At 36.4% G+C, this 56,133-nt stretch carries 65 protein-coding genes, 1 pseudogene and 2 riboswitches (2 of these 68 running past the window's edge); of the genes and pseudogenes, 34 read left to right on the top strand and 32 right to left on the bottom strand.

Annotated elements, in window-relative coordinates; translation table 11 throughout:
• The 3 genes from ACE38V_RS13790 to ACE38V_RS13780 all read left to right on the top strand — a co-directional run.
• Window positions 1-270: the 3' portion of a hypothetical protein gene (locus ACE38V_RS13790; RefSeq protein WP_375841997.1), read on the top strand. It extends 6 nt beyond the left edge of the window; only the last 270 of its 276 coding nucleotides appear in the window; its start codon lies off the left edge, out of view; it ends in the stop codon at window positions 268-270.
• A gap of 15 nt (window positions 271-285) precedes the next feature.
• On the top strand, window positions 286-732 hold the full coding sequence (locus ACE38V_RS13785; protein ID WP_375841995.1) for an NUDIX hydrolase: 447 nt from the start codon (window positions 286-288) through the stop codon (window positions 730-732).
• Between the two features lie 425 nt (window positions 733-1,157).
• On the top strand, window positions 1,158-1,568 hold the full coding sequence (locus tag ACE38V_RS13780) for a YidH family protein (protein WP_375841993.1): 411 nt from the start codon (window positions 1,158-1,160) through the stop codon (window positions 1,566-1,568).
• Between the two features lie 319 nt (window positions 1,569-1,887).
• Here the strand turns inward: ACE38V_RS13780 and ACE38V_RS13775 are convergent, their stop codons facing one another.
• A complete protein-coding gene (locus ACE38V_RS13775; RefSeq protein ID WP_375841991.1) occupies window positions 1,888-2,502 on the bottom strand; it encodes a DUF3267 domain-containing protein in 615 nt (204 codons plus the stop codon).
• Window positions 2,503-2,722: 220 nt separating this feature from the next.
• On the opposite strand from ACE38V_RS13775, the gene ACE38V_RS13770 reads away from it, so the two are divergent.
• Complete coding sequence (locus ACE38V_RS13770) at window positions 2,723-3,157, top strand: MarR family winged helix-turn-helix transcriptional regulator (RefSeq protein ID WP_375841990.1); 435 nt, start codon at window positions 2,723-2,725, stop codon at window positions 3,155-3,157.
• A 161-nt stretch (window positions 3,158-3,318) separates the two neighbouring features.
• A complete protein-coding gene (gene gyrB / locus ACE38V_RS13765; protein ID WP_375841989.1) occupies window positions 3,319-5,241 on the top strand; it encodes a DNA topoisomerase (ATP-hydrolyzing) subunit B in 1,923 nt (640 codons plus the stop codon).
• Window positions 5,242-5,306: 65 nt separating this feature from the next.
• Here the strand turns inward: gyrB and ACE38V_RS13760 are convergent, their stop codons facing one another.
• Window positions 5,307-5,810 (bottom strand): CarD family transcriptional regulator, encoded by a 504-nt coding sequence (locus ACE38V_RS13760; RefSeq protein ID WP_375841988.1) that lies wholly within the window; start codon window positions 5,808-5,810, stop codon window positions 5,307-5,309.
• 380 nt (window positions 5,811-6,190) lie between these two features.
• On the opposite strand from ACE38V_RS13760, the gene ACE38V_RS13755 reads away from it, so the two are divergent.
• The 8 genes from ACE38V_RS13755 to ACE38V_RS13720 all read left to right on the top strand — a co-directional run bounded on the left by ACE38V_RS13755 (window position 6,191) and on the right by ACE38V_RS13720 (window position 12,573).
• Entirely contained in the window at window positions 6,191-6,412 is a 222-nt protein-coding gene (locus tag ACE38V_RS13755; RefSeq protein WP_375841986.1) for a hypothetical protein, read from the top strand.
• 471 nt (window positions 6,413-6,883) lie between these two features.
• Window positions 6,884-7,354 (top strand): DinB family protein, encoded by a 471-nt coding sequence (locus ACE38V_RS13750; RefSeq protein ID WP_375841985.1) that lies wholly within the window; start codon window positions 6,884-6,886, stop codon window positions 7,352-7,354.
• A gap of 119 nt (window positions 7,355-7,473) precedes the next feature.
• Window positions 7,474-7,902 carry a MarR family winged helix-turn-helix transcriptional regulator gene (locus ACE38V_RS13745; protein WP_375841984.1) on the top strand — a complete coding sequence of 143 codons (429 nt, stop codon included), beginning with the start codon at window positions 7,474-7,476 and terminating at the stop codon, window positions 7,900-7,902.
• A 106-nt stretch (window positions 7,903-8,008) separates the two neighbouring features.
• Window positions 8,009-8,629 carry a nitroreductase family protein gene (locus tag ACE38V_RS13740; protein WP_375841983.1) on the top strand — a complete coding sequence of 207 codons (621 nt, stop codon included), beginning with the start codon at window positions 8,009-8,011 and terminating at the stop codon, window positions 8,627-8,629.
• Between the two features lie 287 nt (window positions 8,630-8,916).
• Entirely contained in the window at window positions 8,917-9,528 is a 612-nt protein-coding gene (wrbA, locus tag ACE38V_RS13735) for an NAD(P)H:quinone oxidoreductase (protein ID WP_375841981.1), read from the top strand.
• Between the two features lie 770 nt (window positions 9,529-10,298).
• A complete protein-coding gene (locus ACE38V_RS13730) occupies window positions 10,299-10,568 on the top strand; it encodes a hypothetical protein (protein WP_375841979.1) in 270 nt (89 codons plus the stop codon).
• A gap of 132 nt (window positions 10,569-10,700) precedes the next feature.
• Window positions 10,701-11,480, top strand: a complete 780-nt coding sequence (locus tag ACE38V_RS13725; protein ID WP_375841977.1) for a Cof-type HAD-IIB family hydrolase — start codon at window positions 10,701-10,703, stop codon at window positions 11,478-11,480.
• Window positions 11,481-11,736: 256 nt separating this feature from the next.
• Window positions 11,737-12,573: a Cof-type HAD-IIB family hydrolase gene (locus ACE38V_RS13720; RefSeq protein ID WP_375841975.1), complete on the top strand. Its 837-nt coding sequence runs from the start codon at window positions 11,737-11,739 to the stop codon at window positions 12,571-12,573.
• 183 nt (window positions 12,574-12,756) lie between these two features.
• Here ACE38V_RS13720 and ACE38V_RS13715 read toward each other — a convergent pair whose 3' ends face one another.
• Window positions 12,757-13,683, bottom strand: coding sequence for a cation diffusion facilitator family transporter (locus ACE38V_RS13715; protein WP_375841973.1), 927 nt, complete (start codon window positions 13,681-13,683; stop codon window positions 12,757-12,759).
• Window positions 13,684-13,965: 282 nt separating this feature from the next.
• On the opposite strand from ACE38V_RS13715, the gene ACE38V_RS13710 reads away from it, so the two are divergent.
• The 5 genes from ACE38V_RS13710 to ACE38V_RS13690 all read left to right on the top strand — a co-directional run bounded on the left by ACE38V_RS13710 (window position 13,966) and on the right by ACE38V_RS13690 (window position 17,658).
• Entirely contained in the window at window positions 13,966-14,778 is an 813-nt protein-coding gene (locus tag ACE38V_RS13710) for a glycerophosphodiester phosphodiesterase family protein (RefSeq protein ID WP_375841972.1), read from the top strand.
• A gap of 75 nt (window positions 14,779-14,853) precedes the next feature.
• Entirely contained in the window at window positions 14,854-15,438 is a 585-nt protein-coding gene (locus tag ACE38V_RS13705) for a DUF1572 family protein (RefSeq protein WP_375841970.1), read from the top strand.
• Between the two features lie 107 nt (window positions 15,439-15,545).
• Window positions 15,546-15,938, top strand: a complete 393-nt coding sequence (locus tag ACE38V_RS13700; RefSeq protein ID WP_375841968.1) for a helix-hairpin-helix domain-containing protein — start codon at window positions 15,546-15,548, stop codon at window positions 15,936-15,938.
• A 225-nt stretch (window positions 15,939-16,163) separates the two neighbouring features.
• Window positions 16,164-16,523: a nuclear transport factor 2 family protein gene (locus ACE38V_RS13695; protein ID WP_375841966.1), complete on the top strand. Its 360-nt coding sequence runs from the start codon at window positions 16,164-16,166 to the stop codon at window positions 16,521-16,523.
• An 88-nt stretch (window positions 16,524-16,611) separates the two neighbouring features.
• Window positions 16,612-17,658, top strand: coding sequence for an LLM class flavin-dependent oxidoreductase (locus tag ACE38V_RS13690; RefSeq protein WP_375841964.1), 1,047 nt, complete (start codon window positions 16,612-16,614; stop codon window positions 17,656-17,658).
• A gap of 56 nt (window positions 17,659-17,714) precedes the next feature.
• Here ACE38V_RS13690 and ACE38V_RS13685 read toward each other — a convergent pair whose 3' ends face one another.
• Window positions 17,715-18,059 (bottom strand): spore coat protein, encoded by a 345-nt coding sequence (locus ACE38V_RS13685; protein WP_375841962.1) that lies wholly within the window; start codon window positions 18,057-18,059, stop codon window positions 17,715-17,717.
• A 16-nt stretch (window positions 18,060-18,075) separates the two neighbouring features.
• Window positions 18,076-18,351, bottom strand: coding sequence for a ferritin-like domain-containing protein (locus tag ACE38V_RS13680; protein WP_375841960.1), 276 nt, complete (start codon window positions 18,349-18,351; stop codon window positions 18,076-18,078).
• Between the two features lie 387 nt (window positions 18,352-18,738).
• Window positions 18,739-18,816, top strand: a riboswitch (glycine riboswitch).
• Window positions 18,817-18,936: 120 nt separating this feature from the next.
• On the opposite strand from ACE38V_RS13680, the gene ACE38V_RS13675 reads away from it, so the two are divergent.
• From ACE38V_RS13675 to ACE38V_RS13665, 3 genes are all read left to right on the top strand, one after another.
• Window positions 18,937-19,491 (top strand): GNAT family N-acetyltransferase, encoded by a 555-nt coding sequence (locus ACE38V_RS13675; protein WP_375841958.1) that lies wholly within the window; start codon window positions 18,937-18,939, stop codon window positions 19,489-19,491.
• A gap of 125 nt (window positions 19,492-19,616) precedes the next feature.
• Window positions 19,617-20,993, top strand: a complete 1,377-nt coding sequence (locus ACE38V_RS13670) for an amino acid permease (RefSeq protein ID WP_375841956.1) — start codon at window positions 19,617-19,619, stop codon at window positions 20,991-20,993.
• Between the two features lie 127 nt (window positions 20,994-21,120).
• Window positions 21,121-21,933, top strand: coding sequence for an amino acid permease (locus ACE38V_RS13665; RefSeq protein WP_375841954.1), 813 nt, complete (start codon window positions 21,121-21,123; stop codon window positions 21,931-21,933).
• A 194-nt stretch (window positions 21,934-22,127) separates the two neighbouring features.
• Here ACE38V_RS13665 and ACE38V_RS13660 read toward each other — a convergent pair whose 3' ends face one another.
• Together ACE38V_RS13660 and ACE38V_RS13655 are read right to left on the bottom strand one after the other, a co-directional pair.
• The gene (locus tag ACE38V_RS13660; RefSeq protein WP_375841952.1) at window positions 22,128-22,817 is read right to left on the bottom strand and encodes an LrgB family protein; all 690 of its coding nucleotides are present in this window, start codon (window positions 22,815-22,817) and stop codon (window positions 22,128-22,130) included.
• Window positions 22,810-23,178, bottom strand: a complete 369-nt coding sequence (locus ACE38V_RS13655) for a CidA/LrgA family protein (protein ID WP_375841950.1) — start codon at window positions 23,176-23,178, stop codon at window positions 22,810-22,812. The genes ACE38V_RS13660 and ACE38V_RS13655 overlap by 8 nt, the downstream gene beginning before the upstream one ends.
• 308 nt (window positions 23,179-23,486) lie before the next feature.
• On the opposite strand from ACE38V_RS13655, the gene ACE38V_RS13650 reads away from it, so the two are divergent.
• Together ACE38V_RS13650 and ACE38V_RS13645 are read left to right on the top strand one after the other, a co-directional pair.
• Window positions 23,487-24,362, top strand: coding sequence for a MerR family transcriptional regulator (locus tag ACE38V_RS13650; RefSeq protein ID WP_375841949.1), 876 nt, complete (start codon window positions 23,487-23,489; stop codon window positions 24,360-24,362).
• A 220-nt stretch (window positions 24,363-24,582) separates the two neighbouring features.
• A complete protein-coding gene (locus ACE38V_RS13645; RefSeq protein ID WP_375841947.1) occupies window positions 24,583-25,023 on the top strand; it encodes an NUDIX domain-containing protein in 441 nt (146 codons plus the stop codon).
• 28 nt (window positions 25,024-25,051) lie between these two features.
• Here the strand turns inward: ACE38V_RS13645 and ACE38V_RS13640 are convergent, their stop codons facing one another.
• The 4 genes from ACE38V_RS13640 to ACE38V_RS13625 all read right to left on the bottom strand — a co-directional run bounded on the left by ACE38V_RS13640 (window position 25,052) and on the right by ACE38V_RS13625 (window position 29,388).
• Window positions 25,052-25,981, bottom strand: a complete 930-nt coding sequence (locus tag ACE38V_RS13640) for a DMT family transporter (RefSeq protein WP_375841945.1) — start codon at window positions 25,979-25,981, stop codon at window positions 25,052-25,054.
• Between the two features lie 114 nt (window positions 25,982-26,095).
• The gene (locus ACE38V_RS13635) at window positions 26,096-26,473 is read right to left on the bottom strand and encodes a hypothetical protein (protein ID WP_375841944.1); all 378 of its coding nucleotides are present in this window, start codon (window positions 26,471-26,473) and stop codon (window positions 26,096-26,098) included.
• A gap of 195 nt (window positions 26,474-26,668) precedes the next feature.
• Window positions 26,669-27,436: a SagB/ThcOx family dehydrogenase gene (locus ACE38V_RS13630; protein ID WP_375841942.1), complete on the bottom strand. Its 768-nt coding sequence runs from the start codon at window positions 27,434-27,436 to the stop codon at window positions 26,669-26,671.
• 230 nt (window positions 27,437-27,666) lie between these two features.
• Window positions 27,667-29,388, bottom strand: coding sequence for a DUF2207 domain-containing protein (locus ACE38V_RS13625; protein ID WP_375841940.1), 1,722 nt, complete (start codon window positions 29,386-29,388; stop codon window positions 27,667-27,669).
• Window positions 29,389-29,530: 142 nt separating this feature from the next.
• On the opposite strand from ACE38V_RS13625, the gene ACE38V_RS13620 reads away from it, so the two are divergent.
• Window positions 29,531-29,986: a GNAT family N-acetyltransferase gene (locus tag ACE38V_RS13620; protein WP_375841938.1), complete on the top strand. Its 456-nt coding sequence runs from the start codon at window positions 29,531-29,533 to the stop codon at window positions 29,984-29,986.
• Window positions 29,987-30,207: 221 nt separating this feature from the next.
• Here ACE38V_RS13620 and ACE38V_RS13615 read toward each other — a convergent pair whose 3' ends face one another.
• The gene (locus tag ACE38V_RS13615) at window positions 30,208-30,426 is read right to left on the bottom strand and encodes a hypothetical protein (protein WP_375841936.1); all 219 of its coding nucleotides are present in this window, start codon (window positions 30,424-30,426) and stop codon (window positions 30,208-30,210) included.
• A gap of 146 nt (window positions 30,427-30,572) precedes the next feature.
• Here ACE38V_RS13615 and ACE38V_RS13610 point away from each other — a divergent pair, with 146 nt between their 5' ends.
• From ACE38V_RS13610 to ACE38V_RS13585, 6 genes are all read left to right on the top strand, one after another.
• Window positions 30,573-31,238 (top strand): HAD family hydrolase, encoded by a 666-nt coding sequence (locus ACE38V_RS13610; protein WP_375841934.1) that lies wholly within the window; start codon window positions 30,573-30,575, stop codon window positions 31,236-31,238.
• A 731-nt stretch (window positions 31,239-31,969) separates the two neighbouring features.
• Window positions 31,970-32,104: a YjcZ family sporulation protein gene (locus tag ACE38V_RS13605; RefSeq protein ID WP_375841932.1), complete on the top strand. Its 135-nt coding sequence runs from the start codon at window positions 31,970-31,972 to the stop codon at window positions 32,102-32,104.
• A gap of 59 nt (window positions 32,105-32,163) precedes the next feature.
• The gene (locus ACE38V_RS13600) at window positions 32,164-32,244 is read left to right on the top strand and encodes a YjcZ family sporulation protein (protein ID WP_375842073.1); all 81 of its coding nucleotides are present in this window, start codon (window positions 32,164-32,166) and stop codon (window positions 32,242-32,244) included.
• A 147-nt stretch (window positions 32,245-32,391) separates the two neighbouring features.
• Complete coding sequence (locus tag ACE38V_RS13595) at window positions 32,392-32,586, top strand: hypothetical protein (protein WP_375841930.1); 195 nt, start codon at window positions 32,392-32,394, stop codon at window positions 32,584-32,586.
• 322 nt (window positions 32,587-32,908) lie between these two features.
• Window positions 32,909-33,604, top strand: a complete 696-nt coding sequence (locus ACE38V_RS13590; RefSeq protein ID WP_375841928.1) for a VIT1/CCC1 transporter family protein — start codon at window positions 32,909-32,911, stop codon at window positions 33,602-33,604.
• A gap of 234 nt (window positions 33,605-33,838) precedes the next feature.
• Window positions 33,839-35,023: an LAGLIDADG family homing endonuclease gene (locus ACE38V_RS13585; RefSeq protein ID WP_375841926.1), complete on the top strand. Its 1,185-nt coding sequence runs from the start codon at window positions 33,839-33,841 to the stop codon at window positions 35,021-35,023.
• Between the two features lie 862 nt (window positions 35,024-35,885).
• Here the strand turns inward: ACE38V_RS13585 and ACE38V_RS13580 are convergent.
• The 4 genes and pseudogenes from ACE38V_RS13580 to ACE38V_RS13565 form a co-directional block, all read right to left on the bottom strand.
• Window positions 35,886-36,089 (bottom strand): annotated as a pseudogene (locus tag ACE38V_RS13580) (IS110 family transposase); the annotation flags it as partial.
• Window positions 36,043-36,198 carry a hypothetical protein gene (locus tag ACE38V_RS13575; RefSeq protein ID WP_375841925.1) on the bottom strand — a complete coding sequence of 52 codons (156 nt, stop codon included), beginning with the start codon at window positions 36,196-36,198 and terminating at the stop codon, window positions 36,043-36,045. The gene ACE38V_RS13575 and the pseudogene ACE38V_RS13580, both read right to left, overlap by 47 nt.
• A 41-nt stretch (window positions 36,199-36,239) precedes the next feature.
• Window positions 36,240-36,443 carry a Rossmann-fold NAD(P)-binding domain-containing protein gene (locus ACE38V_RS13570; protein ID WP_375841924.1) on the bottom strand — a complete coding sequence of 68 codons (204 nt, stop codon included), beginning with the start codon at window positions 36,441-36,443 and terminating at the stop codon, window positions 36,240-36,242.
• A gap of 212 nt (window positions 36,444-36,655) precedes the next feature.
• Window positions 36,656-37,132, bottom strand: a complete 477-nt coding sequence (locus tag ACE38V_RS13565) for a DinB family protein (RefSeq protein WP_375841922.1) — start codon at window positions 37,130-37,132, stop codon at window positions 36,656-36,658.
• A gap of 89 nt (window positions 37,133-37,221) precedes the next feature.
• Here ACE38V_RS13565 and ACE38V_RS13560 point away from each other — a divergent pair, with 89 nt between their 5' ends.
• Window positions 37,222-37,914 carry an ArsR/SmtB family transcription factor gene (locus tag ACE38V_RS13560; RefSeq protein WP_375841920.1) on the top strand — a complete coding sequence of 231 codons (693 nt, stop codon included), beginning with the start codon at window positions 37,222-37,224 and terminating at the stop codon, window positions 37,912-37,914.
• 27 nt (window positions 37,915-37,941) lie between these two features.
• Here the strand turns inward: ACE38V_RS13560 and ACE38V_RS13555 are convergent, their stop codons facing one another.
• From ACE38V_RS13555 to ACE38V_RS13520, 8 genes are all read right to left on the bottom strand, one after another.
• Window positions 37,942-38,232, bottom strand: coding sequence for a hypothetical protein (locus ACE38V_RS13555; RefSeq protein ID WP_375841918.1), 291 nt, complete (start codon window positions 38,230-38,232; stop codon window positions 37,942-37,944).
• Between the two features lie 640 nt (window positions 38,233-38,872).
• The gene (locus ACE38V_RS13550; protein WP_375842071.1) at window positions 38,873-38,962 is read right to left on the bottom strand and encodes a hypothetical protein; all 90 of its coding nucleotides are present in this window, start codon (window positions 38,960-38,962) and stop codon (window positions 38,873-38,875) included.
• 427 nt (window positions 38,963-39,389) lie between these two features.
• Window positions 39,390-40,568, bottom strand: coding sequence for an MFS transporter (locus ACE38V_RS13545; protein ID WP_375841917.1), 1,179 nt, complete (start codon window positions 40,566-40,568; stop codon window positions 39,390-39,392).
• A 190-nt stretch (window positions 40,569-40,758) separates the two neighbouring features.
• Entirely contained in the window at window positions 40,759-41,322 is a 564-nt protein-coding gene (locus tag ACE38V_RS13540) for a TetR/AcrR family transcriptional regulator (RefSeq protein ID WP_375841915.1), read from the bottom strand.
• A 290-nt stretch (window positions 41,323-41,612) separates the two neighbouring features.
• Window positions 41,613-42,713 carry a GerAB/ArcD/ProY family transporter gene (locus ACE38V_RS13535; RefSeq protein ID WP_375841914.1) on the bottom strand — a complete coding sequence of 367 codons (1,101 nt, stop codon included), beginning with the start codon at window positions 42,711-42,713 and terminating at the stop codon, window positions 41,613-41,615.
• Between the two features lie 13 nt (window positions 42,714-42,726).
• Window positions 42,727-42,957, bottom strand: a complete 231-nt coding sequence (locus ACE38V_RS13530; RefSeq protein ID WP_375841912.1) for a hypothetical protein — start codon at window positions 42,955-42,957, stop codon at window positions 42,727-42,729.
• 5 nt (window positions 42,958-42,962) lie between these two features.
• Window positions 42,963-44,168 (bottom strand): Ger(x)C family spore germination protein, encoded by a 1,206-nt coding sequence (locus tag ACE38V_RS13525; protein ID WP_375841910.1) that lies wholly within the window; start codon window positions 44,166-44,168, stop codon window positions 42,963-42,965.
• 45 nt (window positions 44,169-44,213) lie between these two features.
• The gene (locus ACE38V_RS13520; RefSeq protein WP_375841908.1) at window positions 44,214-45,833 is read right to left on the bottom strand and encodes a spore germination protein; all 1,620 of its coding nucleotides are present in this window, start codon (window positions 45,831-45,833) and stop codon (window positions 44,214-44,216) included.
• A 258-nt stretch (window positions 45,834-46,091) separates the two neighbouring features.
• On the opposite strand from ACE38V_RS13520, the gene ACE38V_RS13515 reads away from it, so the two are divergent.
• Together ACE38V_RS13515 and ACE38V_RS13510 are read left to right on the top strand one after the other, a co-directional pair.
• On the top strand, window positions 46,092-46,670 hold the full coding sequence (locus tag ACE38V_RS13515) for a TetR/AcrR family transcriptional regulator (RefSeq protein ID WP_375841907.1): 579 nt from the start codon (window positions 46,092-46,094) through the stop codon (window positions 46,668-46,670).
• A gap of 306 nt (window positions 46,671-46,976) precedes the next feature.
• Window positions 46,977-47,789, top strand: a complete 813-nt coding sequence (locus ACE38V_RS13510) for an SDR family NAD(P)-dependent oxidoreductase (RefSeq protein WP_375841905.1) — start codon at window positions 46,977-46,979, stop codon at window positions 47,787-47,789.
• Window positions 47,790-48,232: 443 nt separating this feature from the next.
• Here ACE38V_RS13510 and ACE38V_RS13505 read toward each other — a convergent pair whose 3' ends face one another.
• Entirely contained in the window at window positions 48,233-49,093 is an 861-nt protein-coding gene (locus tag ACE38V_RS13505) for an SDR family NAD(P)-dependent oxidoreductase (RefSeq protein WP_375841903.1), read from the bottom strand.
• A 178-nt stretch (window positions 49,094-49,271) separates the two neighbouring features.
• Between ACE38V_RS13505 and ACE38V_RS13500 the strand changes: the two genes are divergently transcribed.
• Window positions 49,272-50,204, top strand: a complete 933-nt coding sequence (locus ACE38V_RS13500; protein WP_375841902.1) for an AraC family transcriptional regulator — start codon at window positions 49,272-49,274, stop codon at window positions 50,202-50,204.
• 692 nt (window positions 50,205-50,896) lie between these two features.
• On the opposite strand, the gene ACE38V_RS13495 is transcribed toward ACE38V_RS13500, so the two are convergent.
• The 7 genes from ACE38V_RS13495 to ACE38V_RS13465 all read right to left on the bottom strand — a co-directional run.
• Window positions 50,897-51,106, bottom strand: a complete 210-nt coding sequence (locus ACE38V_RS13495) for a hypothetical protein (RefSeq protein WP_375841900.1) — start codon at window positions 51,104-51,106, stop codon at window positions 50,897-50,899.
• 84 nt (window positions 51,107-51,190) lie between these two features.
• Window positions 51,191-52,183 carry an adenosine deaminase gene (gene add / locus ACE38V_RS13490; protein ID WP_375841898.1) on the bottom strand — a complete coding sequence of 331 codons (993 nt, stop codon included), beginning with the start codon at window positions 52,181-52,183 and terminating at the stop codon, window positions 51,191-51,193.
• Window positions 52,184-52,263: 80 nt separating this feature from the next.
• Window positions 52,264-52,364, bottom strand: a riboswitch (purine riboswitch).
• 319 nt (window positions 52,365-52,683) lie between these two features.
• Window positions 52,684-52,932, bottom strand: a complete 249-nt coding sequence (locus ACE38V_RS13485) for a hypothetical protein (RefSeq protein WP_375841896.1) — start codon at window positions 52,930-52,932, stop codon at window positions 52,684-52,686.
• On the bottom strand, window positions 52,929-53,060 hold the full coding sequence (locus ACE38V_RS13480) for an aspartyl-phosphate phosphatase Spo0E family protein (RefSeq protein WP_375842070.1): 132 nt from the start codon (window positions 53,058-53,060) through the stop codon (window positions 52,929-52,931). Before ACE38V_RS13480 ends, ACE38V_RS13485 begins: the two co-directional genes overlap by 4 nt.
• A 103-nt stretch (window positions 53,061-53,163) precedes the next feature.
• Window positions 53,164-53,829, bottom strand: a complete 666-nt coding sequence (locus tag ACE38V_RS13475) for a chlorite dismutase family protein (RefSeq protein WP_375841894.1) — start codon at window positions 53,827-53,829, stop codon at window positions 53,164-53,166.
• A gap of 80 nt (window positions 53,830-53,909) precedes the next feature.
• A complete protein-coding gene (locus ACE38V_RS13470) occupies window positions 53,910-54,404 on the bottom strand; it encodes a DinB family protein (protein WP_375841892.1) in 495 nt (164 codons plus the stop codon).
• Window positions 54,405-54,440: 36 nt separating this feature from the next.
• On the bottom strand, window positions 54,441-56,133 hold the 3' portion of the coding sequence (locus tag ACE38V_RS13465; RefSeq protein WP_375841891.1) for a nitric-oxide reductase large subunit. Its footprint extends 677 nt past the window's final position; the window shows 1,693 of its 2,370 coding nt (coding positions 678-2,370); its start codon lies beyond the right edge, outside the window; the stop codon is at window positions 54,441-54,443.

Genomic DNA, 56,133 nt, shown 5'->3' with positions numbered 1-56,133 from the left:
CCAATCAAACTGAAACAATGTGATGATTGTAAGTCTCTTTGTAGTCACTCGGCAACCAAATGTCAGTTTTGTGGAAGTAGAAAATTAGTAAAGGGATTCTATTCAACTAAAGGAGAAGTACAACAAAACTGCAAACAAAAGCCTAACCAAAATGAAAATGATGTTATTCTATGTCCACTTTGTTGTGCGCCTGTTCCCATTTCTGAAGGAAGAGGATATTGTATTTTTTGTGATGATGAAATGAACACGAATTTTCTATTTGAAAAATAGGGATGAATTTATTTTATGAAAAATTATGTCAAAGAAATGAGAAGACTGGTTGGTACTCAACCACTTTTGGTAGTCGGAGCAATGGTTCTTGTTTTTAATGAAAAGAAGGAAATTCTTCTCCAACAACGGTCTGACATAAACAAATGGGGCTTCCCTGGAGGATCAATGGAATATGGAGAAAGTTTAGAAGAAACAGCAAAAAGAGAACTGTTTGAGGAAACAGGTTTCAATGCAAAAAGTTTAGAATTTCTTGACATTCTATCTGGAAAGAAAGAGTGCCACAAATATCCAAATGGGGATGAGATTTTCGGAGTTACAGCGGTTTTCACTACTTCAAAAATAAGTGGGGAATTATCCATTCATGATAATGAAAGCAGCAATCTCAGATTTTTCTCCTTAAACAACCTTCCTCCAAATTTAGTGAAAAAAGCGCGATATATCATTAATAAACACCTAAAATAAATAACTTATATTAAAATATATTGACAAGTTACAAACATTCCGTAACAATAAATGGAATGACTCTTAAGGAGGAATGCCAGTGAAGAATGATTTAGAGATTTGGGGTTATGTGATTTTAACAGCCATTTTCTTTTTCGGAGGAGCTTTTGGTGCTCATTTATTATTTAGCTGAAGATCCAACATTGCTGAACAACAAAGTCCTTTAATAAGGGCTTTTTTATTTTACGATAAAAATCATATCAATGAGATGTAATGTTAAATTTTTGTATATAAACCGTTTTTGCATTTTTATGATGTTATAATAAATTCCAATGACCATTTCCTATATTAGAATTTCGTCCAATTTATTCCGCCACATCCGCAATCGTAATATTCATTCAATTCAAAAATATTTGAATAACTATTTTAAATAAAGAGGGATAAGGATGAATGATCCTCAAAATATATCGATTTCTTCAAAAAATTCACAAATACAATCTGTCGACTCAAAATATATCCAGCAGCATTTAGCAAACGAACGAACCTATCTTGCTTGGATTAGAACCAGTGTCACCATTATGGGAGTAGGGTTTTTAATCACGAATTTACATTTTTCAACCCCTAATCTCAAAATACAAATGGCTGATTTATTAGCAAAAATCATCGGTTTGGCTTCTATTTCTGTTGGCATTCTTGCCCTAATGTTTTCAACGATTTCCTATTTTCAAAAAGGGAAGGAAATTAATCGCCAAACTTTTCATTTTTCAAGGTCAGTGGTAGTTTTTCTTTCATTTTCTTTAATTTTAGTTTTCCTTGTATTTGGCCTTTATTATTTATATGTCTGGCAATTGATTTAAGTTATATATTCTAGAATATAAAAAAACAGCAGATAGGCTCTATGAATCTTTCAAACAATATCGTCATTTTCCCTTTAAAAACTGAGTTCATCAAGGACATCCATTCAACAAATGATGAATTTGAGATATTTGGCAAGATGGTGCCTAGTTTACATAAAGGAAAATGGACTCATGAGGAGATTTTATTTGATGAAACGTTGAAGATGCTCTTTTCTAAAGGGGATCTTTTTTTGTGCAACGGACGTAAGGTGTTTTGTACCTAATTATTTCATTAAACAATAGATGCAGTTTTTATAACGGCCCCATTTCAGTTAAGAAACTAGCATTTTTTTATTTTCCAATAGGTTTTATTGCCGTTATTACGAAGCATGGTCAAATTGGGAACTTGAGAAATAATGATCACAAAGGTTAATAAATCAACAGATGAAGCTGCACCATTTAAGATAATCAACACTTTTACCGCTAATGGCAGTATCCCAATTGTACCAAGAATAATTGGCAAGAAAATAGATAGTATTGTAAAAGGGGCCAATGTCGTTAAAATGAAGCGATTCTTTGAAAGGACTTCTTCTGTTGCTACAAAGCCGCCAAACACTGTAATCCCTATGTAAGTACAATTTGATTTAAAATAATTTGGGATGAACATTAGGTGAATCAACTCGTGCAAGATTATTGATAGAAGAACGAGGAAAATATACAGGAAGTTCAGATTAATTACAAATGAACCATCTCCTGAAATACCAAATTCATTAATCGTAAAAGGAGTAACCAATTGTATGATTCCAATTGGGATGAATGCACCAATAATTATAAAAGGGATTGATAATAAGCCCATTAAAAAATTATTAGGTTCCTTTAATGGTTTCCAATTTTCTATTATCAATTCAGCATGTAATTTCTCATCAAATACAGGCAGTTTTGATGTAAATTTCAAAAAAAAGCCCTCCTTTGTTACCCCCGTTATACGGGTAACAAAAGATTAAGTTTCATAATTCTTCAAAATCCCCTGAATAATAGAACGATTTATAATAAGTTTCATTTTTGGCAGACATACATATGAGGATTATTTATTTTGATATTAGTCAACTGAATTGACATCCACAAATGGATTTTGTATAGTAATTGGCGGAAAGATTAAGAGGGGAGGAAATCATTTGATTTCAAACTCTGAATTGCAAAATTTAGATTTAATTGATTTATTAAGTCAACGCCATACTCAGCTTCGGAAAATTACAGAGAAAACATGGAATGATCAAAGTGAGATTTATATCTCCAATTCTGAATGGTACATCATGGCTCGAATTTACCAAAAACAGCCAACCATTTCACATGTAACCAAGAATGTTGAGATTTCACGGCAAGCGATCCATAAGTTTATCAAAAAACTCTCAGAAAAAGGATTAGTTGAAATCAAAAATGTCGAAAACAATAAGAAAGAAAAATGTATTCAATTAACGGCTTTAGGAGAAAAATGCTACGAAAAAAATGCAGCCCTTAAAGCTCAGCTTGAGCAAAAAATAACCGAAAATATTGGTTTTGAACAAGTCAATCTTTTAAAAAAAATATTAAAAAGCGAATGGAACATCTAAAGCCCTCGCTTCGTCAACTCGATTGACAAAGTGAGGGTTTTTCTTTACAATTAATATAGTCAACTAAGTTGACAATTCGTGTAGTAAACTTCCATCCAATTGAGAAGATTTCTACCTCCGATTCGAATTAGAAATGAACTTGTGAAGGAGACCACAACTGAATGACTGAAACTAAATTACAGGATCAAGCCTATGATGCGAATCAGATTCAAGTATTAGAAGGACTAGAGGCTGTTCGAAAACGGCCAGGGATGTATATTGGTTCAACATCTGGGCGAGGCCTTCACCATTTAGTATGGGAAATTGTCGATAATAGCGTGGATGAAGCATTAGCAGGATATTGTAATGAAATTAACGTAGTCATTGAAGTAGATAATAGTATAACCGTTACAGATAATGGCCGTGGAATTCCTGTTGATCTTCATGAAAAAGAAGGTAGACCTGCCGTAGAAGTCATTTTAACTGTTCTACATGCTGGAGGAAAGTTTGGCGGTGGAGGATATAAGGTGTCAGGAGGACTACACGGGGTAGGGGCCTCTGTCGTCAACGCCTTATCCTCTTTGATGGAGGTCTTTGTCCATCGAGGAGGAAAAATACATTATCAAAGCTATGTACGTGGAGTCCCTCAGGAAGAATTGAAGGTCATAGGTGAAACGGATCATACTGGAACAACCATCCACTTTGTTCCAGATAATGAGATATTTACAGAAACGCTTGTCTATGATTATGCTATTCTCGCAACAAGATTAAGAGAGCTTGCTTTCTTGAATAAAGGAATTCTGATTACGATCAGAGATAAACGAGAAGAGGATAAAAAGGATGAATTCTACTATGAAGGTGGGATCAAATCCTATGTAGAGCTATTAAATGAAAAACTAAACGTTCTAAATGAAGAACCAATCATGATTGAAGGGGAAGCAAAAGGGATTTCATTGGAAATTGCTATTCAATATAACGAAGGCTATCAAGAACAGCTTTTATCATTTGCAAATAATATCCATACCCATGAGGGAGGGACTCATGAAGCTGGATTTAAAACAGCCCTCACAAGAACGATTAATGATTTTGCGCGGAAAAGTGGGCAAATAAAAGAAAATGAGGCCAATTTTTCCGGTGAGGATATTCGGGAAGGACTAACAGCGGTCATTTCCGTTAAACATTCCAATCCACAATTCGAAGGGCAAACGAAAACAAAGCTTGGCAATTCAGAGGTAAAAACTGTAACCGATGCGATTGTTTCTGAAAAGCTTGAGCATTTCTTGCTTGAGAATCCAGCTATCGCTAAAAATATTATCAATAAAAGCATCCTAGCTTCAAAAGCAAGAATAGCTGCAAAAAAGGCAAGGGAATTAACACGTAGGAAAAGTGCTTTAGAAATTTCTACTCTTCCAGGAAAGCTTGCAGACTGTTCTTCAAAGGATGCATCAATCAATGAATTATTCATTGTCGAAGGGGACTCTGCCGGTGGTTCAGCCAAGCAGGGGAGAGATCGCCATTTTCAAGCGATTTTGCCATTGAGAGGAAAAATTCTGAATGTGGAAAAAGCAGGGATGGATCGGATCCTTCATAATGCCGAAATTGGGACGATGATAAAAGCGATTGGGGCTGGTATTGGCGATAGTTTTGAATTGGAAAAGTCGCGATATCACAAGGTCGTCATCATGACTGACGCAGATGTAGATGGTGCCCATATTTGCACTCTCATGCTTACTTTTTTCTTTCGATTTATGAGACCCCTAGTTGAAAATGGCTGTATTTACATTGCTCAACCACCGCTATATAAAATACAACTAGGAAAGTATATTCAATATGCTTATGATGATCGTCAGCTTGAGGCCGTCTTATCCACACTTTCAAATACACCTAAGCCCAATTTACAACGCTACAAAGGACTAGGAGAAATGAATCCAGAGCAATTATGGGAGACGACTATGAATCCATTTACAAGAACGCTCCTTCAGGTCAGCTTGGAGAATGCTAAGGAAGCTGATACAACGTTTGATTTGTTAATGGGAGATAGGGTAGAACCACGACGCCAATTTATTGAAGAAAATGCAGTATATGTGAAAAATCTTGATGTTTAAAACTATGTAAAATAAAAATGACCCAATTTACAAGGGCCATTTTTCATATTCTAATGGAAAAAAACTTATTTTTGCTCCTGAAGCAGTTGCATCACTTGATCCTGAATTTCGGAATAAGTCTTATTTAAGGCTATTGATATTTCTTTAAATAGTATACGTTGTGTAGTGTCCAATAGCTTTCGGTCTTGTTCATAAAGCTTTTTATCATGAATCTCAGCTTCAATTTTTTTTCGCATGAGTGTATTAACCACTTTCGATATTTCCATTCGATTTCCTTTGCGAATAATATCGGAATAAGTGTTATGACGAAAGTTAGCATTATCATTCCATTTGACTCCTGGATTTTTAAATGATTCAAGAATCTTTAAAGCATCCTCTTTATGAATCAATTCGAGCATTTTAACTTTATCATTATTGACAGGAGTACTGATGGTTAGATCATGAATATTTTCTAGAGGATGTAAAACATAATAAGTTCTGGTCACACCGGAAACGCTTTTTTCGCAAATATCATCAATTTGGCAAATGCCATGTGAAGAATAGATTATCAGATCCCCAATACTAAACATTTGTTCACTCCCAATTTTAACGTCACTGATTCAATCATATCGCAAGGAAATAATATTGTCAACCAAGTTGACTTGGTTGACAATATTATTGATATTACCTGGATTAGCGTATTTACTTCAAAATGAAAGATTAAACTACGAAAAATAAAGATAAACCAGGATAATTTTCATTCTTTTGTTATCTTCCTTTTGTATAATGCTAAAGGTTGGAAAATTAGTTCCTGAAAATCTGATATTTTTTCAATCTCCATTTTATGATTTAAGAATTTGGGAAATTCCAATGAAATGATCGATTTCGATTTTCTTTTTTTACACGAGAAGAATTTGGCGCTAATGTTCTATTAGCAAAATCATTGAGAGATAAAGAATTTGCATTCTCTGTGTCTGAATCCGCAGTAGAACTGGAAGTAGAACTGGAAGTAGAACTAGGAGAAAGCGAAATGGTATTGCCAAATATAACAGTTGCCGAACCAGATATCTGTGAAATGACTACAGACCCAATAAATATCACAAACAGGACTCCTTTTAAGAAGATCAAAATTAAATATAGTAATAGTACAGGTTATGCATATTCTGTTCGAAAGGAAATGGACAAGAATTGAATTATCATCAAATTTCATATGAATCACCCATTTATCGATAAAGAGTCCATAATCAACCTAAAGACTCAGATTATAAAATGTTGAATGGAAAAATGACATTTCAAGACGGATTAAAGCAAATCGATCAAGCTACACAAAAAATTTTAGAAGCAAATCAATTAATTGTCGAAGCTGTGTTAAAAGCTTTTCTCTTCACTTGTTGGATTGGGCCTATACCTATTCCTTCTTTATCTTAACCAAGTTTAATTTTTCGCCACTTGCATTTTAGATCGCATGCATTTGAGAAAATCCAACAAAAATAAATGAAAAAAATCTGTAATAGTCAATAATGGAAATAGTTTTATTCTTTTCCGCATTTGCATGGTTAGTAGGAATTTTAAAAATTTTGTTGAATAATGAAAGAATAGTAATTATCAATAAAAATCTCTAGGAAATAACTACCTTTTTCAAATTCCTAAAGGAGTCTATCTTATGAATGTATATTGTCATAGTGCCTTGCATCAAATAGAGATTGCCATTAAAACAATTATCAAAATGATGGACCGGTTAGATGAAATAGATTTAGAGTTCCGGCCAACCGAACAAAAGCATTCAATTGGTGAATTATTGCAGCATATTTCCTTCATCTGTGAGGCAGACTTCCATATCATAAATGGTGCCACGCAGGAGGAAATGGAAACCTTTTATTCTCAAATTTCCAATCAGCATATCGAAATCATAAAAACTACTTTACTGAAAAACTTTGATTCACTCAAAACCCACTATATTAAGCTTTCTGAAAGGGAACTGTTTCAGGAAAAGACTTCTTACTGGGGAATTACCTATACAAAATATGAATGGTTATTAGAAATACTGGCGCATATTTATCATCACAGGGGTCAATTGCATGCTATGCTGGTTCATTGCTATAGAAGAGATCCACAGGTTCCTTTATTTGAATAACTGAAGGATGTATTCTGCTGGCATTGTTGAAATACCGTTTGACAAAATGAATTTGATTCATTATAATTATCTCATATTCAAGATATTTTAATTCAATATATATTAAAGGGGTGAACTGAATGAAGAATTTTTGCAACAATTTGCCCTTTTTCTTCTTAATGGAATCATCGAAAGCCATCCAGGAAAGAATGAAGATGGAATTAACGGAATTCAGTCTTAACCTGACGGAATTTTCCGTATTAGAGGTGCTTTATCATAAAGATAAACAAACAATTCAACAAATTGTGAATCACGTTTTAATCTCTAGTGGTTCCATGACTTATGTAATCGATAAGTTAGAACAAAGGGGGCTATTAAACCGAATGTCCTGCCCCGATGATCGTAGAGCCATTCATATTGCACTAACAAACGGCGGCCAACAATTAATGGAAAAAATCATGCCCAAACATTGGAAATTTGTGAATGATCTATTTGAGCCATTCAATGAAGAGAAGAAAACCATTTTTATTGATATGTTGAAAAAAATAAAAATGAGAACTAAAAAATAGCTAATTTATCATGATATTGGATAGATAGCAGCAATTATCCATTAATAAATTTTTTTGCTTAATTATCTTGAATTCAAGATTCTTTAATTAGAGGAGATGCATAAAAATGTCAGATTTTATTCAATTAGTAAAAGAAAGAAGATCCGCTATGAACTTTCTTCCGAACCAACCAATTCATCCGGAAGAACTGAATGAAATGTTTGAGCTTGTGAAACTAGCTCCTTCTGCTTTTAATCTGCAACATACCAATTATATTGCTGTTACAGACCCTACCACTAAAGACCAATTAAAAGAGGCAGCTTATGGACAATATAAGGTATCCAGTGCTTCTGCTGTCATTCTTGTATTAGGAGATAAAAAGGCCTATGAGCAAGCTGCAGAAATTTACTCAGGTTTGCAGCTTTTAGGCATACTCAATAAACAGGAATATGATTTCATGGTCAATGATACCGTTACTTTCTATGAATCTAGAGGATCAGAATTTCAAAGAGAAGAGGCCATCCGAAATGCCTCCCTTTCCGCCATGCTGTTCATGCTAATTGCAAAAGAAAAAGGCTGGGATACTTGCCCGATGATTGGATTTGATCCAGAAAAGGTCAAGCAAATCCTGAACATTGATGACCAACACGAGGTAGTGATGATGATGACCATTGGAAAAGAAAAAATATCCAGTCGGCAACCAAGAGGGTATCGTAAACCGGTAAGTGAATTCGTGCAATTTATTTAATATCATGTTTAAAAAAGAAGCTTTCAGTCTGTTTCCATAAATAAAATAGGAATAGGTTTTGTCGAATGAGCCAATTAAATAACTTCAGAATAATACAACGAACTTTATAAATACATCTAATAAACAAATTTAAAGTTCAAGTATGAAAGCGAGTATAAATGAGGCAAAGGTCTAAAAAATCCATTAACAGTGAATATCCTAAACAAAAGTTAGAAACAATAGGTGGTGTAAAAATGAGGTTTTTATCCAATTTATTCAAAGATACAACTAAAAAGGAGAAATGTGAAATGAGCAATGTAAAATTAGCAGTAATTTTTTACAGCATGGGTGGAACAAATCTACAACTAGCCAAATGGGCGGAGGAAGGAGCTAAGGAAGCAGGAGCTGAAGTAAAGGTGTTAAAGGTGCAAGAATTAGCTCCTCAATCTGTCATTGAAGGAAACGAAGTTTGGAAGGCAACAGTGGAAGCTACAAAGGAGATTCCGATTGCAACTTCAGATGATATTGATTGGGCAGATGCTATTATCTTTAGTGTGCCAACTCGATTTGGAAATATGCCTTCTCAATTAAAGCAATTTCTCGATATCCAAGGGGGCCTTTGGGCATCAGGAAAAACCGTAAATAAAGTAGTAAGTGCCATGACCTCAGCACAAAACCCACATGGTGGTCAGGAGGCAACACTTTTATCTTTATATACATCTATGATGCACTGGGGAGCCATCATTGCAACCCCTGGTTATACCGACCCTGTTTTATTTGGAGCTGGCGGAAACCCATATGGAACAAGTGTCACAGTTGGCCAAGACGGAAAAATGATTGAAAATGTAGAGGCAGCCGTAAAACATCAAGCCAAGAGAACAGTTACAGTCGCTGGATGGGTGAAGAACGGAAAACAATAAGCTATTTGAATTGGTGGTAATTGCATTTATTTATCATTGGTTGTTGAAGTAAAGTGATGAGGTCGAAAAAAAGCGGAGTCATCAAATCTATTTCAACAACTAGTCATCATTTGCGAAACCCACCATTGAAAATAAAAAATCAACCGCATAAACCGAGCCTGCGAACAATAATAATAATATAAAAGAAATGATCAAAGATTGATATTGTCCCTACTAAGGCATTAGAAGGGGGCTGTTTGTTGAGAAGAAAGAAACACATGAATTTGATTCTTTTTTTGCTGTTCTGTTTTTTTATCATTATTGTCGTTAATATCATTCTTCATGTAAAAATTTATATTGTATACAGTTCCGGTGTTGGTCCCATTTTCTTCATAGGGCTCCTTATATTATTCTTGGTGGTCTTTTTTATAAAGTGAAACTTCCATCAGTGGGGGTTTTCTTCATCCCCCACTGATGGTTAGTTGAACCAATCACGCTTATAGCGCCACGTCCTGTGGCTTCGACTGACTAGGACGTCCTGTCCGTCGTCGGACCTTTACGGGCAGTTGAACCCCCACCTATCTTCTTTGTATACGCAGAATCCCCGAGGTGGGGGTCTTACTGCCCGTTAAGGCGGGATAAAAGGATAGGTTCATAAGTGATTGAACTTTTGACCTGTCCTTTTTCATTTCGTCAACGAAGACAAGCTTCACCTAAATTTTCCTTTCTTACGTATTTTTGAACCGATTGGAAAAAGTAAAGATGAAATTTATTCGAATAATGTATGGTGCATGGTTGATTTACTTATAGCCCCTCCTTATTTGGGACAATCATGGCTCCATATCATCTTCGCAACCATTGGAGTAGGACTTCCAGCAATAAGAAATGAAGCCAAGTGGTTATATGATCGCATGATGGACGACTTTTTTCTTCTGCTTGTTTCCATTGGATTTTTCTTCATTATCGGGATTGGATTATATGCACACTTGCCATTTGAAAAAGGGGTTAAGAGGCATATAATATCCAAGAAAATCACCATTTTAGATTCTACACATGTGTGAAAAAAGGAAATTTGTCAAATCAAGAAATATCCGTTACATTAATAAAATGAAGAGTGTTGGAATGTGTAAGTAATAGAAGGAAAAACACAGGATCAACCATCAAATAATCATACACCGAAGGTAGGACTGAACATGACGGAACAAAGCATTATCTTTTTTGATATTGACGGAACCTTACTCAATTTTGATAAAAAATTACCTCAATCTACAAAAGAGGCGGTTTTTAAATTAAAAGAGCTTGGACATATTGTAGCGATTGCAACAGGGCGTGCCCCCTTTATGTTTGAGGGATTGCGGAAAGAACTAGAAATTGATACATATGTGAGTTATAACGGGCAATATGTCGTATTAAATGGGGAAGTCTTATATACAAATCCATTAAATATTGCCTCACTCGAGCAATTAACTGAATTTGCACTTAGCAACAATCATCCCGTTGTTTTTATGGACCATGAGGATATGAAAGCCAATGTACCAAAACATCCATTTATTAAGGAAAGTATTGCTACCTTAAAAATTGATCATTTTCCAACACATGATCCAAATTATTACAAAAGCCATGATCTTTATCAAACTCTCCTCTTTTGTCCTGAAGGGGAAGAACACCAATATATAGAAAAGTTCACTGCTTTTGATTATATTCGATGGCATCCGGTCTGTGTCGATATCCTGCCAAAAGGTGGCTCTAAGGCGAAAGGGATTGAAAAGATCGTAAATGCTTTAGGAATTCCAGCTAATAAACAATATGCCTTCGGGGACGGACCTAATGATTTTGAAATGCTCACAACAATAGAAAATAGTGTTGCCATGGGAAATGGAGAAGAAAAACTTAAAAAGTTAGCCAAATATGTGACAAAATCCGTTGAAGAAGATGGTATTCTTTATGGTCTCCAAATGATTGGATTACTATAATATTTCTCAAAAAACACCGCGATATCATAATTGTGGTGCTTTTTTTAGAGAAATTTAGTTTCAAATACATCTAACGTCGTTCATTGGAAGGAAAACATATTTCCATACCAGGGACACTATTTTTCATTGAATTATGGTTGCTATCAGCCATATAAATCGATAAAGTTATAGATAGGTTCAACAATCAGCACATTTAAATAGTGAAATAGCTTTTTTATCCAACAAGTTTAACTAACTAGAAAAGGAGAATAGACCGATGGGATACAAACTGATCGCCTGCGACATGGATGAAACTCTATTAAATGACCAGCATGAGATTTCTCAAAGAAATATCGAAGTGATACAAAAAGCGAAGGAAGAATATGGAGTTAAATTTGTACCTGCAACAGGGAGAAGCTTTATGTCAATCCAAAGATACTTAAAGAATCTACATTTATACGATGAAGTTGGAGAATACATCCTTTCCTTTAACGGTGGCGCCCTAACTGAAAATAAAGGAAACCGTTTAATGCAATTCAAAGGTTTAAATTTTGATAAAATGAAAGAAATTTTTGAGTATGGATTAACAAAGGATGTCTGTATTCGTCTTTATACGATGGACAAGCTCTATGTTTATAATATTTCTGAAAGCGAAGCGGAAAAAATTGAAGCGAAAAAAGAAGCAGTCACTATTATGGAAGAAAATACCGTTGATTTCTTAAAAGATGAACCCATTGCTAAGATTCTTTTTCAAAATGTAGATGTCCCATATTTAATGTCCTTAGAGCCGGATATGGAGCCGATCACTGACGGAGAAGTAACCATCAGCTATTCATCTAACCGCTATATGGAATTTAATTCTTTGGGAGTCGATAAGGGGCAAGGGCTAATTGATTTAGCTAAAATTCTCAATATCGATATTAAGGATACGATTGCAATAGGGGATAATTATAATGATGTTGCTATGCTAAAAGTAGCTGGATTATCGGTAGCCGCAGGGAATGCCCTTGATGATGTAAAAAAAATCTGTGATTATACAACAAAAGCTGATAATAATGAAGGCGTTGTGGCAGAGATTATTGAACGATTTATTTTTAATAAAACACAAGTTTAAAAGGAAAGAGCAGTGTTAACCCTTAACCCTGCTCTTTCCTTTTTTCAATTCTAGCATTTCGATAGCTAGTAAATATTTAATCAAGGTAATGCAAATCATATGGTATCCAATCCACAGTATGATTCATCCTTTTGGTATAAAAAAGGATGAATTTTTATAAACTCAAAATGAGTCATAATGGAATTATCCAATAAAATGCTGACCATAAAGACCGTGATTATTGATTGCCGGATTTTCAATTTGAACCGTACAATGCCGAAGACTGTATTTATCCTTTAACATTTGATTGATATTCGCTATGAGATTAAAAGATTGGTATTCTTCATGAACAAAAACATGGGCTACAAGTGAATAATGTTCAGTCGTAATCGTCCAAAGATGGAGTTCATGAACATCCACAACTCCGTCAATTTCCAATATATCCTTTCGAATCTTTTCTAAATCATAACCGTTCGGAACCGCCTCCATTAAAATCAAATAGGATTCTCGGATAATCTTTGTACCGCCGACTAGAATTACCCCACCAATGACCATACTGATTATTGGGTCTAAAATTGTACGACCTGTAAAATAAATCAAGATTGCGGAAACAATGACCCCAATAGAATTAAGGAGGTCACCAAAAAAGTGCCAAAGTGCACTTTGGATATTCAAATTATTCTCTTTTCTAGTACTTCGGACTAACACTACGGTAAGAATAATATTTACCAGTAGGCCAAGCACCGCAACAAAAAGCATATAGGTTAAATCCACTTCTCTAGGAGTAACAATCCTCTTGATTCCCTCTACAAATATTCCCATCGCAATGATTATTAACGCAAGACCATTAACAAAGGAAGCTATTATCTCAAAGCGAAGAAATCCAAATGTATATTTACTGTTCGAGTTTCTTGTTGCCAAATAAATCGCTGTAATACTTAAACCAAGAGCAACGACATCTGACATCATATGTGCTGAATCTGATAAAAGCGCCAAGGAATTTGCTAATAAGCCACCCACAATTTCTACTAATGTGAAAAAGAGCGTAAGAAATAAGGAAATCCATAAGGTTTTCTTCGATTTTTGCTGCTCTTTTACATGCCTGAGATGGTGATAATCTTCCATTTTCATTTTTTTCATCCCCTTATAGGCTCATCATACTGCTCAGATATACCGAAGTCAATCTAATTGAGAAAATTAATATTTAATTGAGAATAATAATCAAGTATACCTTTAGATAAAGAGGAAATTGTAATTAATATTACTCTCATTATTGATAATAATTATTATTTATAATGAAATATTTACGTATAATTTGAAAAGAGAGGGTAGAGACAAAATATAACTACTGAACACAAATCAATTAGATAAATATTCCTGTATACTATGATGATTTTATGATAAATTAAAAGAATGAAAAAAATATTTCTTACTCTTATTATGGTAATTACACTATCTAATTTCTTTTGGCATCAAAAGACGTTTGCGAAACTGCAATCTACCGTTATTGCCCATAGAGGTGCCTTCGATAGAGCACCTGAAGAAACAATGTCTGCTTTTCGCATCGCTGTTGCTGATAAGGTTGATTATATCGAAATGGACTTACGTGAAACGAAAGATCGTCAATTAATCTTAATGCATGATTCTACTTTGAATCGGACGACTAATGGTGTTGGAGATGTTCATCGCTATACTTTAGCACAACTAAAAAGACTAGATGCAGGAAGCAAATTTAGTCCTAATTACACAAATGAACGCATTATCACTTTAAATGAATTAATCAACCAGTTCGGGGCTAAAACCAAATATTGCATTGAAACCCGAAAAGTAAATCAGCAATTAGTCATGGAAAAACCCTTGCTTGATTTATTAAATAAGAAAGGACTCATCAAAAATAATCGAATCATGATTGAATCATTTTCTGCCTCAAGCCTAGTGAAAATACATAAAATGAACCCAAAGATTCCCTTAATTCAATTAGTCGAATTAAAACAGCCAAGTCAAATTACAGAACAACATATTCATAACTGGAAAAAATACGCGATTGGAGTAGGGTTGGACTCCCGTATAGTGAATAAAACGAGCATCGATAAATTAAAACGAAATCATTTAAAAATCTATGTTTATTTTTTACCTTCCGAGAAAAGTGAACAACAACGAGTTCTAAAACTAGGAGTTGATGGCGTGTTCACCAATTACGTGCATTATACAAGATCCCTATTTTGAGCCTAACTTCAATTTAAGATTCTTCCCATTTCATCTTTGAAATGGGATTTTATGTTATTATAGGGGGGAATCGTAATGCAGAGGAGTGGGTTTTTAGTGAGCTTTGAACTGGAGTATTTAAGAGTCATCAAAGATCGATTTCATACTTTAAAGGACCTCGGTGAAAAAACGATTGAACAATTAACAGAACAGGACATTCATTGGAACTTAAATCAGCAATCCAATAGTGTTGCTATTATCGTCAAACATATAAGTGGAAATATGATTTCAAGATGGACAGATTTTTTACATTCAGATGGAGAAAAGCCCACAAGACAACGTGATCAAGAATTTATTGATACTTTGTCATCTAAAAAGGAATTGATGAAAGATTGGGAAGCAGGGTGGAATACCCTCTTTCATGCCATCAACGATTTAAATGAAAATAATTTATTACAAACAATTTACATTCGTGGGGAAGGGCATTCTGTAGTAGAGGCGATTGAAAGACAATTTGCCCATTACGCTTACCATATTGGGCAAATCGTCTATATAGGGAAGCAGTTAAAAGGGCGCGATTGGAAAAATTTAAGTGTCCCATTCGGGGAATCTGAACAATATTTGCAACAAAGACTTGAGAAACATCTTTCAGATAAACCAGGGAAACTTCCGAAACAATAAAATGAAAGGTGTGAATATATGACTACTAAAACTCCTAAACTGCCATTATCAACCGAAGAAAAGACTCATTTAAAAAAGCGAAAATCAAATTAAATCAAATAGCAGATATGGATTCCGCTTCAATATGCATTAGTCTTCAGTGTACAGAAGAGCGGGCCAAGTATCTTCGTGCCTTGGCTGAATTCCAAACCATTCCTTCTATTGGACCTAAGTCAGCACAAGAAGTCATTGATTTGGAATTTTTCTCTCTTGAAGAAATAAAAAATGAAGAGGGCGCCGATTTAATCAATCGCCTCGAGTCACTTTATGGATTTTGGGAAGACCCATGTGTCGAGGATACTCTCCGCTGCATCGTTCATCACGCCAATCATCGGGATAGCGGGAAAAGTTGGTGGGACTTTACTGAGGAACGAAAAAAATATCGCATTCAATATGGATATCCATCAACAAGACCTCAAACACCTTGGTATGAAAAGAAAGTAAAATTATCCAAAACTTAAATGTCATAACAAACTCCGATCGTGTACTTTGTTGCTTTTTCAAGCAGAATAATTAAATTCTAGGAACAACTGTGTCCGAAAAAAGGATAATTCGAACTGCTAGAATTTTGGAAAACAGCTTTTTTACAATAAAAACCTTTCCCATTTTGTTTTCTATTCCACTTCAACTTAAAAACAAACCTTTGCAATCGAAAATATTAAAACCTAATTTGGAGGAGAACCATCATGCTTGATTCTACTGAATTAAAATTACAGCTTCTGAAATTAGAACAAGCACTCTTATCGCCTGAAATTCGAACTTCACCGCAAAAATTAGAGCAATTCCTTGCCGATGATTTTTTTGAATTTGGAAGTTCCGGAACCATTTGGTATAAAAAAGATTCCGTTGAAGGCGGAGGTTTAACAGTCCGGAAAATGACCCTTACTGACTTTAGTATATATCCATTATCTGAAGATGTGGTGTTTACGACATATCGGATTCAAGACGAAACAAGAAACCGGGAGACTTTACGGAGCTCCATCTGGAAATGGAAAGATGGTCGCTGGCAAATGTTTTTTCATCAAGGAACAATAACAAGCTCTTAAATAAACAACCCGTGTGCATATCATTCGTATGTTTTCCCTATAAATAGTAGTATATATAGTAATAAATATAAACTTGGAGGATCTACTCATGGAGATAGGGATCAGTACTTTTGTAGAGACGACACCAAATGTAACAACGGGACAAGTCATCAGCCATGCCCAAAGAATTCGCGAAGTTGTGGAAGAAATTGTACTCGCAGATCAAGTAGGATTGGATATATTTGGTGTTGGAGAACATCATCGTGAAGATTACGCAGCTTCTGCACCTGCTGTGATTTTAGCTGCGGCAGCCTCCCAAACAAAACGAATCCGCTTAACCAGTGCCGTCACAGTACTTTCTTCGGATGACCCTGTCCGAGTATTTCAAGATTTTGCAACGCTCGATGCTATTTCAAATGGTCGGGCAGAAATCATGGCAGGTCGAGGATCGTTTATTGAATCTTTTCCATTGTTCGGCTATGACTTGGATGATTATGATGAATTGTTCGATGAAAAATTAGACCTATTATTAAAAATCAGAGACTCTGAAAAGGTGACATGGAAAGGGAAACATCGTCCCTCCATTCATCAACTCGGGATCTATCCACGACCTGTTCAAAACCCATTACCTGTTTGGATTGGAAGTGGAGGAACCCCGGAATCTGTTGCTCGTGCAGGACAACTTGGTTTACCTCTAGTACTTGCCATCATCGGTGGCAGTCCACTGCAATTCGAACCTCTTGTACGGCTTTATAAAAAAGTGGCAGCTCGTGCAGGACATGATATATCGAAATTACCCGTTGCTTCTCATTCCCATGGATTCATTGCAGAAAGTAATGAAATGGCTGCAGAGAAGTTTTTCCCTTCAACACAACAAGCGATGCAAAAATTAGGACGCGAACGGGGATGGGGACCCTACACACGCGAAACCTTTGATGCTGCTCGAAGTTTTAAGGGAGCCTTATATGTGGGAGATCCTATGACCGTAGCTAAGAAAATGATTCATCTAAGGAAGGATGTCGGAATTACCCGCTTTATGCTCCACGTTCCAGTGGGTACGATGCCTCATAAGGATGTAATGCGAGCCATTGAGCTGTTGGGAAAAGAAGTTGCCCCAATCGTAAGAGAAGAAGTCACGAAATGGGAACAACAATGAAAAACAACTGCCCCCAATGCTTTACATGTGTAAACCTTTGGGGGCAGTTGTTCTTGCTAATATGGAAATTGCGTGGAATAATTACTAAACTGCTGATAAGCCTGATCAATCTTCTGTTGATCTGCCGCTTCTAACTTGTACCAGCCTTCTTTAAACATAAGATTGAACAATTCACGAGTGCTATTATGAGTTTCCTGTAGAATCTGAAGGACTTCCGTATAAAGCTGCTGATGACTTGCTTCACGAACGGCAATATTTAAGCTATCCGTAATATATTTACATGTGCTTAATCCATCGTTTAAAAAATCCCGATCATTCATTTGCTGATTTTTAACCTGTGGTAATTGACCTGTTTGTGGATTTGCAATTTGATTGCTTTGCATTCCTTGTTGATTTTGCATTCTTCTCACCTCAACCTTAATGTGGCATATTCTGATTTTGATTTTGCATGCTTGTCATAGCGGATTGATTATCCACCTGTAAATGAGACAAAATTCTTTGATAATGATCTTGATGCATTCTACCTGCTTGGTCAAGGGCTTGCTGAATTTCTCCATTGCTCACCTGTGTCGCAAGAAAATGAAATTTCTTCGCTGCTAACAACTCCCAAGAAAGCACATCCTTTAAATATAAAAGATCCTTTGTTGTAATCGCCTCAGGGGGAGAAGGCATGGGTGATTGGGCATTATTCATATCATTACTCCTTTACATCTCAAATTCATTCACGTTATTAGAATGAACTTCAGATGTTCAATTTATGCGAGGATTAAAATTGTTTGCTTTATATTTCTTATATTAGTCCTTTAAATTTCTTCATCTTCTTCATTCCAGACACATAATCCCTTTCCATGGTCAAAATCTCCAAAACTAAATATTAAATGAAAAAATATCCATTATATTCGCGCAAAATTAATGGCAAACTCTAAAAATAAGCTTGACCGATTACATAAATACTGATAAAATTTTAAATTATCTTACAATAATATATTGAAAGAAACTAAAAATGAGAGAAAGCAAGTATTTTCTCTTATCAACACTTCCATCATACACTGCAATGATCGCTATGGGGCCACTATAGCAGGAGCAATTTCTGGAGAGATCGCACAATGGCGACGCCGAAGGGTTCATAATCTCAGGCAAAAGGACAGAAGAGTAATCAACTTTTATTTGTTTATTCTAACGTTCATTTGAGATTGGAGAAGAACTCCAATCTCTTTTTGTTTTATAAAGGAAAATTACAAACTAGGCTATTTTATCCTAATAGAATAGGAGATTATTATGATTATTCGAGAAAAGGAATTTTGTGTTAATTCTTTGTACTATTCCATTCGATCGGCAAGTCCTGTAGATGCAGAAGAATTAGCTCATCTGCGTGTAAAGATAGATGGGGAAACAGAAAATTTGGACAGGGAAAGTGGGGAGGACGTATTGGATCCTACTAGCTTTGAACAATTGATTCAAGCGGATTCCCAGAGTCCAAGGAATCTCTTCCTAATTTCCCAAACTGAAGACCGTATCATTGGCTATTCAAGGTGTGAAGGAAATAATTTAAAAAGATTGACTCATCAGGTGGAATTTGGAGTATGTGTCTTAAAGGAATATTGGGGTTACAAAATTGGTACCCAACTATTACTTGAGTCTATTGCCTGGGCAGATTCCAGCCAAATCAAAAAAATGGCTTTAAAAGTATTAGAAACCAATGAAAAAGCCATTAAACTTTACCAAAAAAATGGCTTTGAAATCGAAGGTATCTTAAAAATGGATAAACTTCTTTCTGATGGGAAATTTTATAACACAATTATAATGGGGAGATTTCATGCTGAATCATTTTGAAATAAGACATATGGCTGGAAAAAGAATCCTGCTTTATCTCTGTGGGTATTTTTTAAATTCGGCATAGGTGTTAAACATCCATAGACTTTAGAAATACCTAATAAAAACATATGGGGGAGACAAACGTGACTGAGCACAAATTAAAAAGAGATTTAAAGAATCGCCATGTCCAGCTAATCGCCATTGGTGGAACAATCGGAACAGGATTATTTTTAGGCTCTGGAAAAGCCATTCAATTGGCAGGACCGTCTATAATCTTCGCTTACTTAATAATCGGAATTGCCGTCTTTTTTGTGATGAGAGCATTAGGAGAATTACTTTTATCGAATGCAGGTTACCAATCTTTTACCGATTTTGCAGCAGAATATATTGGACCTTGGGCAGGCTTTATTACAGGGTGGACCTACTGGTTTTGCTGGATAATGACAGCGATGGCTGATATAATTGCCGTCGGTGTTTATGTACGATATTGGTTTGATATTCCGCAATGGATTCCTGCGATTGTAGGGATTATCATTCTATTAGGATTAAATTTATTAACCGTTAAGCTTTTTGGGGAATTAGAATTTTGGTTCGCTATTATTAAAGTCATTACAATTCTATGTTTGATAACGATTGGTATTATTCTACTTATCATGGGATTCCAAACGAATACCGGAACGGTAGCGGTTCATAATCTTTGGAAGGATGGAGGTCTATTTCCACATGGAGTCTCTGGCTTTTTATTATCATTCCAAATGGTGGTTTTCGCATTTGTGGGAGTGGAGCTAGTTGGAGTGTCCGCTGCAGAGACTGCAGACCCAAAGAAAAACATTCCATCTGCAATCAACAAAATTCCGCTTAGAATCTTATTTTTCTATGTAGGAGCTTTATTCATTATTTTATGTATTAATCCTTGGGATCATTTGAATGCGTCTAGCAGTCCCTTTGTACAGGTCTTTAAGCTAGTCGGAATACCTGTGGCTGCTGGAGTCATAAATTTTGTCGTCCTAACCTCAGCCGCTTCAGCTTGTAATAGCGGATTATTTTCAACGAGCCGCATTTTATATAATTTAAGCAGCAATAATGAGGGACTCCCAAGTTTTGCTAAATTAAATAAAAATCATGTTCCTAGCAACGCGTTGTTGACATCCGCAGTAGTTCTTTCAGTAGGTGCTTTACTAAGCAAACTCATTCCCGAGCAAGCCTTTGGAATTGTTACTACCATTAGTGCGATCTGTTTCATTTGGGTATGGGGCATTATCCTAATCTCTCATATCATTTATATGAAAAAACGTCCAGATTTACGAAAGAAATCCAGCTTTAAAGCACCATTGACACCGTTTATCAACTATGTGGTGCTTGCCTTATTTGCTTTTATTTTAATCATCATGCTAGTAGCTGAGGCAACTCGAATGGCTTTATTATTAACACCTATATGGTTTGTTCTTTTATTTATTTTCTATTTTTATAAAAGAAACGTGAAAATTGTCGTACCGAATCCAAACAGAACAAAAAGTTAATCTATCTAATGCAAATAGCGGAAGTTCACTTTAATAGTTGAACTTCTGCTATTTTTGTATAGAACAAAGCGATTTACAATTATGAAATTGGCCGTTTTGTTTTTCTAAAAACCTTACAATGCAGATTATGTTAACAAGAAAGACAATCTATCACATCCAAAATACAACACCAGTAAGACCTTGTACCGTTTTTTCCTTGGTTGGATTATATATCTTATATGCCGCAGCACTGCTCCCGCTTATTCCAACAGCGATCCTCAATGAAAATGTCAGCCCGATGGTAGCCTCCCTTTATCGCTGGGGAATCGACTGGGCAGGGACCGTCATGAATATTATCTTAATCTCTGCGATTTTTTCTGCAATATTATCATCCATTTTCGGATTAGGCAGAATGATTCGCTCCTTAACTGATAAAGGTCATGCACCATTATTTTTGAAAGATCATTCCAAAGTACCTTATCGCGGAATCATTTTTTCTGAATTCGCTATGCTATTAGGACTTGGGTTTGGGCTTTTATTTCCAAGGGTTTATCTAGTATTAATCACTACTGGCGGTTTTGCTTTACTCTTTACCTATGCGGTCATAATGGCCAGTCACATTCGCTTTCGAAACCGAGATGGCTGTCCGCCTGACGGGATTTGCCAAATGCCAGGATTTCCTTATACCTCATGGGCCGCTTTAATCAGCCTGATTCTCATTTTATTGAGCATGCCACTTATTTCCGGTCAAGGAACAGGTCTTATTGCCGGAATGGTGATGGTTGCAGGGTATGCGCTGATCTACTTAGCCGTTAGATCGCGAATCAAAACAAAAGCGGTCAGTCATGAATCAAAACATATCAAACTTGAAATATTTCAGCCGAAACTATTAACAGAATATTCTCAAGAGCTTAGAGTAAAGGAAAATAAGAAGACTACAAAAAGTAATGAAACAGATTAAAATGATAATGCCTTACTTTCAATTGAAAGCAAGGCTTAGATTGGTTTCATAATTCTTAACTGAACTTTCTATAAAAAATTTCATTTTAATTTTAAAAAAGATCTAATTAGCAGCTAAAATAAATAAAGTGCAGAGATGATTCGATGACTTACATTTACGCCTTGGGATATTCTTCTTCATTCTATCATCAGATCTTAAAGAATAAGTGGAACAAGTGGGACTAAAACCGTCAAAAATAATGCAGATGTCGTCATAGCCGCATTTCCCATCGCACCTTCTTCTTCCCCCCAATTGAAACAATGATTGGCACCTAGCATTTGAGCAGATGTCCCAAGAGCAAGTCCCTTAGCTGACCTACTTGTAATTCCAATGTATTGGAGTAACTGAGGTCCAATCAAAACAGATATCAAAGCCGAAAGTATCACATAAATAATTGTGGTTGAGGCTAATCCTCCTAAATCAATCGAGATCGTTAAAGCAATGGGTAAAGTAACTGACCGCGGAATAAGGGAAGCTTGGAGTTGATTATTTAAGTGAAATAAATGCGATAGCACTACAACAGTCGCTACACCACCTGAAGTTCCACATATGACTCCGGCAAGGATTTTTTGATAATTATTCTTTAAAAAGGACCATTGCTTATAAAGGGGGATAGCCAATGCAACTACAGCTAATTGCAATAATTGATTAAAGACAAAATTCACTCTTTCATATGTTTCTTCATGTACATGAAAGAGAACAAGAAACATCGTTAGAAGAAACGAAGCGGTATATAAAGGGTTTAACCAGCTTTTATGATATTTTCGAAATACTTTTAACGAGAATAAGTAACAAGCAATAGTTAAGAGAATACAAGAAGATGCCTTCAAAAAAACTTCATTCATTAGCTCTCCTCCTTTTTAATTTTTCCACCCACTCAACCATAAAAGCGGAAGTTAACAAGCAGCTAACACTGCTCACGATTAAAATAAGAAAGACATTCCAATGTAAAATGCTGAGGAAACTAAATGATATAAATAACCCCGCAATCGGTGGGATAAAAAGGAAGGTTAAATGCTTTAGAAGAAAGGTGGCAGCTTGTTCCACCCATTTTAATTTCAAAAATCCAGTTAACAAACTTATAAATAGGAACAACATTCCCACAATGGAACCGGGGAGGGGGAGATGAAATAACTTCACCATTCCATGACCAAGGAACAGAAATCCGGTTAGAATAATCGTTTGAATGCCCCATTGAAGTTTCATATTCCTTCACTCCAATCTTTGAAAAATTTACCTTTATTGTAGCGGACCCATATTTCTTTGTCAGTTTTATTGTAAGAAAATCTAACAAATATTAATTTATTATTTCAAAATTATTGTTAGAAAAACTAACAATTACAATCTTGTTTCCTCTATTCTAAAACCACATAAAATGAAGTTTTATTTAAAGAAGGAAGAGAAATGCTGACACCATTCAAATGGATTATTTTTCATCAAAATATTTTTTGAAGGTTGTTGCTCTTGACTAACCCCTTAGGGAATAGCTTATGATAAATTTGAGGTGATTCAAGGTGCTTATTCATGAAGTATGTAAAGAATGCAGATTAACCAAAAAGGCAGTTGAATATTACGTAAAACAAGGACTAATTCACCCCGTGGTCAATCATAATGGGTATCGAAATTTTAATGAACAGGATGTCTCTCGATTAAAAGAAATCTCTGTGTTACGGAAACTTGATTTCAGTATTTCTGAGATTAAGAAGATTCTAGAATCAAACAATAAATCGGCTGTTTTAGCAAAGAACAAATTTCTCATGGATTTAAAGGTGCAAAAATTGCAGGAAAAGCAGGTATGCCTTGAACACTTAATGAATGGCTATGACATTGAAAAAGAAATAAAATATATTAAAGAGCATCTTGATCACTGTTTTACGATAAAAGAAAAGCTTGTACAAGCCTTTCCAGGTACTTATGCCATGTTTTTAGCCATTCATTTTGGTCCATTTTTAAATGAAAGAATCAATAGTCCCGAGAAAAAAGCTGCCTATAACAACATCGTCCAATTTCTTGATCAACTAACTATTCCTAAAGAAATAGAGGAGTACATAGAACAGGCCATCTCTGTTGAAGTAGAAGACATGGAATTAATCAATCAAGAGCTATTCAAGGTTACCGAGGATGTTGAACAATACTTTTCTAAACATGAAAACCTAGAGGAGTACATACAACTGCGTTCATCTCAGGAATATCAATCTACTCCCGCTTATCAAATGGGAAAAGCCATAAGAGAATTTCAGCAAATCAGTGGATACAATGACATATTCATCCATAATTTAAAAATATTAAGCTCTTCTTACAGAGAGTATTCCAATCGCTTACAAAAAGCGAATGAGTGGATGGTGAGAAAATATCCAGAAGTCGCAAACTGGTATCAAGAGGATAAATAATTCTTTCATTTCCGCTAATTTCACTGTAAAATAAATCCGAACTGGAAAATTGTAGCTAGAGTTCCGCTATCCTGATAGGTCTGTGATCAAGGGCTACATCTTTTACATATGGTAAAGGGCACCTATTGACATAAAAGGTCCGAGGGGAAAGGTTCAGCGTATTTGCTATACGTTGAAATCTTTCCTCTCGGCTTTTTTTATTTTAAAGGAGGATATTAAGATGAACCAAATTGACGAAATAAAAGCTGGAATTGCCGTGATCATTTTTAATGAAAAGAAGCAGGTTTTGCTGCAGAAGAGAGCGGACGTAGGCCTGTGGGGAATTCCTTCTGGACATATTGAAATAGGAGAAACCGTTTCAGAAGCTGCTATTAGAGAAGTTAAAGAGGAAACCAACCTAGAAATCGAAATAATAAAACTGATCGGTGTTTATTCAGAACCAGCATCACAAGTATTTAACTATCCCAATGGGAAGACCGTTCATTTTATCACCACTTGTTTTCTTGCAGAGGTGAAGGGTGGGAACCTTAAATGCAATTCCAATGAATCCTTGGATCTTCGTTATTTTGGGCTTGAGGAACTGCCACACAATTTATTATCCATGCATCCCTCTTGGTTAAAGGATGCATTATCTAAAAGAAAAATGGCTTTTATTCGATAAGAATTTTTCAGGGAAACTAAAATAATAGCTATGCTGAAAGTTTCCCTGCCTCTTTTGGTACTTGTTTATTCAAGGCTAGTAAAAGAATCATCCCAATGATACAGGCGGTCCCGGCCCATTGAAAGAAACCAAATGGTTCTTTTAACCATATGACAGTTGTCAAAACAGAAGCAAGCGGCTCCAAGCTGCTAAGAAGACTGGTCTCCTTTGCTGAAAGGCTTTGCAAGCTTTCTATGTAAAACCAAAAGGCTAACATAGTGCCAAATACAATGACAAATATTAAATATAAATAAGCTTCTCCATTAAAACGGTGGAGATCAACTCGCCAAAGTGGATGAATAAAGCTTAATGCACTACCTCCAATCAGCATCGCCCAACCCACAATAACAAAGGAATCAAATTGATTTAATAACCGAACAGCATATAAAGTATAGAATGCTGAAGCAACCGCAGACAATATCCCCCAGGTAATCGCAGGCATCGGCACAGATAGCTGCGATAGAGAGCCATTTGTTAGTAAGAAAAAGCAACCAAATAAGGCAAGGAAACAAGTTAACACATCCTGACGAGATAGGATGGTTTGTTTACGGATGACTAAATAGAGAATAATCATGGCAGGAGATAAATATTGCAAAAGTGTAGCAACCGCCGCATTTCCATGTTTGATAGAAGCCATGTATGTATATTGGACAGTTAACATACCAAATATCCCAAATATCAATAACTGCAGGGCCGCTTTTTTGTTTTTCCAAACCTTAAGGATTTGTGTTCGATCTTTCCCCAAAAATTGAACGGTTAAAAGGAGAATTCCTGCAATCAGCATTCTCGCTGTGACCAGCCAGTTCACTTCTATATCAAACTGTTGAAATAGCTTTTGGGAAACTGTTCCGCCTACACCCCAAAATGTTGATCCGATTATGACAAGGGCTAAACCTGTTTTCCTCATATGTATATTCATTCGATTATCTCCATAAATTAGATATTACCTATATTATAATAATTAAAAAAATTCTGTAAATAACTTTAATATAAAAACAAGCAGAAGATTTTCTCTGCTTGCTTCAAAATCAGATTATTCTATTTTCCAAGATAATGTAAAATGACCTTTATGTTTTTTCCCACTAACTTGCAGTTTATATTTTCCCGGTTTGTCTATTTGCACCGTGTCATCAGTCTCGATTGACTTTATCTTCCTACCTTCTGAATTGATGACACTAGCAGTTAGAGTGCCTTTTTTCGTGACAGAGGAAAAATGAACAGCAAGCGTTTCTCCGCTTCTAATTTTTATAGTTTTAAAATAGTGGCCAGTGAAACTGCTGTATTTTCCACTCATTTTCTGATGAGAGACACCGATATCTCCTACGGTAATCCGGTAGGAGCCACCTGAACAGCCTGTAAACATAACTAATATAATAACCAATAAACCATAGATTTTTACCTTATTCCTCATTTTTTCACTTCCTATTTTGAAAAAAATTTTCTATTTCTACAAATACAATAAATATACGAGTATGGACAGAAAATGTTCATTATTTCACAAATAGTTCATGAATAAAATTATTTAGAAAAGGGGAAAGATGGAATTTCCCATGAAAAGGTTACGTTGATTCAGGCTTTTTGACTTCTAAAGTACTAAGTGGCCTTGTTAATCCTTAAACTTCTTCCGACCAACAGCTGAAAGGAAAAGGACAAATTCTTCAGTTCCATCGAGTCCTAAAATTGAATCAATTAGTTCTTGATCATAGATCCCTATTGCACATGCACCGGCATCAACGGATTCACTGGCTAAATATAGATTTTGGCTTACGTGTCCGATGTCAATCAGGATTTTTTTATGTGTAGATACATCGTATTTCCATTCCGAGCGATAAGGAATCGTACTCCATGCGAATAAAACCGCCGCTCTTTTGGCGAAATTCGGCACAAATGGCTGCTCAAGGGTAATCGCATCGATTTGATTCTCCATTTCATCCAGTTCAAATAAGTATAAAAGCTTGTGCTCAACCGGTAAATATCGATAAATACCTGCTGAAATTCCATCTACACACTTGATAAATAAATACGTTTCAAAGGTATGAGTGGCACCACTGCAAGGTACAGTACGCAGTGTTAACCCATTCTTTGTCGTCCCTGTGATTCCCTGTGTTGCCCATAAAAGATAAGAAAGTTCTTCGAGACTAATTGCCTCATTGGCATAAAACCTTGTACTTCTACGTTGCTTGATGCAGTTATATATATTCGGTTGGTCTAACACATCCGTAGTGACAGGGGGGAGTGCGATGATTTTTGCATTACTGTCATAGGCCTTGACGCTTGGCGGTTGTGGTAATCCTTTATTCTTATCGGTCTTAATCTTTTTAAATTCAAGAAAATCCGATTTTAAAAAATTCCTTTGTTGTTCAAATCTTATCATGATAATTCCTCCAATATGATGTTTACCATCTTCATCATAGACTTAATTTCTAAAACTTCAGTGAGCTAAATCATAGGAAAAAAGGAAAGAAACTTCGAATAATAAAGATTCATCTCTATACAAAAAACCGCTCAAAGCTTGATATTGAGCGGTTTCAATTTGAACATTTTTTAATTAGTAGCACACCATTTGATCCGAGAATGTATTCATGAAATTTTGTTAACTATTGATTAAAAAGCACCAGATCCTCCACCGCCACCTCCAACTCCACCACCACCTGAGCTTGAAGAACTGCTGCTAGTAGACTCAGCTGTTTTTTGTTGAGCATAATAGAAGTTACTGGATGCTGCCTGACCAATAAATAGCAAACTGTATAAATTGTAATCGGATTCCCCATCGCCATAATTGCTAGAGGAGGGAGGTGGTGCAAAAGATCGAATCAATTCTTCATTCTTTCTAATCATTTTCTTATCATTGATCCCGATTCCGTAAATATAGGCGCGCATTTGGTCATCATTTATTAGAGCTTCCCAATCCTTTGTAGTCAAACTTTGCATCCGTTCTTTCATCGAATTCCATTCACGAATGACCATTAAGCCGCTGGAATTTTTCGGTACATAAAAGATCGCCATTGCAAAGAAACCTAAAATTAAAATAATCAACGCAATCAACCAGCCGTATAAGTCATATGAGGCAAAGATAAAAACAAACGGGATCAAAAGAACACTAATAAGACCAAGAAGAAGTCTGAACTTTCCATTCCTCTCATAAAAATTTTGTTCATTTACTTCATTTATTACTTCAGTTTTCCATTTTGAAAATGCCTTTTGGTATTTTTCATGGTTAGCTTTTCTTTGGATATAGGTTTTCAAATCCGCAAATTGAAATTCTCCATTTGAACCAATTTCATCAAATAAAAAATGAATAAAGATTTCTTCATGCTTGCGAATTCCTGAAGGGATATTTCCTAAAACAAAACGGTTTTCATCCTTTTTCACTACGTATCCTTTTCTAACTAAGTCTAACAGGGCCGCAGCCATTGCTTCAGAAGATAGCTGTCTCTTAGTAAAATAAATCGTAGCAGGCATGCTCAAGTTCTCTTTTGGCAAATAAAAGAAGGGATCTAATTTTCTTTCCACGTCCATCTTCTTTAGGTGTGATCGCATTATCACCCAAATAATGATCAAAATGAGGATAAGCGAAAAAATCGGTACAAGAAATAGGGCAATTGTAGAATAGATGTCTTTCTTTTTCGTCCAAGCAGCTGCTTCATCCTTTAGCTTTTGTTCAGCCCCCAAGATATCTGATTTTCTTTCTTGATGAGAGGTAACAGTCGCTTTTGGAAAAAGGGAAGTATCATAAGCTACACGGATATCTCCGTTTTCCTCTGAAGGGACCTCCCCTAATTGAAAGAGAACAGAACCATCTGTCAATACTTTTTCTGTATCAAAGGCTTCATCATAGCCAAAAGCAATCACATCCTGTGTTTCACTTGGAGGATGGACCGTAATATTCATATTTTCATAGGTTGATTCATTCCGTTCATCAAAAAATGGCCAATAAAATTCGGCAACATCAGAATAAACATCCACTCCATTTTTGATTGTATAGGAAATCGTGACTGTAATGGTATCGTCCTCGCCTTTTCGATAAACTTTATACAAATTTTTTTCTTTTTTAACCTTTAAGACTTTACCGTGCTCAATTGCTTTAAAGTTGGAGATGCTTGCACCTGCCTTCGGAACGATTTCTCTCGTTATGCCATTGAACTCCCCATCAAAGGAATACGTTTGTTTTTCTGTAACCTTCACCTGTCCGTTTTCCTGCAAAAAGGCATCAATTTTCATATTCGTAATCGAATAATCAACGGCCATACCCGCTTCTGGAAAAAGAAACAGGGCAGCGATCATACTCATCATCAGAGGAAAAATCAATCGTAGTTTACGATTCAATTTCAGGTCACCTGCCTTATTCGTGTAGAAATAATGAACTTTGCTAAAATTTGCTAAAGCTTTACCCCTTTATGATACAAATAAATAAAAATGAAGTATATTATAAAGTAAAATTAAGGGAAAAGAAGGGAGGAGAAAAGCAATGCAAATAATAGAGGATGATTTATCAAGTCCTAAAGTAATTGCTTTAATTAAAGAGCATTTACATGGGATGAGCTTACTTTCACCACCAGAAAGCATTCATGCACTTAAGATTGAGGAATTAAAAAAACCTGAGATAACCTTTTGGAGTGCATGGGAAGGGAATTTCTTAGCTGGAATCGGTGCATTAAAAGAACTAAATGTTAAACATGGAGAAATTAAATCGATGCGGACCGCTACTCCATTTCTTAGAAAAGGGGTCGCTAAAAAAATGATTGAACAAATAATGGACGAAGCTAAAAAACGCAGCTATCAGAGGTTAAGCCTGGAAACCGGTTCGATGGAGGAATTTGAACCTGCAAGAAGACTGTATAAAAGCTTTGGTTTTGAGTATTGCACACCTTTTGCTGATTATATCGAGGACCCTAATAGTGTCTTTATGACTAAAAGATTATAAAACCAGCAAAATAATGAATAACAAAAAGCTTGGTTGAAGCCAAGCTTTTTAAAGGAACGATTCAATCCACAAATAATCTCTTTCCTTAGTTTTTTCGTTTTATCTAAATCAACCAAGAATATTTTAACCTTTTGATAAACTGAATCACCTGTTTTTATAGAAGAAGGGAAGAGACGTTTCGGAAAATCCCTTATACTCCCACTTTCCAGTTTGACGGCAAATTATCTCTTTTTCTTATTAGGAAGCGCAGCCATCGTCTTAGCTTTGGTGACCTTTTCAAATTCAATTTGAACTTCAATTTGCTTATTCTCAGTTTCCCTTACACTCAAAACCTTTCCTTTACGGCCCTTAATTTTAATTTTTTCATCGACAGTGGGAATATTTTGAAGAAGCTGACTTAAAACAACGGTTTTATTTTCAATAAAATGAACCATAACCATCTTTGGATGCTCCTTTTGGTTTAATATATGATCAATCTGATTATTATTCATAATTATTGAAAAAAGGAGATTTATAGAAGTATCTTCCATAAAAAAGTTGTATAATTTTTACATACTTATCGTTTCATTGTATTGGAGGAAGGAATATGAGAGCTAAAAAAATCATTTTATTTGATTTGGATGGGACCCTATCAGATCCCAAGATAGGAATTACCAAATCCGTTCAATATGCACTGAAAAAGATGAATATCGAAGAACCTGATCTTGATATGCTGGAATGCTTTATAGGACCACCTTTATCTGTATCGTTTGCAGAGTATTATGATTTTAACGAATTCCAAAGAAATCAAGCAATTGAGTTTTACAGAGAGCGGTTTAAGGAAAAGGGGATGTTTGAAAATAAATTGTTTTCACTAATCCCTGACTTGCTAAAAGCGTTAAAAGATCAAGGACTTACACTTGTTGTTGCAACATCAAAGCTAACCGTTTTCTCAGAGCAAATTTTGGCCTATTTTCACATTGACACCTATTTTGATCTCATTGTTGGAAGTAATCTTGATGGAACCCGATCCGCTAAAGGGGAAATCATTCAATACATCCTTGAGCATTACAAGGATCATCCAAAAGAGGACTTTATCATGATTGGGGACAGAAAATACGATATCATTGGAGCTAATCAGACAGGGATAGATTCAATTGGGGTAACGTATGGGTACGGTACCTATGAGGAATTAGCAGCCGCCAAAGCAACTTATATTGTGGAAACGGTTGAAGAATTGAAGAATATTATATTGAGAGAAAAAATGAATTAGCCCAAGGAAAAGGCCGATTCATTTTGAATGAAAACATACGTACCACCTTAAACTTCATTCCAAAGGTAAAGGGCAAAAGAGTGATCCTTGGAATAGATGGATTAAGTCGCTCGGGCAAATCAACCTTTGTCCAAAAGTTCGCCACAGAGCTGGAAGAAAGACATATTCCAGTCTGTGTGATTCATATGGATAATTATATTGGAAATGATCTTAGCTAAAGAAAAAGCTAAAAAAGGGGATTACATTTTCACAAATAAGGAGAAACTCCTCAAACAAGTAGCGAAGGATATGGATGTAGACTTCATATTTGCACCATTAGAATCAGCAAAGTTGGGCAATTAATGAGGATTGTCTACACACTTACCTTACACCTCACAATTTTCCTAGTAGAATGAAATAAAAACTAGTATATACTCCCTATCTTTTGAAAATTCCATGTTTCTAACAACTCTAGTCTAAGAAATATTTTTCCTCTTGCATACCTTATAATGAAGAGATAGAAATATCTTTTTCAAGCCGCCGCCTGCAACTCATGAACACCTCTCAAAAACAGTGTACAAATGTACACTGTTTTTTTTATTTGGATAATGACTATAATCTATCAGACAAAGATGGAATTTTAAAACTACTATATGTTTGTCCATTTCAATACTATTTCCCAAATCATATCTTATTATTACAGGATGCTTATTAGCATTCTAATTTTGAAACGTGGTTGGAGGTGAGTAAACATGAGTTGGGGCTACGGATATGGTGATGGCGGCTACTCAGGAGGCTACAGCGGCGCTGGTTCTAGCTTTGCCTTAATTGTTGTTCTCTTTGTCTTGTTAATTATCGTTGGTGCAGTAATGTGGAGTGGTTATTAATATTACCACAAATAGATTAAATTTACAGAAAAGGAAGGTGCATTAATTTGGGTCACGGAATGGGAACTGCCTTCGCGTTAATTGTTGTTCTGTTTATTTTATTAATTATTGTTGGTACGTCTTTCACAGGTGGTTATTAAGTATAATAACATGACACTCTATCAGATTGACTTATTATCTGTACAAACAAGGACAGATTATTGCAATCTGTCCTTTTATTCAAAATATCGTAACAGGAACAATTGAAAAATTCAAATTAAAAATCTCTTAGAAAAGGGGGGAGTAAAATGCCAAGATTAAGGAGACACGTGGGAAATGCAGTTATAATTCGTGGAAGAGACGGCAGAATTCATAGAGGAAGACTGGCTGGGGTTGATCCACCTAGAGGGATCATTATTATTGATGGTTTTGGAAGAAGAAGATTCTTTTCCTTCTTTTTTATCGCTGCAGTTTTCACTTTTGGAGGGATACGTATTTTTTAGGTAGATTTATGGACAAATCTATTTATCAGAACATGGAGAGTAGGATAATATAATAACTGAAGCTTGTAGCTTCAGTTATTATATTAAATGCACCTAGCATGGGTGTAATCTAAATGGTAAAAAAGAATACCAGAAGATTATCTTTATTTTAATTTCTTTTTTCAAAAAATATGAGGAATACAAATGAGATTAACTTGAACAGAAAAGAGAATTTCGGTAGTGCAAATTAGGGTTATTAGCGAGATAATAGATAATAGACCACTATAAATTTAAATTTGTTTTAAATTTTTCATTCTAGTTTAAGCGAAGCGGAGGAAGATTTATGAATGAACTCCTTCATGAGGAAAAGCATTTCAGGGACTCAGAACTCATTCGTGATATTGTGATTGGCATGTCTGATGGTTTGACAGTTCCATTCGCCTTAGCTGCAGGGCTTTCGGGAGCTGTAGATTCTACTGCTATCATTTTAACAGCTGGTGTAGCTGAAATTGCTGCAGGATCGATTGCTATGGGACTTGGCGGATATTTAGCAGGAAAGACGGATGCTGAACATTACGAAACAGAACGCAAGCGTGAAGAAAGAGAGATTATTGAAGTTCCGGAAAGAGAAGAAGAAGAAGTTGCTGAAGTGTTCAGGGGCTATGGATTAGAGGAGGAACAAATCCAATCGATTACAGCCACTATGAAAAAGAGTCCTAAACAATGGGTTGATTTCATGATGAAATTTGAACTTGGATTAGAAGAACCTGACCCGAAAAGGGCAAGAAAAAGTGCTTTAACGATTGCGATTTCCTATATTGTAGGGGGAATTATCCCTTTAGCGCCATATATGATCATTTCTAATCCTGCTTCTGCTTTACAATTGTCTGTTATCTTAACGTTGATTGCTCTTTTGATATTTGGTTACATAAAAGGAAGATTTACGGGAAATGCACCTTGGAAGAATGCAATCCAAACCGTGATTGTTGGAGGGCTTGCAGCAGCTGTGGCATTCGGGCTTGCTCGATGGTTTTCTTAACTAATAATATTGCTAGAAGCAAATTAATAAAGACATTAACTTAAAATGTTAATGTCTTTATTAATTTGACAGATAGGGAATAATCAACAACAGTGAAATAAAAGGCATGGAGGAAATATTTTTATGATAACAAATACAGATAGATTGAATAAAATGGAAATAAGTCTTTACAACCAGAACATTTGTTCGCATAATAGAATAAAGCAAGATAATAGTAAGACTGGAGGGACATAGATGCCGAGAAATCCAGAAATTACAGATGAAGAAATAATCAAAATGTACAAAAGTGGGAAGCCATTTAAAGAAATGGTCCCCATTGTTGGGATCACCGACCGCGCCATTCGAAATATTTTATATAAACACAACGTGTCCATGAACCGAAAACAATCCTCCGGGCAACCGCGAAAACATAAAGTAAATGAAGATTTCTTTAAAAAATGGTCTCATGAAATGGCTTGGGTGTTGGGGTTGTTTATTACGGACGGGAACGTTAATAATCAGACTCATTCAATCTCGTTTGCACAAAAAGAAGAGAAAGTACTTCAACAAGTGGTCATTTTTATGGATGCGGACTTAAATCTTGCTCCACCAGGTTCAACAAGAAACACAGCAACTTTAATCATTAATTCAAAAATCATTAAAGAAGATCTTGCAAAATTAGGGGTACTTCCAAACAAATCATTAACCGTCCCATTTCCAAAAGTGCCAAAAGAATTTTTGACATCCTTCATCCTGGGAGTAATTGATGGGGATGGTTGGGTTTCTAAAGATGGTTACGGTTTGCATATTACCTCTGGCAGCAAAGTATTTGCATGTCAACTGATGAAAATATTTCAATCTTGGGCAATTTTATCTACCATTACTCAAGAGAATTCTCAAGCAGGAAATCCTATTTATCGTGTATGGGTGAAAGGGAAAGAAAATCTTATCCGTTTAAGTAATATAATTTTTCAAATTAATATAGGCCATTATATCAATTATAAGAGAATTAATATGTCACAGCATTCTAATGATCAAATGAGTTATTTAGAAAATTTAATCAATCAACAGAGTTATCATCTTTTGGGTAATGATATATGGAAAATTGAGAAGGGAAAATTAATCAAGATTAATAGCGATACGAAGGTTAAATTTAGAACGAACATTAACAAAATCATACTTGATAATATAAAAGAATTAGCAAATAACCAATCAACTCATGTAAATGAATTTATCGAAGAAGCTATAAGGTATGTTTTAACACTTAACAACATTAATGTAATATTTAAATCTCAAAAAGTTGAACGTGTACAATTTAATACTACTTATGATAAAAAATTATTTAATGACCTAAAAATCTTTGCCAAAAATCATCGAATATATATTAACGAAGTGATTGAATATGGTTTACTTTCACTATTTTTTAACAATCGGGAATAATTATGAGCATTTTCATTTAGTAGAAGAGGGTAGACACATAAGGGAGAAGAAAGGAAGTTCCACTTTTTTCTTTTTTCTAGTTAACATAATATATATTATGGGAAGTTAATTAAGAATAAAATATCACGTCTCATAAACTAAGTATACTTAAGATAGTGAGATAAAATTAAAAACGCACATTGAATCAATGTTGTATACATAACCGAATTTTTATAAAAAAATCCATACAGTCGATCATTCTCCAAAATTTATTGAACCAAATGCATAAACATAAAGCCCGGTATTTTGAAGCAAAGTTGTATACATAACATAAAAATGAACCCAAGTTGTTTACATAAATTATAAGCTCATTTTCAATACCCGTGTATTTTCTAGTCTATTTTGAATATAATTTCCAATATTCCCCTTGACTATTCCCATATTTATGTAAAACTACCTTTCTAAATTGTAGTGTTTTTATAATTAAATATAGGTCATTATAAAAATTTATTAAAAAATATGCAGAGGCCTTTGGTGACAATGCTCTTTACGCTTTACAATTACGCCATTCATTTGCAATAAAATCATTTAGTAATACACAGCTGCTTGATTTTATCCAACAGTTAGGTTTTTTTCTATAAATCCTATATGGGTATATGTAAATAATAACAATAAAAATAGACACTAAAGACCTTTAGTGTCTATTTTATTTACAGCAGAACGCAATTCATCATTTGTAAGATGCGTATATATCATTCATTATAGCAAATACTTCGTCAAATTAGTATTTTACGTAATAATCTTTTTTGATTAACATTGATTAACACAAGAATTAATTTTCGATTTCGAACCTTTTCTCATCCTATTTCACTAATAGACATTAAAATTGAATTACAGGTATGTGGTAATGCCCCGTGGATTCTAATATAATTGTTGGCTCAACCTTAGACTCCTTCTCCACCTCCTCTAAAAAGCGAAGTAAATTTGTTAATTCCTCAGTAGTGTGAGATACAGTAAAACTTTTTCCATATGGCTTTCCTTTATCTAAAAATGCTTGAACCTGACTTTCCCCTTTTGAAACATCCAGACCAACTACTGGATTCGTTTTTTATCTCTTCCTCTCCATTTATTTGCCAGTAACCCCTATTCCTCCATGCAGTTTCAGATATAAAAAATACTGGAAGGATTTTCTTCATTCTATCTGCTCCTCTTATAGCTAAGCCTTTTACCAATTTGCTTAGTGTTGTTTCCAATCGATTTCCTTTATATCTTTAATGAATCCCCTTTTCGGTCCTTCAGATCCAACAGTCGCTAACCACAGGATAGACTCAGCAGCTTGTTTTGGTTTTCTTGGAGCAGATGGTCTATCCATATCTGAGCTCACCCATCCCGGATCGACTGCATTTATTTTGATATCACCATTGATTTCGGCAGCTACCAATCGTGCTAATCCATTTAGGGGTAGCGTCGGGAAATGCGAATTTATAACGTTAAGGAAATTTTGATATTTAAAAACCTATTTTCTCAATTTAATGTGAAGAAATTAGGTATTTTTCATTGAACAATTAAAGCGACCGATTACGGAATATTGAAAGATGCAAAATAAAAATTAGTTTTCTAGTTATCTTACTAACGCATGAATTTGAACAAAAATTAATCCCATATTTTAGGACGGTCTATTCCCATTGTTCTCATATAATCTAACAACTGACCTGTGTGAACAGATTCGTGATAAGCGATACGCAAAAACATATCCCCAAGTGTTCTTACATAGCCTACGTCAGAACGGTCAATTACTACATTTTCTAAATCGTATATACTAATTGACCTTATGTATTTCAGGAATTCCTCACGATATGACTGAGCGAATCCAATTTCAGCTTCTACTGTTGTGAATTCTTTTGTATCAAATGGATTAGTTAAATTAGATAACGCTTTACTACCTCTTCCAATAAGAATTTGGTGATAAAGAAATTCACCTTCTAGTAAATGTCTAATCATTTCAGCACAAGTAAGAGCATCTTCATCGGGTTTCCAATTCAACATTTGAACGGGAATTGCTTTCCATACTTTTATACTTCTACGTCTAACTTCTTCAAAATTAAAAATTATTAAATCATTTACATTCATTTTTTTATTCCTCCCATCACGTTTCCATTATTTTATCACGTAAAAACTTCGGTTATAATCGAAGTATAAATGTAATTGGAGTGATGGCAATGGGAAGTAGACCTGATTTTTCGTACGTTGCAAAACTAATGGCGGATTCATCTAGGGCTGCCATGTTAGAAGCTCTCCTTGGACTTGACGGTCTTCCGGCAAATGAGTTAGCAAGGAGGGCAAATGTCTCATTACAAACAGCTAGCGGTCATTTAGCAAAACTGGTAAAGGGAAATCTAGTTCGTGTAGAAAAACATGGCCGCCATCGCTATTTTCGTATAGCTAGCACTGATGTTGCTCATGCGATAGAAACGTTGACTGTTATTGCGCCATCCCCAAGTATCAAATCCTTGAAGGATTTTTCACGCACTGAGAAAGTTCGAATTGCCCGAACTTGCTATGACCATTTGGCAGGAAAACTTGGGGTATCATTGACTGAAGCCTTCATACAAAAAGGGTATTTGATTGAGGGTGAAGTTGATTTTCTTGTAACGGATATGGGAGAGAAATTCTTTCGTGATTTTGATATTGATCTTGATGCTTTAAGAAATAAACGAAGATATTTTGCTCGAAAGTGTCTTGATTGGAGTGAAAGGCGCTACCACCTTGCAGGGTCTTTAGGAAATGCCGTTTTAATACGGTTATTTGATTTACGTTGGATTGAAAAGCTTCCCGACAGGGCTGTAAAGGTTACAAAAACGGGAAGAGTTGGATTGTATGAATCCTTGGGGATTACGGCTGACCAAGTGTAAAATAGGACAAATGAAGCGCCTTCCTTATTAAAGAATCGCGCCCTTTAGCAGAAAAAAAATACCAATGAAAGGCGTTATATCAACAATAGGTGGTTTAGGAGCTGGTTCAAAGACTGCGTTCGGCATTCTCACACTGGCTAGTTCTTCGAACAATTCCCGAAAAAGAATCGATTGAAGTAGATCTGTGCTCCCACCGTTGGTCATCAAGGCAACAACTACCTCGCACTCGGGAACTATACGCAAATACCCATTTTGCCCGATTGTGGCGCCGTCGTGTCCAAACACTGGAATATCGTACCAGTCCAACCTAGTCCCCATCCTTCGTTGCGAGATGTCTACTTGTCAGGAGTTTCGGCCACTAGACGTCGCATGGCATTAACCGTCTCAGAAGTTAACACACGATTGTTCACCGATACTTTCTTCTCACCATAATGAATGGCTACATTCCCAAAAAAAGCGACTTTGGATGGAACAGTTTTACGCTGTTCTCTGCGAAGATGTGCTTTTACTCGATACGAAAGCTCTTTTAGGCTTATTATAAGCTCATTTCAATACCCGTGTGTTTTCTAGACTGTTTCATATATATATTTTCTAATATTTCCCATGACTATTCCCATTTGAATGTAAATATACCATTATCAAAACCCTCTATATAAGGCTTGTCAGTAATAATTAAATCTGTACTTATTTTAATCCCCCCTACCCCCTCAAAAATTTTTTCATGCCCTATAGAAACATTAACTTTAGTCTTTCCACATGATGATTTTGACTTAATTTTGCTTTTGCTTCTACTTTTGAGATGTTTATTCTGAATTCTACAATCCCTTTACTCATTCCTTCGATAAAACCGGGGTCTACATCACTTAAATTGTACGGACCTGCCGGGCTTGCCTATTTTTTTACCATGTCATTTAAAGAATCAAATAATATTTTTGAATCTTTGACAATCTCTACCTTACTATATAAATGAATAGACACATATTGCTTCCTTCATTGTTTCGTACCAAGAAGGAGAATTATAACAATGAGGGCCTTGGAGAACTACAATGACTTGCTGGCCTTCAACATCTTTCCATTAACGCCCCCTTTCTTCACAAATTTAACTATTAATACAGGAATGCTGACATGTTAATGAATTAAGAAGGAATAAACAAATTTGTCCTAAGTATAGCCGTGCTTGGTCTACCCTATCCTTTCTCATAAAAGAACAGAATGAATTCTGTTCTTTTATGAGAAGGCCACCAAGCAAAGCGCAGTTGTAAGTCTTTATATTCAATACATTAAAAAACAAGGAAAATACGACAACTATCTTGACAAACACCGTTTTTAAAGAATATAAACGATTCCATAGGTGGGATGGTCATGGAGCAGCATTTGGATTAAATACTTAGCATTTTTGGGTAATTTGAGTAGACAATATTTTATAACCAATATAGTTGCTTAAATCGAAGGGCGAATCAAAATTTTTTCCTAAACTAACTATTATGGTGAATTTTAGTATAGGAACGATTAAATTTTACTGAATAAATCAACACATAAATAACTATTAAAGTAGCAAACAAATTAAGTGAAAATAATGCAAAATTCAAATTAAAAAATTGAGTAAGCAGTCCTACACCAATAACAGGTAGAATAAACCCTGAATAGGCACAGAAATAAAAAGCAGAAATTACCCCTGAGCGTTCTTCTGGTCTTGGAATTTCACTAGCTAGACTTAAAGTTCCTTGAAAAGTCCATCCACCTCCTATACCTTGGAAAAATATTGCTATCCAGAGCAAAAACAAACTCGATGTCTCACCAGAATAAACAATAACCCATGCTCCAAAAGCAAGAATCAGAATGCCAATTCTGATCCGTGTAACTGGATTAATCGGATTTTTAACAAGCTGAGACAGAGAACCTCCACCCAGAAGCAATAATATTAATAATCCAGAAACAGAGAGATTAGAAGTATGAATAACATTTCTAGCGAAAGAAGGTATAAGGGAAAGCGCGATTCCTTGTAACGTGAACACAGTAAATATCGGAAGCCCTATAAAAGACCAAAAATGGGAACGAATATTACTAGGCACACCGAGTGAAATCTTGGCTTTATTCGTGTTCTTCACTGAATCCTCATGCTTTGGAAGACTTTCCAAAATAACTAAAGAACTAACTAGCATTCCAAGTAAAAACCAAAATGGTAAACGAAGCAGTTGCAGATGTAGATATTGCAATACTAAACCTGCAATTGCCGGTCCCAGCCCGAAACCGACCACTACCGTCATCCCTGATAATTTGACAGCTGTGCTCACTTTATTAGCAGAGGTTTGTTTTATTAAAAAAGCAACAGCAGTGCCCGTAAAAGCACCATACGCAATTCCTTCTAATATCCTTGCCACATAGAGCATCCAGGCATGAGAACTCCCAAGAAAAAGCAAAGTTGATGCGATGGAAATCCATATACTGCTACGAAGTACCTTCTTTATTCCCCAGGCACTACCTTTGGCTCCCACGATAAGCAGGGTCGGCAGCAAAAAAACAGCATAGATTGAAAACAAGATGGTGAGATGCAGACTTTTCAAATGATAATATTCACTATATAAAGGAAATAATGGTGTAATAAATGTTGCCCCAATCGACATGATCAAAAAAACTAAAAGCATTCTCTTCATTAAATTAATCTCCGCCTTTTAAAAAATGTAAATTAATAATCTAAATTAATTGTTCAAGTAAATGACTAAAGTGTCTAATTCTTTGATAAATGCAAAGATGTAAAATCGGGTACTTTCGGTAGCCATTTATCCCCCATAGCGTTTAATTTACTTACTAGTAGGTAAATTTTTTTGTAAAAAAAATCAGCTCTTAAATGATTTTTAAGAACCGATCAATTTCCTTTATCACTTCTTTGAATACATCGTCGCCAAGGACACGCTGATAGATTAATGCTCCCTTAATACTGGATAAAATCATTAAGGAAATCGATTGGATGTTTTCCGCCCCACTGACAGACTGTTTATTTAGTTCTTCTGCAACAATTTCATTCATAATCGAAAGTTCCAATCGACTGATTTCCTCAACTTTTTGACGAACAATATCGGGCAATGATTCAAAATCTGCCTGAAATGAAGATATAGGACAAATTTCAGTACACGTGAATCCTTCATCCCGTTTATAAATAAACAGCATAAGCTTTTCTTTAGCCGTCAATGATGAATCTGTTATTAACAACTTAATGTTTTGCAGCCTTTGAAAAATACGCTCAGCTACAGCAACTCCTAAATCCTCCTTTTTCTCAAAATGATAGTGAATACTCGCTTTTGTGACACCCAATTGTTTAGAGATGTCATCATAACTAAACGCTACATACCCTTTTTGCATTATCAACCTTAAAGCTATGTCAATGATTTGTGTTTTTCGATTTTCCATACGACAATTCTAACTTACTAATAGGTAAGTGTCAAGTTCTTCCACAAGGGTTAATGACATAAAGGTTAGAGCTATTTTTCTACGTATTATAAAGTAAGCTTTTTTTACATTAGACATCTTTAGTGTTGTGAATTTGCGTTTAGCTGGTGATACCTACCGCGTTTCCACGTCCAACCTAAGCTCACACTACCCGAACGCGTCGAGAGCGACCGGTCGTTGCCCCGTTCGAACCCGATGGCAATGAGAGGGCATTGAACGATACCGTTTTGAGAGGGTGAGAGTTCCTTTAATCAGGTTGGATTCGTTTTATGTAATTTTCCTTTTAGGATCGTTATTCCTAGAAGAAAAAGCGGCAAAAATAACATGAACATTAGTGCAAAAGATGGCCACGTTTTTGCAATAAATGTCTCAATATACGTTTGATTAGGATTACTGGCAAGTCCGAGGGCAACCATAATCACTCCCAGCGGAACAAGCAGGGGCCGAAATTCTTTTAAATTGCATATTTGCGCAAGACCTAAAGCGGAAGCATAGAAGCAAATGGTTACCTTAAAAAAAATGGTAAGAAACCAGACTCCGGCTACAACTGATTCCAACCTTTCTACAAAGTTGCCAATACTTATTTTTTTGGCTAAAGCATAAGTAGAATATGCATTTCTCGCTGTCAAGTCGGCTCCTAATACAAGTATATTCATAAGGGTAATTAGGATTATCATGATTCCGGCAAGTAGCGTGCCCGAAAACAATGCTTTTCCAGCCGATTTTGTTCGATTTACAGTAGGAAATAACATCAGAAAGATTACGGATTGTTGAAGTCCAAAGAATGGTATCGTTGCGCGCAGAATAAGTTTCAGCCCCTCCTCGAATACGGGTTCGACCCTTTGTATCTTAATTTCAGGTATTACTGCAAGAATAATAAATAGAAATATCCCGATAACAAAAGGAAAAAAAATTTCAGCTGCACGAGTCCATACCTCGATTCCAAGGTAGACCGCCATTATAATAATAATGGTAAAAATAATCATGATACTTTGTATAGGTGTTTCCGGCAGTAGTTGGGCTGTAATAAAATAACCAAAATTTGAAATGATTTGTGAAGCAAGGATGAAAAAAAACAAAAAATACAAAAGTGAAACTGTTTTACCTAGCCATTTCCCTAAAACCTCCTCACTGATCTGAGTTATTGTCAGATTGGGAAACTTATTTCCTAAAACGACATATAGCGGTATTGATAGCAGTACAAACACAATTCCTAAAATAGAAGCGATCACAGCGTCTTGTTTTGCTGCTGTGGCAAGACCCGATGGGGCAAGCAAGAAGGAAGTCCCCAATTGAAAAAATATTACTAGCACCGTGAACTGACGTACGCCGATTTTCCCGTTCTCTAACATAACCTCTCGCCTTTCATTTTAAAATTCCGAATATGGCATCGTTCAATGGTTTAAAAACTACGGTTATCCAATCCAGTGGATTTGGGATATTCAATTGCAAGGATTGGCTAATAATTAACCCCACCCCAATAAGCAGCAAAACGGAGAATACCCATAACTCCTTTATTAGCTTTTTTTTTAGAAGGGAGGGTATTTCAATCCATGCGATCATTCCTGCAGTAAGTATGCTTACAATTGCCCACATGAGATCTACTCCTTTAGTTTATCTTGAAATGATTTAGTTATGGTTCCTAAACTACGAAGCTTATGATCAACTTTAATATTCACCTGCAGGTCCGCAAATTTTTCATTCCAATCGTCTTTCATTTCTTTCCAAGCTTTAGGGTTCGACCGATGGATGGCTTCACCGAAACCAAAAATATCAGTTCTATATTGCTTTGCTTTCTTTACTGCGTCTTCCATTTTACCTTTTACCTTTTCTTCTGCCAGCTTATCTAATTTATATATATTTTCAGTTTTTGATAAGTCGATATCGCATTCGACATCTCCCACGTTCGCTTCAATTCGAATCTTGACATTTGCAATCGGTTTTCCGTTGATTACGTTACCCGTTATTTCGGACTTTGTTCGAATTATTTCGAGGGCCACTTTCCCCCCGTCAGGGCAAGAAACATGACCAACCGTACTTTTTACATTACCCATTATATATTGAAATCCTTTACTTTCTTCTTCGTTTAACCAACCAACCAGCTTATCCTTTTTAAAAATAGCCACATCCGCAATCTGGGGACTTGAAATTGGTGAAATTTTATCGACATTTTTCTTGGTTTGCACTTCTTCTTTCTCTTTCTCTCCTGTAAGCTCAATACCGGTTATGGCGGGCTGCTTTCCTTCACTGACGATATCGGATATGACTTCATCTAGCGTTACGATCGCTGTAGCTGCCCAAGCTTTCTCCGATGTCTCCAAGGACTTAAATATTTTATTGGAAGGGATGATCTCTTGGGGGATGGTATAGACCTGCAGTACTTTTTCTGCACTTACTCCTTTAGCTACTAAAAGTGCAAAATCCGTCCGTATCTCATGATCCCTAGATAAAAAGTCTAACGCTTTCCCTATACCTACCTCATTTGCAAAATCCTCCCCTAAGACTATGAGCCTGAGGTGGGATAGATATATTTTTCTTGGTGCTTTTTTTGTCATTTTTCGAAGAGCTTCGAATACCGTATCTCCTCTTGCGGTATAGGTAACTACCGGCGCCCCCTTACCACCAGCGACTTTGGCGGCGATCTCGCTTGGGTTCACAATTTGGGCTGAGATTGAATATTGATCTTCGCTTTGATCAATTCCGAGCGCTACCGTGATCGCAATGTCGTTTAATTCTTTTCGGTTCCAGCAACCGGTGAGCATAAATAGGAAACAAAACAAAATGGAAATAAGTATTTTTTGTTTCATTGGTGCCCCTCCCCTTTCCAGCCTATATCCTTACACCTACACATCCTAGCCTTGCGTCGATTTCGGGGGCTGTTCTCGAACGACATTATTTTTACTGATTATTTGCGGACGGGTAAGCAATGCCCACTGAGGCAAACGGAAAATCGTATCCTTTTGCTCTTGTAAAATGAATGGAGCAAAAGGAGCCATGTAAGGCATGCCAAAGGAACGCAGACTGCACAGGTGTAGTACAAGGGCGACTAAACCGATAAAGATCCCGTAAAGTCCAAAGGAAGCAGCAAGTCCCATGAATCCAAAACGTAACATCCGTACAGAAATCGCCAAATTAAACGCAGGAATTATGAAATTGGAAATGGCTGTGATCGATACAATAATGACCATAGCGGCCGATACTAACCCTGCCTCGACGGCTGCCTGACCAATGACCAGCGTTCCAACGATCGATATGGATTGTCCGATCGCTTTAGGCATCCTTACGCCAGCTTCCCGTAGAATTTCAAAGGTAACTTCCATTGCCAGTGCTTCAACAAACGCAGGAAATGGAACTCCTTCCCGTTGAGCGGCCAATCCGATCAGCAATGCAGTCGGTAATAGTTCTTGGTGAAAAGTGGTAATGGCTATGTAAAGGGACGGTGCAAGTAAGGCGATAAATAATCCAATATAACGAATAATTCGAATCAGCGTTACAAAGTCTGCACGTTGGTAATAATCTTCGCTTGAATGAAAAAATTGTGAGAACAAATGCGGCACCAGGAGGACGAAGGGGGTACCATCCACAAGGATTGCTACCCTCCCTTCCAATAGCCCAGCAGCTACCGTATCAGGTCGTTCCGTGTTGTATATCGTAGGAAACGGCGAGAATTTTGCATCTTGAATCAGTTCCTCGATATATCCGCTTTCGAGGATTCCATCGATTTTTATTTGATCAAGTCTGTCCCTAACTTCCTGCAGTACCTTCTCATTTACGATTCCTTTTATGTACATAATCGAAACATCGGTCTGCGTGACTCGACCAATGGTTTTGTTTTCGAGGTGGAGATTCGGGTCTTTTATTTTTCGCCGTAAAAGCGAAGTATTCGTACGCATCGTCTCCGTAAACCCTTCTCTTGGTCCCCGGATCACAGTTTGTGTAGCAGGTTCCGTTATACTTCTTTCTTTCCAATTTTTATTACTTGAGATTAAACCATTAGAGTTCCCGTCTAATAAAATCACGGTATCTCCCGATGCAATAGCTTTATACAGTGTTTCAAAAGCATTAGCTTCTTTTACTTGCCCGATCGAAAGAACACGGTCTTTTATAAAGCTAAGGGGATCTTGTTGATTCGTTGCCTCAAGTGAATACACTTGAAATAGATCCTGCATCAGTGCTTCCAAAATGTCCTTCGAATCAGTAAGCCCATCTATATAGATCAATCCAATAGGGATAGTTCCATCTTTTCCGAATTCTAATCTCCTAACGACAAGATCAGTACTATGTCCATAGGTGTTCATGATTTCTTGAAGATTCTGCTCAAGGCTGGTGGATATTAATTCCTTGTGACTTGAGTTTTGATTCAGTATTTTGTTTGCGTATTTGGTGTGTTTAGAATTTTTCCTTGTTTTCCTCCCAAACAATTCCATGGAGCCCGTCCCCTTTTCATCCATAATTGGAAAAAGTTTATACATTACAGTTTCCTTAATACCCGTTTTTTATACCCATTTTTCGAAGTTTATACGTATCTCAACCTGGGTCAGATTTTTTCGCATCCTAGCCGAACAACCATCGCAACGGTCATATCTTATAAGAATATGATTTGAGGGCCCTAGTAGAGAAAACTCACAAAAGACAGAAAGAAAATTCGAATACGGGAACGATCGATAAAAATAATTCTTTACTGATCGTTCCCAATATGTTATGTTTGTTTTCAAAGGAGGCAGGGAGAAATGCCCAGAGTAAAGGAATTTGATGAGGATGAGGTACTGTTAAAGGCGATGCGGTTGTTCTGGGAACAAGGTTACGAGAAGACATCCTTAAACGATCTGGTTGAGCGTTTGGGTATCCATCGAAGAAGCCTGTATGACACATTCGGCAACAAACATCAATTGTTTCTGAAGGTGATCGAGCGCTACGATAAGATGTTGAGCGAGCATTTTCAAGCTGGCATCGCACACGCCGATAACCCAAAACAAGCCCTGCGTTTTCTGTTTGACTATATGATTGAAGGATACGAAGAGAAGCCTTCGGGATGCCTATTTGTTAATATGGCGGTGGAACTTGCTCCCTGGGATTCCGAAGTGGATTTCAAGGCTGGTGAAAGCTTTGACAAAATCGAGCAACTTCTTACCGATCTTATCCGCAGAGGACAGGAGAATGGAGATTTCAAGACTATCCGTCATCCAGTCGAACTCGCAGAGAATATTCACAACACGATGTTAGGACTTCGGGTACTTGCCCGGACCTCGGCCGACAAAGAGAAACTTCACCGTATCGCCGATTTCACTATGGCAATGCTTGATTTCTAACCGGAACAACTTTTTTATACCCATAATAGAACGATCGTTCCCAAAAAAAACGATTCGGAATTTAAAGCGTCATCAAAGCGGATAATCAGGTCTGGACCTGAGCAAATGTTTGTTTAGCGAGCTTACAGTAGCTGGACTACGTTATCTCGCGATGCTGCAACCCAAAAGTGTAGTGGTTAATATGAGTTTGAATCGGACGATCAACAGACTCGGGGCGCTACCCTATCGGTATGCAGAATTCAGTGAATGGGAAGTACTAATCGGAAGGCTTAAGAGAACAAAATTATTTAAAGGAGAATGATTACGATGAGCAAAGTTTGGTTTATTACAGGAACTTCGACCGGATTCGGACGGCAGTTTGTCGAGCAGTTGCTTCAGTCCGGAGACAAGGTTGTCGCGACGGCTCGAAGACTTGACGCCATTGAAGATTTTAAACGTCTAGCACCGGACCGGGTCCATCTCGCTCAACTTGACGTCACCAATAAGGAACAAATTCGGTCGATCGTCCAAGAAGCGGTCGATACATTCGGAAAAATTGACATTGTCGTAAATAATGCCGGATATGGATTGTTTGGCATGTTGGAGGAGTATACGGACGAGCAAATCCGGAAGCAATTCGACGTGAATGTGTTTGGCATACTGGACGTGATTCAGGAGACACTCCCTGTGTTCAAGCGCCAGGGCTCAGGTCATTACGTTAATTTATCGTCCTTCTTCGGAACTTGGTCCATGCCGCCGTATAGCGTTTACGCCGCAACCAAGTTCGCAGTGGAAGGCTTCTCCGAAGCATTCGCGCAGGAGTTCGCTGGCTTCGGAATCAAGACGACAATTGTGGAGCCTTCCGTATACGCAACCGATTTTTTTGGACACTCAATGGATCAGACCGAGAAGAAGCCAGAATATGCGCCACTTTATGACGCCTACGATAAGGGCATGTCGAACATAAAGATTGGTGATCCTGTCAAAGCGGTTCAATTCATCATTTCCGTCATTAACAGTGATAATCCGCCGCTTCGTTTGCCGGTCGGCTCCCAAGCCGCGTATACCATTCGCGAGGCTTATACCAAACGTCTTGAAGAGGTCAATGCGTGGGTAGAGCGAACAGCTGAAGCGGATTAATGAGGTAGACGCAGGCTCGCTGATTTGGAGCTTATCTTCATAAAGCGAATCCATACACAGTTCGAAATTTAACAGTAAAAAGACGATTATACACAAAAAACTTTCACGACCTTTCCGGGTCACTGGCTATGATGAATATCTCATCGTAGCCTTTTTTCGTGTTTTTTTAGAAGCTGGAGAAGATCAGGATCAGTTCGTGGTCTTTTAGAGTATTTCCGAGTGGAAGAAATGAAATGGTCAGGTGGTACTAGCTATAATGGAGAACCTTTTATAGCTTGATGGGCATGTGATGGTACTCCTACATATGTCCTTCAAAGTTCCGGTGGATGGAGCAATAGAATAAGTATCAGGTGTACCTTCAGGAGCTTGAAAGGCGTTTTCCCCATCTTGTTTTGACAAGCCCCCTTTAGTAAGGGGGGCTTGTCACATAGCTAGTCGCAACCTCAGATTTCTTTCCCCATAACTGACAAGGAAGGGCCAACATCTGTCGATACACTTATCTCGTGCCAGCGTTCAGCGTCAGTTGCACGCTTCTTTTCGGCTTGATTGTTTATATACACTGCATCGCTGCCAAGCAGTAGATGCGGCGGCAGCTCGTCGGCATAGGCAAGTTGCAGAATAACCTGCGCCACCTTGTCAGGGTCGCCATTCTCTTGCCCCCAATGATCCTCCAGTGAACGCATTTTTTCTCCGACCGATGGCTCATAGTCTAGTTGGAATTTCGGTCGATTTTCTGTCGCCCGTTTCCCCCAATTGGTTCGCATCGATCCTGGCTCTACAGCACAAACTTTGACTCCAAATGGCGCAGTTTCTTCCGCCAACGCTTCGGTAAAGCCTCCGACTGCCCACTTTGCTGCATGATAACCGGTGCCGCCTGCGACAGCAAAGCGGCCACCGACTGATGAGATTTGAATGATGTGACCGCTGCGTTGCTTTCGCATTATTGGCAGAGCAGCCCTGGTGAGATAAACTACTCCGTAAAAGTTAGTATCTACCAGCTTCTTGAAATCTTCGGGGCTTGTTTCTTCAAATGGTCGCACATCGCCGTATCCAGCGTTGTTTACAAGAACATCAAGTTGCCCAAATGCGTCTAGTGCTGTATTAACGGCCGACTTTGCCGCATTTTCGTCAGTCACATCCAGAGATGCAACACGAATTTGATCGCCATATCGTTCAACTAGATCAGCCAGTTGTTCAGGCTTCCGGGCTGTTGCAACAATACGATCACCTTTAGCGAGCACAGTCTCCGTGATGTTCCGCCCCAAACCGTTGGCGCTACCCGTGACTAACCATACTTTTGACATTTAATCATCTCCTAGACTACTGAAATTTTTCCATAATAAACTTTATATAGATGGCCTTTCTTTACTTCATTTTAATTTAATTTATAATTGGGATATAGTTAGATTATACATATTTATTGCCTAAAACTACGATTATATACGAAAAAAGGAAAAGAGATATCCAAGAAAGGAAAACACGATGATCTTCCATTCAATAGCAACCAAACCTGTACTGAATCGTCTTCTAGACTTAATTTCACAGTTTTCAATTACCCATGGAACCTTCGAGACTAACATTCCCTTTCTTTCTTTGCTAAGAGAGGTTAAGCCTACTGTCGTCGAATATGGATTTCTTAATCCTTCCATATGTATCGTAATCCAAGGCAATAAAAAAGTGATTATAGGCGAAAAATCAATTGAATACGGGGCAGGAAACTATATTGCTTCAAGCATTGACATGCCGATTAAGGGGCAGGTTTCAAAAGCTTCGCCTGAAACACCTTATACGGCTATTAGGATTGCTTTTACTTCAGAAGAAATCGCATCCGTCGCATTAGAAGCTAATTTTAAACCAAGAGAAGAGAATAAACTAAGAGAGGGTGTATTCGTTGAGAACATAGGAATTGAGGTACTTTTGGTGCTTGAAAGGCTCCTTAATCTCTCCTCTGATTCTCAAGCTGCTGCCTTTCTCGCTCCAGCAATGAAACGAGAGATCATCTATCACCTTCTAACTGGAGAAAATGGAGATATGTTCTATAATAATATGCTCTTACATCATGAAGCTTCAGGTATCAGTAAAGCAATCCACTATGTTAAATCTAATTTCGAGCGTTCGCTTACGGTGGATCAGATTGCCCGTGTTGGCAACATGAGCGTTTCCACTTTACATCACAAATTCAAAGTAGTAACCACATTGACCCCCATACAATATCAGAAGCAACTTAGGCTTCAAGAAGCACGAAGAATCCTTTTAAGCGGCGGAGTTAATGTCACCGGAGCTGCCTTTCAGGTCGGCTATGAAAGTTTGACACAATTTAATCGCGAATACAAACGACTTTTCGGTTTGCCGCCCCTAAAAGATATTCAAGCTATTCGAGCGAACTTTAAAGTGAAGTCAAAAGGTGTACAATAACTTATAACTTCAAACTTCACTCCCTTCAGACCAATGATTATAACAACCTAGATAATGTAGATTATTTTCAGAATGGTGAATCATGTCTTCCCCTGTATTTCAGATCTACACATAGCAGGGATTTTTAAAGTTTGTAAAGGTATACATATGTTTCGAAAGGTAATTTGATATGGAGAATGGAATTCATGATTTCAGATGAAAACGGAAGGGGGATATCAATCCGGGAATTGAGTTCATTTAATGTAAATATACGATTTATCTTTTTTCGCCTTACGATATTCCTTGTTGTGGTCTTTTGCTCTGCCATCAGACGTTGCTGTTCTTGTTTTAACGCGTCCTAATTCAAGGAGTTTTTTAGTTCAAAAAATAATAAGAGAAAGAAGCAATATCAATCTTAATCCAATAACTTCTTTTTACTTGTGAAATGATTAATTTATATCCCTTTTTCCATACGATTTTTACTTCAGATTTTGTAAGCTCAATCCAATTATTAATATAAAATTCCCTCAACACGCTGCTTCTACTAAGGATAATTATACCATTCCTTTTTAAACTAAATTCACCTGTTACTCGAATAAGAAAAAGTCTTCCGTTTCAGTAGCCAAATCCTAAAGGAAAGCCTCCTTTAGCATAAGTGCATTTCCTTTAAGAACTGGCTGCTAACATAAAAGTTTATTTTCTTGGCAGTCGAGTTACACTTTCTCAACTAACTGAATAGATTTTTGTAACTCTTCTATATGCATGACAAATTTATCTTCCATATCTTTCATCATAGTAACCTGAAAGTTATGCTGCCCTTTCAGTTTTCCTTTACATTTCTCATGAGATTGTAACAATAGTTCCATCTCAAGTTTGAGCATATCGTCATCAATTTCCCTGATGATACATTTTCCTACTCTCATTTCTTTCTTCTTTCTAAACATTCAAAATAAAAAAAGAATGACTACAGACTAATAAAAAAATTTGCTGCTAAAAGTAATTTTCTTTTAATATTGTGCCAAGCACCATTTTTTAGTTTCTTGGTCGGCAAAAGATGCTTCTACACTATTTAAATATATTTGTCGGTAATCTTCTTCACTTAGATTAAATTCTCTCATAACTAAATGGATTTCTTTTGACATTGTAGTGTCAGATACTGTTCTGTTATCCGTATTAATTGTTACTTTTATTCCATCTTTATGAAATTTATATATCGGATGTTCCGAATAATGGTGAACAGCTTTTGTTTGGATATTACTTGTTGGACACATTTCTAGCACTACCTGTTTTTCTTTTACTTTTCTATAAGCCTCAGGGCAATCTTTAATAAATACTCCATGTCCTATTCTTTCAGCACCCAACAATTCAACAGCTTCTAGGACGTTTTTACCTATCCCTGTTTCACCAGCATGAATCGTGACTCTATAGCCATATTCTTTAGATAATGAGATTGGTTCTGAGAATTTTTCACAAAAACCTTCTTCTTCTAATGCACATAGGTCAATTGCTACTACACCTTTTCCTAGGAATTTCTTCCCTTTTTCTACCACCTCAAAAGCACTTTCAACAGACATTGACCTCAAACAAGACAAGATAAAATTACCTTTTATTTCGTAACAGCTTTCTGCTTCCCTCATACCATCTATAACACTTTGAATAACTTCTTCAACATCTAATCCTTTTAGTGTGTGAAGTAACGGTCCAAATCTGACCTCCAAATATTTCACATTTTCCCTTGCAGCATCCTCAAAAAGCTCATAAGTAATTCTTTTCAAGCTCTCCTTGGACTGCATGATCAAGTTGGGAAGAGAAAATCTTTTTAAATATTCCACAAGGGAGTCACATTCCAAAGGAGCAACAAGTTCCTTTTGCAACTCTTTCTTATCGAAAGAAGGTAGCTGGATGCCTTCCTTTTGGGCGATATCAATAATGGTTTCAATCCTAACACTCCCATCCAAATGACAGTGAAGTTCAATTTTGGGCAATCCTAAAAAGTTCATTTTGACCTCCAAATATAATTTTTATATTTTAAATTTATATTATAAAATTGAATAAAAAAATCCTAATTACGAAGAAAATACAAATCTTGTAATTTCTTCGTAATCAGGATTTTTTTGGTTCCTGGTAGAGACCTCCAAACCATATTATTGGAGTTATACGAAATTTTATTGAGTTCATAAACGTTCTTTAAAGAATAATAAAAAAAATTCAGATTGTCAATACAGTGTCTAGCAAGGAACCAAATCTGAAAACATAGCTGTTATCTCGTTTTTTATCAAGATCAAAATTATTAAAAACTTAATAAAAGTGAAGCTCACATATTAATTATATATAATATGTGCTGTGTGTTTCCTTCCCTCCTATTCATATACATTAGCAAAAATCTCCATTATGGCTTATAGAATACAGTTTACTAGGAATTTTTTTACGAACAAATAAGAAAGCAAAGCATATGAAAAATGCTCTGCTTTCTTACTTATACCATTCGTTCATTTATATATTAATTGTATATTTCGCGATAGTATTCTCTTTGTATCTTCTTCACTACTGAAAAACCCTGGTCTTCAATTTTGTTGATAATCTCTATATCACTCACTATACTAGGTTTAAATTCAACCTGTAACTTTCCTTTCGGCATTGACCCTTTACAAGAAATAATCCCGCACAAATCCTTTATCTTTTTCTCTATCAAATATATTTGATTAAAGGAAGAAATTCCTAAAATATAAAAAGTAGCTCGATTTTTCAATATTTCACCTCATTTTTAGATGATTTTTCATGGGATACGCAGAAATCCCTTTGATAACTTGTAATGAGCTCATCAAGCTTTTGGCTGCATCTTAAAGAATCCTGACTATTTAAATCGGTTTTTCGCAGCAGTCTGGATTAATTCGTTTTATTTGAACTATCAGACATTCTATTTCGATTTTCATTTCTTTCAAACTCATGAGTTCCCCTTGACCATTTGTATTTTTACCGATTAATATTGAAGCAATGCTTCTTCAAGTTCAAACCGTCGACCCACAATAAATGGCCATTCATACTGAGTATACAATCTTGCTTTGCAATCCCTTAATTTTCGAACACAATCCACTAATAACCCTAAATCATTCGTTTCAAATGAAAGCAACCATTCAAAATCGCCCAACCCAAAGGCATGCACACCATTTGTTAAAATTCCAGGTACAAATTCATGCCCCACTTGTCCATGATCTCTAATGACTGCTTCTCTTTCCCATTTAGGCAATAAATAATATTCTGGTTTACGAATAAATGGGTAAAAGCAGAGATAATCTCTTGGTGGAATCCCCATTTGGAATGATGTTGGGTGTTCTGAGAACTCAAATGGTTTCGTCATTCCCGTAAAGGCATGTGGTGTATCAACCGCTCTGCCAAAGGTTAAACGGCGAAGCTCTAATTGAAGATTCTGCATATCTTCAAATCGATCGGCATACATCCAAAATAAAAGGTCTGTATGCGCTTGAAATGCTTGGGTGACATAGACTCCTCGAAGTCCCACTTTTCCTTCATATTTTTTAAATAATGCTACTACTTCTTGGATAGCATTCTTTTGTTCTTTCTCCGTATATTGATTCCATCTTGCTGTGTATTTTAATGCTAAATGTCCTGTAAAATGTTCAACCATTGTATGTTCCTCCTGCTAACTTAATCGTTTTGTATTTTAAAAAATGATAATTATTATCAATTAGCAATATAAAAAACTCCCTATTTGCTCATTTTTAATTGATATTTGATTTCATTGATTTGTTGAAGATGGCGCTCTTCATGTAACCAGATAGTATCTAGCAGATTTTTCAGGCTAATTACACCAAACGTTGGATGTTCAATCGATTTATCAACTAATTTTTCTTCATGTGTTTCATTAAAAATCGCTTGAATATATTGAAATCTTGATTCCTCCAATAACTGAGTGATTTCTTGCTTCTTATAAAACTTCTCTGGTGGTTCTACATCAGCTTTTGCTTTCTTAGAACGATCTGTCAGAAAAGATAAATCCATCTCCTCCACTTTTTTGCTTTCTGTTTTCAGCGAATTTAATATGATTTCCGCTGTTTCCTTCTCAGCGAAATATAAATGATAAAGGAGTTGAGAAATTGACCACATGTCCATACTTGGTTTTTGATTTAATTGTTCATCCGTCAGATTTTTTATGCTTTCTAACAGCTTCATTCGTGTTTCACCTAGATTCTTTACTAACACATATATCACCTCAAATTAAATTTCTAATCCAATTGGTTATTCTTCTTCGTCTATCGTGATATCTTTTACTGGCAATGGTTCATTCTCACCATGTGTCGGTTTTCGCAAATTAAATAAAGCTTTGACACAAAATACAACAAGGACGATAATCCCTATTAAAAAAATCGAATCTGGTACAGCTCTGAATAGAAGCAAGTTATGCACTGCATCGATTCCAAAGAAGGTTTCTGGATCACGTGAAGCCCAATATCCTTTTTCAAAAGCAAGCTTCAATTGAATAAAGCCAATCGGTAACAACGTGATAAACACCATGCCAGCTAAGCCAATATTGAGTGCCCAACAGACAAATTTTAATAATTTGTCGCTCCAAGCCTGCGGTTTCACGATATTTCTTAAAGAATAGAGTAATAGAGCAATCGCAAACATGCCATAAACGCCCATCATCGCCGCATGCCCGTGCGCTGGCGTTAATTGTTGGCCATGTTCAAAGTAGTTAACTGCAGGTAGATTAATTAAGAATCCTAATACACCCGCTCCCACCAAATTCCAAAGCGCTGTTGAAATTAAGAACCAGAAAGTTGATTTATATGGGAAATCCACACCGCCGTCTCTGAGCATTTTATATTGTGAATAGGCTTCAAGAATCAACAAGGTTAATGGAATAATCTCTAATGCAGAGAAGACAGAGCCTAGAGCAATCCAGATCTCTGAAGCTCCGTTATAGTAATAGTGATGTCCGATTCCAAGTACACCGCTACCTAATAAAATGGTAATTTGGAAATATAGTTGACGTATCGTAGATTTTTTCGTTACAAGATTCATCTGAACCATTAAGAATCCAATTACGACAACGGCAAATACTTCAAATATTCCTTCTACCCATAAATGGACAATCCACCAACGCCAGTAATCCGCCATCGTATAGCTTGTACCTGGTTGAATAATGAAGGCAAAGAAATAGAAAAACGGTACACCGAGTGCAGCATAGAATAATAGATGAACAAGACCTCCTCGATCTGTTTCCCGTTTTAATGCACTCTTAATTCCTCTAAAAACAATAAATAGCCAAATGACCATCCCAACAGCTAAAATGTATTGCCAGAAACGGCCTAATTCTAGGTATTCCCAACCTTGGTGTCCAAACATAAACCAGGAGTTTCCGAGATATCCATTTACCCCGAGCCACTCTCCGATTAGACTGCCAAAAACTAATACAACGAGCGCCCAGAAAAGGATATTCACTAATTTTCCTTGGTGTTTTGGTTCATAACCACCAACAAGTGGAGTGACATATATCCCTAGCCCTAACCAAGCCGTAGCAATCCAGAAAATAGCTAATTGCAGATGAGCTCCTTTTGAAAAACTAAATGGTAATAAATCCACAATCCACTTCATGCCAAAGAAGGCATCAGGCTCTGTGTAATAGTGAGCAAGCAAGGCGCCAAACATGACTTGGATAAAGAAAAGAATCGATACAACCACAAAATATTTTCCTGCCCTTACTTGGGATAAAGTAACAGGAATCTGATTCAAGCGAATCCTTGGGAATTTATCTGGTGTATAAGCTTCTTTCATTTCTAATTGATAGCGGTAGAACAAGAATAGTACGAGAGCTAAAATCAATGATAATATTGTGATACTTCCTCCGCTCCATAGAAGTGCTGAATAGCTCATAACATTTCCGGCATCTTCATAATATGGCCAGTTATTTGTGTACGAAATGGTATCT

It is taken from the genome of Cytobacillus sp. Hz8 (assembly GCF_042263505.1).
Taxonomy (GTDB): domain Bacteria; phylum Bacillota; class Bacilli; order Bacillales; family Cytobacillaceae; genus Bacillus_BE.
This window is presented reverse-complemented; position numbering and strand designations above follow the sequence as displayed.

What these genes read in the sequence shown, in the direction of transcription:
- ACE38V_RS13645 (WP_375841947.1), top strand. Translation starts at nt 24,583, where the DNA reads ATGAACCAAATTGACGAAATAAAAGCTGGAATTGCCGTGATCATTTTT.
- ACE38V_RS13660 (WP_375841952.1), bottom strand. Translation starts at nt 22,817, where the DNA reads ATGAATGAAGTTTTTTTGAAGGCATCTTCTTGTATTCTCTTAACTATT.
- ACE38V_RS13475 (WP_375841894.1), bottom strand. Translation starts at nt 53,829, where the DNA reads ATGGTTGAACATTTTACAGGACATTTAGCATTAAAATACACAGCAAGA.
- ACE38V_RS13540 (WP_375841915.1), bottom strand. Translation starts at nt 41,322, where the DNA reads ATGGAAAATCGAAAAACACAAATCATTGACATAGCTTTAAGGTTGATA.
- ACE38V_RS13620 (WP_375841938.1), top strand. Translation starts at nt 29,531, where the DNA reads ATGCAAATAATAGAGGATGATTTATCAAGTCCTAAAGTAATTGCTTTA.
- ACE38V_RS13630 (WP_375841942.1), bottom strand. Translation starts at nt 27,436, where the DNA reads ATGATAAGATTTGAACAACAAAGGAATTTTTTAAAATCGGATTTTCTT.
- ACE38V_RS13615 (WP_375841936.1), bottom strand. Translation starts at nt 30,426, where the DNA reads ATGGTTATGGTTCATTTTATTGAAAATAAAACCGTTGTTTTAAGTCAG.
- ACE38V_RS13565 (WP_375841922.1), bottom strand. Translation starts at nt 37,132, where the DNA reads ATGAATGTAAATGATTTAATAATTTTTAATTTTGAAGAAGTTAGACGT.
- ACE38V_RS13695 (WP_375841966.1), top strand. Translation starts at nt 16,164, where the DNA reads ATGCTTGATTCTACTGAATTAAAATTACAGCTTCTGAAATTAGAACAA.
- ACE38V_RS13680 (WP_375841960.1), bottom strand. Translation starts at nt 18,351, where the DNA reads ATGAATAATGCCCAATCACCCATGCCTTCTCCCCCTGAGGCGATTACA.
- ACE38V_RS13745 (WP_375841984.1), top strand. Translation starts at nt 7,474, where the DNA reads ATGAAGAATTTTTGCAACAATTTGCCCTTTTTCTTCTTAATGGAATCA.
- ACE38V_RS13515 (WP_375841907.1), top strand. Translation starts at nt 46,092, where the DNA reads ATGCCCAGAGTAAAGGAATTTGATGAGGATGAGGTACTGTTAAAGGCG.
- ACE38V_RS13595 (WP_375841930.1), top strand. Translation starts at nt 32,392, where the DNA reads ATGCCAAGATTAAGGAGACACGTGGGAAATGCAGTTATAATTCGTGGA.
- ACE38V_RS13575 (WP_375841925.1), bottom strand. Translation starts at nt 36,198, where the DNA reads ATGAAGAAAATCCTTCCAGTATTTTTTATATCTGAAACTGCATGGAGG.
- ACE38V_RS13640 (WP_375841945.1), bottom strand. Translation starts at nt 25,981, where the DNA reads ATGAATATACATATGAGGAAAACAGGTTTAGCCCTTGTCATAATCGGA.
- ACE38V_RS13750 (WP_375841985.1), top strand. Translation starts at nt 6,884, where the DNA reads ATGAATGTATATTGTCATAGTGCCTTGCATCAAATAGAGATTGCCATT.
- ACE38V_RS13705 (WP_375841970.1), top strand. Translation starts at nt 14,854, where the DNA reads ATGCAGAGGAGTGGGTTTTTAGTGAGCTTTGAACTGGAGTATTTAAGA.
- ACE38V_RS13730 (WP_375841979.1), top strand. Translation starts at nt 10,299, where the DNA reads ATGGTTGATTTACTTATAGCCCCTCCTTATTTGGGACAATCATGGCTC.
- ACE38V_RS13560 (WP_375841920.1), top strand. Translation starts at nt 37,222, where the DNA reads ATGGGAAGTAGACCTGATTTTTCGTACGTTGCAAAACTAATGGCGGAT.
- ACE38V_RS13785 (WP_375841995.1), top strand. Translation starts at nt 286, where the DNA reads ATGAAAAATTATGTCAAAGAAATGAGAAGACTGGTTGGTACTCAACCA.
- ACE38V_RS13525 (WP_375841910.1), bottom strand. Translation starts at nt 44,168, where the DNA reads ATGAAACAAAAAATACTTATTTCCATTTTGTTTTGTTTCCTATTTATG.
- ACE38V_RS13675 (WP_375841958.1), top strand. Translation starts at nt 18,937, where the DNA reads ATGATTATTCGAGAAAAGGAATTTTGTGTTAATTCTTTGTACTATTCC.
- ACE38V_RS13505 (WP_375841903.1), bottom strand. Translation starts at nt 49,093, where the DNA reads ATGTCAAAAGTATGGTTAGTCACGGGTAGCGCCAACGGTTTGGGGCGG.
- ACE38V_RS13600 (WP_375842073.1), top strand. Translation starts at nt 32,164, where the DNA reads ATGGGAACTGCCTTCGCGTTAATTGTTGTTCTGTTTATTTTATTAATT.
- ACE38V_RS13520 (WP_375841908.1), bottom strand. Translation starts at nt 45,833, where the DNA reads ATGTATAAACTTTTTCCAATTATGGATGAAAAGGGGACGGGCTCCATG.
- ACE38V_RS13610 (WP_375841934.1), top strand. Translation starts at nt 30,573, where the DNA reads ATGAGAGCTAAAAAAATCATTTTATTTGATTTGGATGGGACCCTATCA.
- ACE38V_RS13635 (WP_375841944.1), bottom strand. Translation starts at nt 26,473, where the DNA reads ATGAGGAATAAGGTAAAAATCTATGGTTTATTGGTTATTATATTAGTT.
- ACE38V_RS13495 (WP_375841900.1), bottom strand. Translation starts at nt 51,106, where the DNA reads ATGAGAGTAGGAAAATGTATCATCAGGGAAATTGATGACGATATGCTC.
- ACE38V_RS13590 (WP_375841928.1), top strand. Translation starts at nt 32,909, where the DNA reads ATGAATGAACTCCTTCATGAGGAAAAGCATTTCAGGGACTCAGAACTC.
- ACE38V_RS13585 (WP_375841926.1), top strand. Translation starts at nt 33,839, where the DNA reads ATGCCGAGAAATCCAGAAATTACAGATGAAGAAATAATCAAAATGTAC.
- ACE38V_RS13500 (WP_375841902.1), top strand. Translation starts at nt 49,272, where the DNA reads ATGATCTTCCATTCAATAGCAACCAAACCTGTACTGAATCGTCTTCTA.
- ACE38V_RS13655 (WP_375841950.1), bottom strand. Translation starts at nt 23,178, where the DNA reads ATGAAACTTCAATGGGGCATTCAAACGATTATTCTAACCGGATTTCTG.
- ACE38V_RS13665 (WP_375841954.1), top strand. Translation starts at nt 21,121, where the DNA reads ATGTTAACAAGAAAGACAATCTATCACATCCAAAATACAACACCAGTA.
- ACE38V_RS13555 (WP_375841918.1), bottom strand. Translation starts at nt 38,232, where the DNA reads ATGGGGACTAGGTTGGACTGGTACGATATTCCAGTGTTTGGACACGAC.
- ACE38V_RS13700 (WP_375841968.1), top strand. Translation starts at nt 15,546, where the DNA reads ATGGATTCCGCTTCAATATGCATTAGTCTTCAGTGTACAGAAGAGCGG.
- wrbA (WP_375841981.1), top strand. Translation starts at nt 8,917, where the DNA reads ATGAGCAATGTAAAATTAGCAGTAATTTTTTACAGCATGGGTGGAACA.
- ACE38V_RS13710 (WP_375841972.1), top strand. Translation starts at nt 13,966, where the DNA reads ATGAAAAAAATATTTCTTACTCTTATTATGGTAATTACACTATCTAAT.
- ACE38V_RS13690 (WP_375841964.1), top strand. Translation starts at nt 16,612, where the DNA reads ATGGAGATAGGGATCAGTACTTTTGTAGAGACGACACCAAATGTAACA.
- add (WP_375841898.1), bottom strand. Translation starts at nt 52,183, where the DNA reads ATGAACTTTTTAGGATTGCCCAAAATTGAACTTCACTGTCATTTGGAT.
- ACE38V_RS13760 (WP_375841988.1), bottom strand. Translation starts at nt 5,810, where the DNA reads ATGTTTAGTATTGGGGATCTGATAATCTATTCTTCACATGGCATTTGC.
- ACE38V_RS13530 (WP_375841912.1), bottom strand. Translation starts at nt 42,957, where the DNA reads ATGTGGGCAATTGTAAGCATACTTACTGCAGGAATGATCGCATGGATT.
- ACE38V_RS13715 (WP_375841973.1), bottom strand. Translation starts at nt 13,683, where the DNA reads ATGAAAATGGAAGATTATCACCATCTCAGGCATGTAAAAGAGCAGCAA.
- ACE38V_RS13510 (WP_375841905.1), top strand. Translation starts at nt 46,977, where the DNA reads ATGAGCAAAGTTTGGTTTATTACAGGAACTTCGACCGGATTCGGACGG.
- ACE38V_RS13720 (WP_375841975.1), top strand. Translation starts at nt 11,737, where the DNA reads ATGGGATACAAACTGATCGCCTGCGACATGGATGAAACTCTATTAAAT.
- ACE38V_RS13740 (WP_375841983.1), top strand. Translation starts at nt 8,009, where the DNA reads ATGTCAGATTTTATTCAATTAGTAAAAGAAAGAAGATCCGCTATGAAC.
- gyrB (WP_375841989.1), top strand. Translation starts at nt 3,319, where the DNA reads ATGACTGAAACTAAATTACAGGATCAAGCCTATGATGCGAATCAGATT.
- ACE38V_RS13780 (WP_375841993.1), top strand. Translation starts at nt 1,158, where the DNA reads ATGAATGATCCTCAAAATATATCGATTTCTTCAAAAAATTCACAAATA.
- ACE38V_RS13725 (WP_375841977.1), top strand. Translation starts at nt 10,701, where the DNA reads ATGACGGAACAAAGCATTATCTTTTTTGATATTGACGGAACCTTACTC.
- ACE38V_RS13545 (WP_375841917.1), bottom strand. Translation starts at nt 40,568, where the DNA reads ATGAAGAGAATGCTTTTAGTTTTTTTGATCATGTCGATTGGGGCAACA.
- ACE38V_RS13685 (WP_375841962.1), bottom strand. Translation starts at nt 18,059, where the DNA reads ATGCAAAATCAACAAGGAATGCAAAGCAATCAAATTGCAAATCCACAA.
- ACE38V_RS13605 (WP_375841932.1), top strand. Translation starts at nt 31,970, where the DNA reads ATGAGTTGGGGCTACGGATATGGTGATGGCGGCTACTCAGGAGGCTAC.
- ACE38V_RS13535 (WP_375841914.1), bottom strand. Translation starts at nt 42,713, where the DNA reads ATGTTAGAGAACGGGAAAATCGGCGTACGTCAGTTCACGGTGCTAGTA.